Annotated in this window: 44 protein-coding genes (1 of these 44 running past the window's edge); 23 read left to right on the plus strand and 21 right to left on the minus strand. The window is 70.6% G+C overall.

What is annotated here, in order from left to right:
* The first annotated feature begins 279 nt into the window (after nucleotides 1-279).
* The 3 genes from ACF08N_RS33105 (at nucleotide 280) to ACF08N_RS33115 (ending at nucleotide 3,478) form a co-directional block, all read left to right on the plus strand.
* Nucleotides 280-1,140, plus strand: a complete 861-nt coding sequence (locus ACF08N_RS33105) for a GNAT family N-acetyltransferase (protein WP_392328421.1) — start codon at nucleotides 280-282, stop codon at nucleotides 1,138-1,140.
* A 29-nt stretch (nucleotides 1,141-1,169) separates the two neighbouring features.
* Nucleotides 1,170-1,718, plus strand: a complete 549-nt coding sequence (locus tag ACF08N_RS33110) for a GNAT family N-acetyltransferase (RefSeq protein ID WP_392328422.1) — start codon at nucleotides 1,170-1,172, stop codon at nucleotides 1,716-1,718.
* A 65-nt stretch (nucleotides 1,719-1,783) separates the two neighbouring features.
* On the plus strand, nucleotides 1,784-3,478 hold the full coding sequence (locus ACF08N_RS33115) for a proline--tRNA ligase (protein ID WP_392328423.1): 1,695 nt from the start codon (nucleotides 1,784-1,786) through the stop codon (nucleotides 3,476-3,478).
* A 207-nt stretch (nucleotides 3,479-3,685) separates the two neighbouring features.
* Here the strand turns inward: ACF08N_RS33115 and ACF08N_RS33120 are convergent, their stop codons facing one another.
* The 3 genes from ACF08N_RS33120 to ACF08N_RS33130 are packed head-to-tail and all read right to left on the minus strand — an operon-like array spanning nucleotide 3,686 to nucleotide 5,609.
* A complete protein-coding gene (locus ACF08N_RS33120) occupies nucleotides 3,686-4,573 on the minus strand; it encodes an aminoglycoside phosphotransferase family protein (RefSeq protein WP_392328424.1) in 888 nt (295 codons plus the stop codon).
* Between the two features lie 50 nt (nucleotides 4,574-4,623).
* The gene (locus tag ACF08N_RS33125) at nucleotides 4,624-5,049 is read right to left on the minus strand and encodes a DUF4439 domain-containing protein (protein ID WP_392328425.1); all 426 of its coding nucleotides are present in this window, start codon (nucleotides 5,047-5,049) and stop codon (nucleotides 4,624-4,626) included.
* A complete protein-coding gene (locus tag ACF08N_RS33130; protein ID WP_392328426.1) occupies nucleotides 5,046-5,609 on the minus strand; it encodes a hypothetical protein in 564 nt (187 codons plus the stop codon). Before ACF08N_RS33130 ends, ACF08N_RS33125 begins: the two co-directional genes overlap by 4 nt.
* 124 nt (nucleotides 5,610-5,733) lie before the next feature.
* On the opposite strand from ACF08N_RS33130, the gene rimP reads away from it, so the two are divergent.
* The 9 genes from rimP to ACF08N_RS33175 all read left to right on the plus strand — a co-directional run bounded on the left by rimP (nucleotide 5,734) and on the right by ACF08N_RS33175 (nucleotide 17,295).
* The gene (gene rimP, locus ACF08N_RS33135) at nucleotides 5,734-6,249 is read left to right on the plus strand and encodes a ribosome maturation factor RimP (RefSeq protein ID WP_392328427.1); all 516 of its coding nucleotides are present in this window, start codon (nucleotides 5,734-5,736) and stop codon (nucleotides 6,247-6,249) included.
* 2 nt (nucleotides 6,250-6,251) lie between these two features.
* On the plus strand, nucleotides 6,252-7,247 hold the full coding sequence (gene nusA / locus ACF08N_RS33140) for a transcription termination factor NusA (protein WP_392328428.1): 996 nt from the start codon (nucleotides 6,252-6,254) through the stop codon (nucleotides 7,245-7,247).
* Between the two features lie 117 nt (nucleotides 7,248-7,364).
* Nucleotides 7,365-7,643: a YlxR family protein gene (locus tag ACF08N_RS33145; protein ID WP_392328429.1), complete on the plus strand. Its 279-nt coding sequence runs from the start codon at nucleotides 7,365-7,367 to the stop codon at nucleotides 7,641-7,643.
* Nucleotides 7,644-7,794: 151 nt separating this feature from the next.
* Nucleotides 7,795-10,881 (plus strand): translation initiation factor IF-2, encoded by a 3,087-nt coding sequence (gene infB / locus ACF08N_RS33150; RefSeq protein ID WP_392328430.1) that lies wholly within the window; start codon nucleotides 7,795-7,797, stop codon nucleotides 10,879-10,881.
* Between the two features lie 148 nt (nucleotides 10,882-11,029).
* The gene (locus ACF08N_RS33155) at nucleotides 11,030-11,323 is read left to right on the plus strand and encodes a DUF503 domain-containing protein (protein WP_392328431.1); all 294 of its coding nucleotides are present in this window, start codon (nucleotides 11,030-11,032) and stop codon (nucleotides 11,321-11,323) included.
* Between the two features lie 35 nt (nucleotides 11,324-11,358).
* Nucleotides 11,359-11,802 (plus strand): 30S ribosome-binding factor RbfA, encoded by a 444-nt coding sequence (gene rbfA / locus ACF08N_RS33160; RefSeq protein WP_392328432.1) that lies wholly within the window; start codon nucleotides 11,359-11,361, stop codon nucleotides 11,800-11,802.
* Complete coding sequence (truB, locus tag ACF08N_RS33165) at nucleotides 11,799-12,698, plus strand: tRNA pseudouridine(55) synthase TruB (RefSeq protein ID WP_392328433.1); 900 nt, start codon at nucleotides 11,799-11,801, stop codon at nucleotides 12,696-12,698. The genes rbfA and truB overlap by 4 nt, the downstream gene beginning before the upstream one ends.
* A 203-nt stretch (nucleotides 12,699-12,901) precedes the next feature.
* The gene (locus ACF08N_RS33170; protein ID WP_392328434.1) at nucleotides 12,902-16,312 is read left to right on the plus strand and encodes a trypsin-like peptidase domain-containing protein; all 3,411 of its coding nucleotides are present in this window, start codon (nucleotides 12,902-12,904) and stop codon (nucleotides 16,310-16,312) included.
* A gap of 41 nt (nucleotides 16,313-16,353) precedes the next feature.
* Nucleotides 16,354-17,295, plus strand: a complete 942-nt coding sequence (locus tag ACF08N_RS33175) for a bifunctional riboflavin kinase/FAD synthetase (RefSeq protein WP_392328435.1) — start codon at nucleotides 16,354-16,356, stop codon at nucleotides 17,293-17,295.
* A gap of 300 nt (nucleotides 17,296-17,595) precedes the next feature.
* On the opposite strand, the gene ACF08N_RS33180 is transcribed toward ACF08N_RS33175, so the two are convergent.
* From ACF08N_RS33180 to eccE, 9 genes are all read right to left on the minus strand, one after another.
* Nucleotides 17,596-18,567, minus strand: a complete 972-nt coding sequence (locus ACF08N_RS33180) for an ABC transporter ATP-binding protein (RefSeq protein ID WP_392328436.1) — start codon at nucleotides 18,565-18,567, stop codon at nucleotides 17,596-17,598.
* A gap of 20 nt (nucleotides 18,568-18,587) precedes the next feature.
* Nucleotides 18,588-19,565, minus strand: a complete 978-nt coding sequence (locus tag ACF08N_RS33185; protein WP_392328437.1) for an ABC transporter ATP-binding protein — start codon at nucleotides 19,563-19,565, stop codon at nucleotides 18,588-18,590.
* On the minus strand, nucleotides 19,562-20,482 hold the full coding sequence (locus ACF08N_RS33190; protein WP_392328438.1) for an ABC transporter permease: 921 nt from the start codon (nucleotides 20,480-20,482) through the stop codon (nucleotides 19,562-19,564). Before ACF08N_RS33190 ends, ACF08N_RS33185 begins: the two co-directional genes overlap by 4 nt.
* On the minus strand, nucleotides 20,479-21,528 hold the full coding sequence (locus ACF08N_RS33195) for an ABC transporter permease (protein WP_392328439.1): 1,050 nt from the start codon (nucleotides 21,526-21,528) through the stop codon (nucleotides 20,479-20,481). The genes ACF08N_RS33190 and ACF08N_RS33195 overlap by 4 nt, the downstream gene beginning before the upstream one ends.
* 3 nt (nucleotides 21,529-21,531) lie before the next feature.
* Entirely contained in the window at nucleotides 21,532-23,427 is a 1,896-nt protein-coding gene (locus ACF08N_RS33200) for an ABC transporter substrate-binding protein (protein WP_392328440.1), read from the minus strand.
* A 202-nt stretch (nucleotides 23,428-23,629) separates the two neighbouring features.
* Complete coding sequence (locus tag ACF08N_RS33205) at nucleotides 23,630-26,566, minus strand: SCO5717 family growth-regulating ATPase (protein WP_392328441.1); 2,937 nt, start codon at nucleotides 26,564-26,566, stop codon at nucleotides 23,630-23,632.
* Between the two features lie 433 nt (nucleotides 26,567-26,999).
* Nucleotides 27,000-27,233: a DUF397 domain-containing protein gene (locus ACF08N_RS33210; protein WP_215187253.1), complete on the minus strand. Its 234-nt coding sequence runs from the start codon at nucleotides 27,231-27,233 to the stop codon at nucleotides 27,000-27,002.
* Between the two features lie 223 nt (nucleotides 27,234-27,456).
* Nucleotides 27,457-28,173 (minus strand): hypothetical protein, encoded by a 717-nt coding sequence (locus ACF08N_RS33215; RefSeq protein WP_392328442.1) that lies wholly within the window; start codon nucleotides 28,171-28,173, stop codon nucleotides 27,457-27,459.
* Nucleotides 28,173-29,507 carry a type VII secretion protein EccE gene (gene eccE / locus ACF08N_RS33220; protein ID WP_392328443.1) on the minus strand — a complete coding sequence of 445 codons (1,335 nt, stop codon included), beginning with the start codon at nucleotides 29,505-29,507 and terminating at the stop codon, nucleotides 28,173-28,175. Before eccE ends, ACF08N_RS33215 begins: the two co-directional genes overlap by 1 nt.
* A gap of 179 nt (nucleotides 29,508-29,686) precedes the next feature.
* On the opposite strand from eccE, the gene eccB reads away from it, so the two are divergent.
* From eccB to ACF08N_RS33260, 8 genes are all read left to right on the plus strand, one after another.
* The gene (eccB, locus tag ACF08N_RS33225) at nucleotides 29,687-31,213 is read left to right on the plus strand and encodes a type VII secretion protein EccB (protein WP_392328444.1); all 1,527 of its coding nucleotides are present in this window, start codon (nucleotides 29,687-29,689) and stop codon (nucleotides 31,211-31,213) included.
* A gap of 14 nt (nucleotides 31,214-31,227) precedes the next feature.
* Nucleotides 31,228-32,469, plus strand: a complete 1,242-nt coding sequence (gene mycP / locus ACF08N_RS33230) for a type VII secretion-associated serine protease mycosin (protein ID WP_392328445.1) — start codon at nucleotides 31,228-31,230, stop codon at nucleotides 32,467-32,469.
* Nucleotides 32,470-32,666: 197 nt separating this feature from the next.
* Complete coding sequence (locus ACF08N_RS33235; protein ID WP_392328446.1) at nucleotides 32,667-33,152, plus strand: hypothetical protein; 486 nt, start codon at nucleotides 32,667-32,669, stop codon at nucleotides 33,150-33,152.
* Nucleotides 33,153-33,235: 83 nt separating this feature from the next.
* The gene (locus ACF08N_RS33240; RefSeq protein ID WP_392328447.1) at nucleotides 33,236-34,879 is read left to right on the plus strand and encodes a hypothetical protein; all 1,644 of its coding nucleotides are present in this window, start codon (nucleotides 33,236-33,238) and stop codon (nucleotides 34,877-34,879) included.
* A gap of 25 nt (nucleotides 34,880-34,904) precedes the next feature.
* Nucleotides 34,905-36,173, plus strand: coding sequence for a S8 family serine peptidase (locus ACF08N_RS33245; RefSeq protein WP_392328448.1), 1,269 nt, complete (start codon nucleotides 34,905-34,907; stop codon nucleotides 36,171-36,173).
* Nucleotides 36,174-36,293: 120 nt separating this feature from the next.
* Nucleotides 36,294-36,650, plus strand: coding sequence for a WXG100 family type VII secretion target (locus ACF08N_RS33250; protein WP_392328449.1), 357 nt, complete (start codon nucleotides 36,294-36,296; stop codon nucleotides 36,648-36,650).
* 69 nt (nucleotides 36,651-36,719) lie between these two features.
* Nucleotides 36,720-37,022: a WXG100 family type VII secretion target gene (locus ACF08N_RS33255; RefSeq protein ID WP_392328450.1), complete on the plus strand. Its 303-nt coding sequence runs from the start codon at nucleotides 36,720-36,722 to the stop codon at nucleotides 37,020-37,022.
* Nucleotides 37,023-37,653: 631 nt separating this feature from the next.
* Nucleotides 37,654-38,898: a S8 family serine peptidase gene (locus tag ACF08N_RS33260; RefSeq protein WP_392328451.1), complete on the plus strand. Its 1,245-nt coding sequence runs from the start codon at nucleotides 37,654-37,656 to the stop codon at nucleotides 38,896-38,898.
* A 93-nt stretch (nucleotides 38,899-38,991) separates the two neighbouring features.
* Here ACF08N_RS33260 and ACF08N_RS33265 read toward each other — a convergent pair whose 3' ends face one another.
* From ACF08N_RS33265 to eccCa, 9 genes are all read right to left on the minus strand, one after another.
* Entirely contained in the window at nucleotides 38,992-41,040 is a 2,049-nt protein-coding gene (locus ACF08N_RS33265) for a serine/threonine-protein kinase (protein ID WP_392328452.1), read from the minus strand.
* 14 nt (nucleotides 41,041-41,054) lie between these two features.
* A complete protein-coding gene (locus tag ACF08N_RS33270) occupies nucleotides 41,055-43,283 on the minus strand; it encodes a PQQ-binding-like beta-propeller repeat protein (protein WP_392328453.1) in 2,229 nt (742 codons plus the stop codon).
* The gene (locus tag ACF08N_RS33275) at nucleotides 43,280-44,206 is read right to left on the minus strand and encodes a serine/threonine protein kinase (RefSeq protein WP_392328454.1); all 927 of its coding nucleotides are present in this window, start codon (nucleotides 44,204-44,206) and stop codon (nucleotides 43,280-43,282) included. The genes ACF08N_RS33270 and ACF08N_RS33275 overlap by 4 nt, the downstream gene beginning before the upstream one ends.
* A 335-nt stretch (nucleotides 44,207-44,541) precedes the next feature.
* Nucleotides 44,542-44,967, minus strand: coding sequence for a hypothetical protein (locus ACF08N_RS33280; protein ID WP_392328455.1), 426 nt, complete (start codon nucleotides 44,965-44,967; stop codon nucleotides 44,542-44,544).
* A 192-nt stretch (nucleotides 44,968-45,159) separates the two neighbouring features.
* Nucleotides 45,160-45,672, minus strand: a complete 513-nt coding sequence (locus tag ACF08N_RS33285) for a hypothetical protein (RefSeq protein ID WP_392328456.1) — start codon at nucleotides 45,670-45,672, stop codon at nucleotides 45,160-45,162.
* 101 nt (nucleotides 45,673-45,773) lie between these two features.
* Nucleotides 45,774-48,050 carry a hypothetical protein gene (locus ACF08N_RS33290; RefSeq protein WP_392328457.1) on the minus strand — a complete coding sequence of 759 codons (2,277 nt, stop codon included), beginning with the start codon at nucleotides 48,048-48,050 and terminating at the stop codon, nucleotides 45,774-45,776.
* A 10-nt stretch (nucleotides 48,051-48,060) separates the two neighbouring features.
* Nucleotides 48,061-48,561, minus strand: coding sequence for a hypothetical protein (locus ACF08N_RS33295; RefSeq protein ID WP_392328458.1), 501 nt, complete (start codon nucleotides 48,559-48,561; stop codon nucleotides 48,061-48,063).
* Nucleotides 48,562-48,631: 70 nt separating this feature from the next.
* Nucleotides 48,632-49,282 (minus strand): hypothetical protein, encoded by a 651-nt coding sequence (locus ACF08N_RS33300; RefSeq protein ID WP_392328459.1) that lies wholly within the window; start codon nucleotides 49,280-49,282, stop codon nucleotides 48,632-48,634.
* Nucleotides 49,279-53,253: a type VII secretion protein EccCa gene (gene eccCa, locus ACF08N_RS33305; RefSeq protein WP_392328460.1), complete on the minus strand. Its 3,975-nt coding sequence runs from the start codon at nucleotides 53,251-53,253 to the stop codon at nucleotides 49,279-49,281. The genes ACF08N_RS33300 and eccCa overlap by 4 nt, the downstream gene beginning before the upstream one ends.
* 224 nt (nucleotides 53,254-53,477) lie before the next feature.
* Here eccCa and eccD point away from each other — a divergent pair, with 224 nt between their 5' ends.
* The 3 genes from eccD to ACF08N_RS33320 all read left to right on the plus strand — a co-directional run.
* Entirely contained in the window at nucleotides 53,478-54,977 is a 1,500-nt protein-coding gene (gene eccD / locus ACF08N_RS33310) for a type VII secretion integral membrane protein EccD (protein ID WP_392328461.1), read from the plus strand.
* Nucleotides 54,978-55,143: 166 nt separating this feature from the next.
* Entirely contained in the window at nucleotides 55,144-55,431 is a 288-nt protein-coding gene (rpsO, locus tag ACF08N_RS33315; protein ID WP_030583699.1) for a 30S ribosomal protein S15, read from the plus strand.
* A 299-nt stretch (nucleotides 55,432-55,730) separates the two neighbouring features.
* A protein-coding gene (locus tag ACF08N_RS33320; protein ID WP_392328462.1) for a polyribonucleotide nucleotidyltransferase crosses the window boundary here: on the plus strand, nucleotides 55,731-57,671 show its 5' portion. It continues 300 nt past the right edge of the window; only the first 1,941 of its 2,241 coding nucleotides appear in the window; its start codon is at nucleotides 55,731-55,733; its stop codon lies off the right edge, out of view.

The raw sequence follows: 57,671 nt of genomic DNA on the forward strand, positions 1-57,671 counted from the left end.
CGAGACGCTGATCGACGAGGCGATGAAGATCGCCGAGCAGATGGAGAAGGACGGCGTCGCCTCCGGCGAGCCCCAGATCTCCATCGCCGGCTGACGCACCCGCCCGCTCCCGAGGCCCCGCCGCCCCCATGGGGGAGGCGGGGCCTCGCTCCGTCCCCGGCCCCCACCGGCGTCCGAGGCCGGTCCCGTCGGAGGCCGGCCCCGTCGGAGGCCGGTCCGTTTCCCGGGACCGGACACGGCAGCGAGGCGGCAGGTACAGTGCGAGAATCAGCAAACCGCATGGTGAGGCCCCTCGTGTTGACGCAGACCACCACCCGGGTCCTCGACCCCGGCGAACTCGGCGCAGCGCTCGCCATCCTCGAGAGCGACCCCGTGACGAATGCTTTCGTCACCGCCCGGGTCCAGGTCGCCGGTCTCGACCCCTGGCGTCTCGGCGGCGAGATGTGGGGCTGGTACGCGGACGGGCAGCTGCGCTCCCTCTGCTACTCCGGCGCCAACCTCGTTCCCGTCTGTGCCACGCCCGAAGCCGTGCGCGCCTTCGCCGACCGGGCCCGCAGGACCGGCCGCCGCTGCTCGTCCATCGTTGGCCCCGCCGAACCCACCGCCGCCCTGTGGCGCCTGCTCGAACCGAGCTGGGGACCCGCCAGGGACGTCCGCGCCCACCAGCCGCTCATGGTCACCGACCGGGTTCCCGACGACATCGAGCCCGACCCGTACGTCCGCCGCATCCGCAAGGACGAGATGGACGTGATCATGCCGGCGTGCGTGGCGATGTTCACCGAGGAGGTCGGTGTCTCGCCGATGGCCGGTGACGGCGGCCTGCTCTACCAGGCCCGCGTCGCCGAACTCGTCGGCACCGGCCGCGCGTTCGCGCGCATCGAGGACGGGAAGGTCGTCTTCAAGGCCGAGATCGGCGCCGCGACCCCCAAGGCGTGCCAGATCCAGGGCGTGTGGGTCGCGCCCGAATACCGCGGCCGCGGACTGTCCGAGACGGGCATGGCGACCGTCCTGCGCTACGCGCTCGCGGACGTCTCGCCCGTCGTGAGCCTGTACGTGAACGACTACAACACCGCGGCCAGAGCGGCCTACCGCCGGGTCGGCTTCCGCGAGGTCGGCGCCTTCATGAGCGTGCTGTTCTGAACCGAAGGCCCGGCCAGTAGGGTGCGCCCATGGCAGCAGATCCCGACGTCGTCATCGGACCGCTCGACCTGACGGCACGGGTCGACGAGGCCCTCGCCGTCCAGGCACTGGCCTTCGGGCTCAGCCACGAAGAGATCGACATCCGCCGCTACATCGTGCTGCGGCACCTGACCAACCCGGGCGCCCGCGCGCTCGGTGCGACCACCGCGGAGGACAGGCTCGTCGGGTTCGTCTACGGCATGCCCAACGACCGCGGCCACTGGTGGTCCACCGTCGTGGAGCCGTACCTGCGCCGCAACGGCAACGACGACTGGCTGGACGACTCCTTCGTCATCACCGAACTGCACGTCCACCCCGGCTTCCAGGCCCGCGGGATCGGCCGCGCGCTGATCACCAACCTCACCGACGAAGCCGACCAGCCGCGCTCCATCCTGTCCGCCATCGACACCGAGAGTCCCGCCCGCCGCCTGTACCGCAGGCTCGGCTACCGGGACCTCGCCGAGCGCGTGCTGTTCCCGAGCGCGCCCAGTCCGTACGCCGTGATGGGCGCCCCGCTGCCGCTCCTGCGCGGCAACTGATTTCCGCCTGCCGGTGCCGCCCGGCTAACCTCCTGCACATCACACGTTCCGAGCAGGAGTTCACCATGGCCCAGGTCCAGCGCATGTCCCGTCTGATGGTCAAGACACTGCGCGACGACCCGGCGGACGCGGAGACGCTCAGCCACAAGCTCCTCGTCCGTGCCGGTTACGTCCGCCGCAACGCCGCGGGCATCTGGTCCTGGCTGCCGCTGGGCAAGCGCGTCCTGGAGAACGTCGCCCGCGTCGTGCGCGAGGAGATGGACGCCATCGGCGCCCAGGAGGTCCTGCTGCCGGCCCTGCTGCCCAAGGAGCCGTACGAGGCGACGGGCCGCTGGGAGGAGTACGGCGCCGAGCTGTTCCGCCTCAAGGACCGCAAGGGCGCCGACTACCTGCTCGGTCCCACCCACGAGGAGATCTTCACCCAGCTGGTCAAGGACCAGTGCACGTCCTACAAGGACCTGCCGGTGATCCTCTACCAGATCCAGACGAAGTACCGCGACGAGGCCCGTCCGCGCTCGGGCATCCTGCGCGGCCGCGAGTTCCAGATGAAGGACTCGTACTCCTTCGACACCTCCGACGAGGGCCTCGCCGAGTCCTACGCCCTGCACCGCGAGGCGTACGTGAAGATCTTCGAGCGGCTCGGGCTCGAGCACAAGATCGTCTCCGCGGTGTCGGGGGCGATGGGCGGCTCCGCGTCCGAGGAGTTCCTGGCGCCCGCCGCGGCCGGTGAGGACACCTTCGTCTACTGCCCCTCCTGCGACTACGCCGCCAACACCGAGGCCGTCACCTTCGCGCTCGCGCCCGCCGACGGCGCGGCCCACGGCCCGGTCGAGGAGCTGGACACCCCCGACACCCCGACCATCGAGACGCTCGCCGAGCACCTGGGCGTCCCGGCGTCGGCGACCCTCAAGAACCTCCTCGTCAAGGTCGACGGCGAGATCGTCGCGGTGGGCGTCCCCGGCAACCGTGAGGTCGACCTCGGCAAGCTGGGCGACCACCTGGCCCCGGCGACCGTCGACCTGGTCACCGCCGACGACTTCGTGGGCCGCCCGGACCTGGTCCGCGGCTACGTCGGCCCGCAGGGCCTGGAGAAGGTCCGCTACATCGCCGACCCGCGCGTCGCGCCCGGCACGGCGTGGATCACCGGTGCGAACAAGCACGGCTTCCACGCGAAGAACGTCGTCGCGGGCCGGGACTTCGAGGTCGACGAGTACCTGGACGTCGTCGTGGTCGAGGAGGGCGACCCCTGCCCGAAGTGCGCCACCGGCCTGAAGCTGGACCGCGCGATCGAGATCGGCCACATCTTCCAGCTGGGCCGCAAGTACGCCGACGCGTTCCAGCTCGACGTGCTCGGCCAGAACGGCAAGCCGGTCCGCGTGACCATGGGCTCGTACGGCATCGGCGTCTCCCGCGCGGTCGCGGCGCTCGCCGAGCAGACCGCCGACGAGCAGGGCCTGTGCTGGCCGGCCGAGATCGCGCCCGCGGACGTCCACGTGGTCGCGGCCGGCAAGGCCCTGCAGACGGAGCTGGCCCTCGACGTCGCGGAGCAGCTGGGCGCCGCGGGTCTGCGCGTGCTGGTCGACGACCGGGCGGGCGTCTCCCCGGGCGTGAAGTTCACGGACGCGGAGCTGATCGGCGTCCCCAAGATCCTGGTCGCCGGCCGCCGCTCGGCGGAGGGCATCGTGGAGCTGAAGGACCGCCGCACGGGCGAGCGCGAGGAGCTCCCGGTGGCGGACGCGGTGGCGCGCCTGCGCGCGTAGCGCGCGTCGGGGCGGGGCCCGCTGCGGTGGCGTGTGGCGCCTGCGGCGGGCCGTTCCCCTACCCGCCCTCCCCCTACGGCCTGGCGGCCGTGGGAGGTGCCCCCATCCCGAACCGGGCTCCGCCCGGACCCGTACCGCGCTTCGCGCGGTGTCCTCAAGCTCCCCTACGGGCTGACAAATGTCAGCCCCGCCGGCGCTTGAGGGGCCCTACAGCCAGCTCGCGAACTCCAGCGCCATCTCACCCTCCGCGCGGCGGCCCGCAGCCATCGCGCGGGTGCCAGATTCGACCGCGCGGAACAGCGTCCAGCCCCGCAGCCGGTCGCGGTCCACTTCAAGCGAGTCCGCCAGCCTGTTCACCCGGCGGCGGGCCGACGACGCGCCCCCGGATGCGGCCACCAGGTCCTCGACCCGGTCGCGGACCAGGCGCGCCAGGTCGTAGGCGCGTTCGCCCACCACCGGCTCCGGGCCCACCGCGAGCCACGGCGTGCGCTCACCCGCCAGCACCTTGCCCTGGCGGAAGTTGCCGTGCAGCAGGAGGAGTTCGGGCGGGAGCGCCACCAGCTCCTCCCGCACCGCCAGAGCCTCCGCGACGAGCGGCTCGTCGGCAGCGCGGGCCCGCATCGCCTGTGCCTGCCGCCCCGTGCGCTCGGCCGCCGTCTCGAAACCGTGCCCCGCCGGCGGCTCCACCCACAGCCGCCGAACCGTTCCGGCAGCCTCCAGCAGCGCCTTCGCCTCCGGCAGCGACCGCAGCGAGACATCGGGCTGCAGCCGCTCCAGGAGCAGGCCGTCCCCGTTCGCGTGGTTCTCGTCGGCCTCGTCCAGCAGACGCACCGCGCCCCATCCGTTCCAGTGCGCGAGCGCCGCCCGCTCCAGGGCGGGCTCGGCGGCGGGCGGGGCGAGCTTCAGCGCGGCGGGCACGCCGTCGGACCGGCGTACGAGCAGGACGAGAGCGCTGCGGCCGCCCGGCACGACCACCCGTTCGACGTCCAGCTTCCGCCGGTCCACCGCCTCCTGGGCGGTCCTGGGCAGCTGCCCGAGCCACTCGTCGTTCTCCCCGAGTGCCCGGACCAGCCGCTGCGGCGGTTCGAAAGCCATACGTGGTGCGTTCCCTTTCCGGTTCGGCCGATTGCAGGTGAGGTCAGCCGCTATCGGCCGGCGGCCCGCTCGGCGAGCCCAGGAAAGGCTACGCCGCTGCCACGCCAGCGCACGGCACGGACCGCCGCCTCGCGCAGCGCCGCCGCGGCCTCCAGCCGCAGCGGTCCCTCGGCCGCCCGTACGAGGTCGGAGCACACGCCCGCGACCCGCTCCTCCAGCTCGGCCGCGAGCCGCACCGCCGCCGCGGAATCGGGCACCGCGAAGGGCAGGGCGTAGGCGGCAGCGGCGACGACCGGTTCGGCGCCGAGGTCCCGTGCCGTGCGCGCGAGCGCGTCCCGGCGGGCCCGGTGCGCGGCAAGGGCGGCGGCAGCCTCGGCGGCGCGCTCGTCGTCGATGCGGCCGCCGACGACCCCGTACCCGTAGACCGCGGCGTGCTCCGCCGCGAGCGCGGCCTGTACGGCGTCCACCGCGCTCATCGCGCGTCCCCCTTCGTCAGCAAGTACGCATGGGCCGCTCCGGCGGCGGCGACCGACGCCAGCAGCCGGGCCAGCTCCGGTTCCGCGTCCGGCAGGGACGCGGTGTGCTCGTCGGACGTGCGCCGCTCGGCCGCGGCGAGCGCCTTCAGCGCGGCGTCGGGCTCGCCCGGGTCCGGCCCGCCGGCCACCACGGAGCCGGTGCCCGAGGGCGACGGCGTCGCCGGCACCGCAGGTGAGGGCCCGGTGCCCGCGAGGGCCGCGACATGCGCGGCCACGTCCGTGCGCAGCGGCGTCAGCCGGTCGGCGAGCGAGGGATGGCGGGCGATCACGGCGTCGTATTCGTCCAGCAGCGCCTGGCTACGGGCCGTGAGCCGTCGGCGCAGCGCCTTCTCGGCCCGTGCCGGATCGGCGGCCGGGCGGCCGGCGGGCCGGTCCCCGGAGGTGTCGCCGGAACAGCCGGTCACCACCGCGGCGGCGACCGCACCCGTCGCCAGCAGCGCGCGTCGTCGCGTCGTCCCGGTGCGCCCCACGCCTGTCTCCTCGGCCCTGTCGGTGATCATCGCCGCAGGCGAGCGTACCCGCGGGTCCGACGGCCGTGGACGGCAACACCCTCCGGGACCGGATACCCTTTCCTTCGACACGCGACGATCCCACAACAGCACACGCGGCCGAGGAGTCACCCGGATGAGCACCACCCAGAGCGAGAGGCTGCGCGGGCTGCTGGAGCCGCTCGTCACCGCCGCCGACCTGGATCTGGAAGAGATCGAGGTCTCCCGGGCGGGCCGGCGCCGCACGCTGAGGATCATCGTCGACTCCGACGACGGCGTGGAACTGGATGCCTGCGCCGAGCTGAGCCGCTCCCTCTCCGAGAAGCTGGACGAGACGGACGCGATGGGCGAGGGCGAGTACGTCCTCGAAGTCAGCTCCCCGGGCGCCGACCGTCCCCTCACCCAGCACCGCCACTACGTGCGCGCCACCGGCCGCCTGGTCAAGCTGCAGCTGCGCGAGGGCGGGGATCTGGTCGCCCGCATCCTCACCGTGGACGACGAAGGGCTCGACCTCGAGATCCCGGGCGTGAAGGGGCGCAGGCCCACCGCCCGCCGGGTCGCGTTCGACGACATCGCCAAGGCGCGCGTCGAGATCGAGTTCAGCCGCAAGGACAAGCAAGGCGAGAAGGACGAGAAGGAAGAGGAGGCGTAGCCATGGACATCGATGTGAAGCTCCTGAGGGGCTTGGCACAGGAGAAGGAGATCGCCTTCGACCTGCTGGTCGAGGCCATCGAGTCGGCCCTCCTCATCGCGTACCACCGCACCGAGGGCAGCCGCAGGCACGCCCGTGTGGTGCTCGACCGGCAGACCGGCCACGTGACCGTGTGGGCCAAGGAGGACCCGGCCGATCTGGAGGAGGGCCAGGAGCCCAAGGAGTTCGACGACACGCCGTCGGACTTCGGCCGGATCGCGGCGAGCACCGCCCGCCAGGTCATCCAGCAGCGGCTGCGGGACGCGGAGAACGACGTCACCTTCGGCGAGTACGCCCGGCGTGAGGGCGATGTCGTCGCGGGGCAGGTGCAGCAGGGCAAGGACCCGAAGAACGTCCTGGTCAAGCTGGACGACAAGCTCGAGGCGATCCTGCCCGTGCAGGAACAGGTGCCGGGCGAGGAGTACACCCACGGCCTGCGCCTGCGCACCTATGTGGTCCGGGTCGCCAAGGGCGTGCGCGGCCCGTCCGTGACGCTGTCGCGCACCCACCCGAACCTGGTGAAGAAGCTGTTCGCGCTGGAGGTCCCGGAGATCGCCGACGGCAGCGTCGAGATCGCGGCGATCGCCCGTGAGGCCGGTCACCGCACCAAGATCGCGGTCCGCTCCACCCGTTCCGGCCTGAACGCCAAGGGCGCCTGCATCGGCCCGATGGGCGGCCGGGTGCGCAATGTGATGGCCGAACTGCACGGCGAGAAGATCGACATCGTCGACTGGTCGGACGACCCGGCCGAGATGGTGGCGAACGCCCTGTCGCCGGCCCGGGTGAGCAAGGTGGAGATCGTCGACCTCGGCGCCCGCTCCGCCCGCGTCACCGTCCCGGACTACCAGCTGTCGCTGGCGATCGGCAAGGAGGGGCAGAACGCCCGCCTCGCCGCGCGCCTGACCGGCTGGCGCATCGACATCCGTCCCGACACGGAGCACACCTCCGACCAGGACTGAGGAATGAATCGGCGTGCGGTCCCGTTGGCATGAGTCGGGTCTCACGCGGATCAGGACAACAACCGTTCGATTTTTGCCCCAAAGGGGTGAGGTCGGTGCGGGGAGGTAGACTTAAGCGTGTCTGGCCGGACGCATGCCCGCGTGTGCCCTGAGCGAACCTGTGTGGGATGCCGGGAGCGAGCGGCCAAGAACGATCTGCTGCGCATCGTGGTGATCGAGGACGAGTGCGTCCCCGATGATCGCGGTACGCTGCCCGGCCGGGGTGCGTACGTGCACCCCGCCTTGGTCTGTATCGACCTGGCGGTCCGCCGCCGGGCGTTCCCGAGGGCCTTCCGGGTCAAGGGACCGCTCGATACCGCCGACGTCCGGCGGTACGTCGAGCAGGCAGCACCGTAAGAAAGAGAAGTACGGCACGGAACACCGTGCGGTCAGGTACCTCGCGAGTTGGAAGTAGGTCGAGATTGCGATGAGCACTCGATGAGTACGCGATGAGTACGCCCATGAAGTAGCGACGGTCCGGCGGTAACCCGGACCTAAAAGGAGCGAAGTGGCTAAGGTCCGGGTATACGAACTCGCCAAGGAGTTCGGCGTGGAGAGCAAGGTCGTCATGGCCAAGCTCCAAGAACTCGGTGAATTCGTCCGTTCGGCGTCCTCGACGATCGAGGCGCCGGTTGTACGCAAGTTGACTGACGCGCTGCAGGGTCCCGGCGGTAACGCCGGCAAGACCGCAGCCAAGCCCGGCGCGCCCCGCAAGGCGACGCCGTCCAAGCCTGCCGCGCCCTCCCCGGCGCAGGCGGCACGTCCCGCCACCCCCAAGCCCGGTGCCCCCGCGCCGAAGCCTCCGGTGGCAGAGAAGCCCGCGACGCCGGCCCCCGGCCCGCGTCCGACTCCGGGTCCCAAGCCCGCACCGGCCAAGCCCGCCCCGGCGGCTCCGGTGCCCGCTGCCGAGTTCTCGGCTCCGGCCCCGGCACAGCCCAGCACCCCGCAGGCCCAGCGCCCCGCGGGTGCCACCCCCGGACCGCGTCCGGCCGGTGGCCCCGGCCGCCCGGCTCCGGCCGGCGGTCAGCGTGACGGCGGTCGTGGTGGCGAGCGTCCGGCGCGTCCCGCCGGCGGCACCGGCGCCCCGCGCCCGGGTGGCCGTCCGGCCGGTCCGCGTCCGGGCAACAATCCCTTCACCTCCGGCGGCTCCACCGGTATGGCGCGCCCGCAGGCGCCCCGTCCGGGTGGCGCTCCGCGCCCCGGCGGCGGTGCCGTTCCTGGTGCCCCGCGTCCGCAGGGCGGCCCCGGCGGCGCGCACTCCGGTCCCTCTGGGAGGCCTCAGGGTCCCGGCGGTGCCCGCCCGACTCCGGGCGGCATGCCCCGTCCGCAGGCCCCGCGTCCTGGCGGCGGTCCGGCCGGTAACCGGCCGAATCCCGGCATGATGCCGCAGCGCCCTGCTGCCGGTCCCCGTCCTGGTGGCGGTCCCGGTGGGGGCGGCGGCGGCCGTGGTCCCGGCGGCGGTGCCGGTCGTCCCGGCGGCGGTGCCGGTCGTCCCGGCGGCGGCTTCGCCGGCCGTCCGGCAGGTCCCGGCGGCGGCGGTCGTCCCGGTGGCGGCGGCGGTTTCGCCGGTCGTCCCGGTGGCGGTGGCCCCGGTGGCGGCGGCGGCGGCTTCGGCGGCGGTCGTCCCGGCTTCGGCGGACGTCCCGGCGGTCCCGGTGGCCGTGGTGGCACGCAGGGTGCCTTCGGCCGTCCCGGCGGTCCGGCGCGTCGCGGTCGCAAGTCGAAGCGGCAGAGGCGCCAGGAGTACGAGGCCATGCAGGCCCCGTCGGTCGGCGGCGTGATGCTGCCTCGCGGCAACGGCGAGACCATTCGCCTGTCGCGCGGTGCGTCGCTCACCGACTTCGCGGAGAAGATCAACGCCAACCCGGCGTCGCTCGTCGCGGTCATGATGAACCTCGGCGAGATGGTCACGGCCACGCAGTCCGTCTCGGACGAGACGCTGCAGCTTCTCGGCGACGAGATGAACTACACCGTCCAGATCGTCAGCCCGGAGGAGGAGGACCGCGAGCTTCTCGAGTCCTTCGACATCGAGTTCGGCGAGGACGAGGGCGGCGACGAGGCCCTGGTCTCGCGTCCGCCGGTGGTGACCGTCATGGGTCACGTCGACCACGGTAAGACCCGACTGCTCGACGCGATCCGCAAGACGAACGTCGTCGCGGGCGAGGCCGGTGGCATCACCCAGCACATCGGTGCCTACCAGGTCGCGACCGAGGTCAACGGCGAAGAGCGGGCGATCACGTTCATCGACACCCCGGGTCACGAGGCGTTCACCGCCATGCGTGCCCGTGGTGCGAAGTCCACCGACATCGCGATCCTCGTGGTCGCGGCCAACGACGGTGTGATGCCCCAGACGATCGAGGCGCTGAACCACGCCAAGGCGGCCGACGTGCCGATCGTGGTCGCGGTCAACAAGATCGACGTCGAGGGTGCCGACCCGACGAAGGTGCGCGGCCAGCTCACCGAGTTCGGTCTGGTGGCCGAGGAGTACGGCGGCGACACCATGTTCGTCGACATCTCCGCCAAGCAGGGTCTCCACATCGACTCCCTGCTGGAGGCCGTGGTCCTCACCGCGGACGCCTCGCTCGACCTGCGGGCCAACCCGGAGCAGGACGCGCAGGGCATCGCGATCGAGGCCCACCTGGACAAGGGCCGCGGCGCCGTCGCGACCGTCCTGGTCCAGCGAGGCACGCTGCGCGTCGGTGACACGATGGTCGCCGGTGACGCGTACGGCCGTGTCCGCGCGATGCTCGACGACAAGGGCGAGAACGTGGAAGAGGCGGGTCCGTCGACCCCGGTCCTCGTCCTCGGTCTCACCAACGTCCCGGGCGCCGGCGACAACTTCCTGGTGGTCGACGAGGACCGTACGGCCCGTCAGATCGCCGAGAAGCGTGCCGCCCGTGAGCGCAACGCCGCGTTCGCCAAGCGCACCCGCCGGGTGTCCCTCGAGGACCTCGACAAGGTGCTCAAGGCGGGCGAGGTCCAGCAGCTCAACCTCATCATCAAGGGCGACGCGTCCGGTTCGGTGGAGGCTCTCGAGTCCTCGCTGCTCCAGCTCGACGTCGGCGAAGAGGTCGACATCCGCGTGCTGCACCGCGGTGTGGGTGCGGTCACCGAGTCGGACATCGACCTGGCGATGGGCTCCGACGCCATCGTCATCGGCTTCAACGTCCGCGCGGCCGGCCGTGCCTCGCAGATGGCGGAGCGCGAGGGCGTCGACGTCCGGTACTACTCGGTGATCTACCAGGCCATCGAGGAGATCGAGGCGGCCCTCAAGGGCATGCTGAAGCCGGAGTACGAAGAGGTCGAGCTCGGTACGGCGGAGATCCGCGAGGTCTTCCGCTCGTCCAAGCTGGGCAACATCGCGGGTGTTCTCATCCGCTCCGGCGAGGTCAAGCGCAACACCAAGGCCCGGCTCATCCGCGACGGCAAGGTCATCGCGGAGAACCTCAACATCGAGGGCCTGCGTCGCTTCAAGGACGACGTCACCGAGATCCGCGAAGGCTTCGAGGGCGGTATCAACCTCGGAAACTTCAACGACATCAAGGTCGACGACGTCATCGCGACGTACGAGATGCGCGAGAAGCCGCGCGGCTGACACAGCTCGGCTGCGCAGCCTTTCCGGGGCCGGTCGGCGGAACAAACTCCGTCGATCGGCCCCGGCCGTTGCGTGTACGGTTTGGAGGTCCCTGCCAAGCGCTGGCAGGCGTCATGAACCCGAACCGGCGGGACATCCGGTCACACACATGTATGTGGGGACGCTGTCCTTCGATCTGCTCCTCGGCGACGTACGGTCGCTGAAGGAGAAGCGCTCCGTGGTCCGCCCGATCGTCGCCGAGCTCCAGCGGAAGTACCCGGTGAGCGTGGCCGAGGTGGGCGAACAGGACCTCCACCGGCGGGCCGAGATCGGCCTCGCGGTGGTGTCCGGCGACACAGGACATCTCACGGAGGTACTGGACCGGTGCGAGCGCCTCGTCGCCGCCCGGCCCGAGGTGGAGCTGCTGTCGGTTAGACGCAGACTCCACAGCGACGAAGACTGAATGAGCAAGGCACAGCAGGAAAGGGAGAAGGACCAGTGGCCGACAACGCGCGGGCGAAGAAGCTGGCAGACCTCATCCGGGAGGTGGTCGCCGAGAAGCTGCAGCGCGGCATCAAGGACCCCCGGCTGGGATCGCACGTGACCATCACGGACACCCGCGTCACCGGTGACCTTCGGGAGGCCACGGTCTTCTACACGGTCTACGGCGACGACGAGGACAGGGCCAGCGCCGCGGCCGGACTGCAGAGCGCCAAGGGCATCCTGCGGTCGGCGGTCGGCGCGGCGGCGGGCACCAAGTTCACGCCGACCCTGACATTCGTGGCCGACGCGCTCCCGGAGAACGCCAAGACGATCGAGGACCTCCTCGACAAGGCGCGGGCCTCGGACGCCAAGGTGCGCGAGGCGTCCTCCGGCGCCACGTACGCCGGTGAGGCGGACCCGTACCGCAAGCCCGAGGACGAGGACGAAGCCTCGGAATGACAGAGCACATCAGGACGCCCGACGGACTTGTCATCGTCGACAAGCCGTCGGGCTTCACTTCGCACGACGTCGTCGCCAAGATGCGCGGGATCGCCAGGACCCGGCGCGTGGGGCACGCGGGGACGCTCGACCCCATGGCCACCGGGGTGCTCGTGCTCGGCGTCGAGAAGGCCACCAAGCTCCTCGGCCATCTCGCGCTGACGGAGAAGGAGTACCTCGGCACCATTCGACTGGGGCAGAACACCGTCACGGACGACGCCGAGGGCGAGGTCACGTCCTCCGCCGACGCCTCCGGGGTCACCCGGGAGGCGATCGACGCGGGCGTCGCCGAGCTGACCGGCGACATCATGCAGGTGCCGTCCAAGGTCAGCGCCATCAAGATCGACGGCAAGCGGTCGTACGCGCGCGTGCGCGGCGGCGAGGAGTTCGACATCCCGGCCCGGCCGGTGACCGTCTCCTCGTTCCAGGTGTACGACGTGCGGGAGGCGACCACCGAGGACGGCCTGACGGTCGTCGACCTCGTCGTCTCCGTCGTCTGCTCGTCCGGCACCTACATCCGGGCGCTCGCCCGCGACCTCGGTGCCTCGCTCGGCGTCGGCGGCCACCTCACGGCGCTGCGCCGGACCCGGGTCGGTCCCTACGGGATCGACGCGGCGCAGACGCTCGACCAGCTCCAGCAGGAGCTGACGGTGATGCCGATCGCCGAGGCCGCGGCGGCCGCCTTCCCCCGCTGGGACGTGGACGAGCGGCGGGCGAAACTGCTGGCCAACGGGGTGCGGCTGGACATGCCGGCCCAGGAGCGGTCGCCGGTCGCGGTCTTCGGTCCCGGCGGGCGCTTCCTGGCCCTGGTCGAGGAGCGGAAGGGCAAGGCCAAGAGCCTCGCCGTCTTCGCCTGAACCTAGGGACCGGGCGCCTCGTGGCACGGGCGGTGACGCTGCCCGTGCCACGGTCCCCCTCGCTTCCCCCACCCACAGGTTGTCCGCCGTAACGCCCGGATTCACCTCATCGTGCGGGCGCTCGGAGTACCTGGCGGCGCACTCGGGGGCGCTTTCGTCACGCGCACTCCTGCGCTGATCATCGGCGACCTACCGTCGACCGCATGGAACACGGCAGTCCGACAACGCTGGTACGGATCTGCGATCTGGCCGGGCAGCCGCTGGGCACCGGCTTCGTCGCCGACGACTCGGGGACGGTCGTCACCGGTCACGAGACCGTCGACGGACACGACACCGTGCTCGTCAGGGCACCCGGCGGCCGCGACCGCACCGCCGGGGCCGATGCCGTCACCCGCCTCCCCGGCCTCGGCCTCGCCCTGCTCCGCACCCCCGGCCTCGCCGTGCCCCCGCTGCCCCTCGGCGCCCGGGAGCATGTCGCGCCCGGGACCTACGTACGGCTCGCGGCGGGTGGCTGGCGCGAGGCCCGCGTCCTCGGCGCCGCCCACGACACGGCGGAGCCCGGCGCCCTGGAGCTCGTCATGGGGACGGACGGCAGCGACGCGCTCCGCCGCGGCCGGTCGGCCGCCGGCGGACCGGTGCTGGACGCCACCACCGGTGCCGTCCTCGCCGTCCTCGGTGCGCCCCCGCCGCCCGGCCACCGCGCGGCGGCGGTCGCCCGGCCCCTGCGCCCCGGTCCGCCGGACGGACCACTCGCCGCGCTGCTGCGGCGCAACGCCGCCACCGTCCCCGCGTACGGCGACGACCTCAACCTGGCGGCCGTCCTCGAACTCACCGCCGCCTCCTGCGGACCCGCCGAAGGACCCGCCGAAGGACCCGCCGAAGGACCGGGCGACTGGCCCGCCCCCGTCGAACGCCCCGAGACCGCCGACGAGTTGATGCGCTTCACCAGGTCCGCTCCGGGGGTGCTCGGGCTCGTCGGCGCACCCGGCACGGGGCGTACGACGGAGCTGTCCGCGCTCGCCGCACGGCGCGCACACGGCCCCGACCCGGCCCCCACCCTGTGGCTGCGGGGCGCGGACCTGCACCCCGGTGACACCTCCGTCGCCGACGCGATGACCCGCACCCTGCGCCGCGCGGCCGGCATCCGGGCCGCCGCCGACGGGACCGACCATCTCGGCGGCGTCAGCCCGCAGCGGGTGGCGCGACTGTCCCGCGCGGCGGGACGGCCCCTCCTCGTCGTCCTCGACGGCCCCGAGGAGATGCCGCCCGCCCTGGCGCACCGGTTCGCCGAGTGGGCCCCGGCCACCGCGGACTGGCTCGCCGCCCACGGCGTGCACCTGATCGTCGGCTGCGGCCCCGAGCACTGGGAAGAGGCCGCGCAGCTGTACCGGACCCCTGTGCCCGGGGCCGTACGGATCGGGGACCTCGGCCGCGAACAGGCGCGCCTCATGCGGGAGCGGTACGGCCTGCCCGAGCACGCCCTCGCCGGCCAGGACGCACGCCATCCGCTCGCCCTGCGGCTGCTCGCCGAGGTGCGGCGGGCCCTGCCCGCGGGGGCGGCCGGCAGCCCGGGGCGCGAGGAGGTCTTCACCGCCTGGCTGGACCTGCTCTGCCTGCGCATCGCGGTCGGGGTCGCCGCCGCGTCTGCACCGGCCCCGCGCGGGACCGTGGTGCGGCGGCTCGCCGCCCGGGTGTCCGGCCGGGTGCACGAGGCGGCACGGCGCTGCCTGGGCCCCGGACAGGGCGAACTGGACCGCCGGTCCTTCGAGGAGCTCTTCCCCTGGGCGTCCGGCTGGGCGCCCGCCGTGCTCGCCGAGGCACTCCTCGTCCCGGCCGGCGCGGGCTACCGCTTCGCCCACGAGGAGTTCGCCGACTGGATTCAGGGCGCCCATCTGGACCTCGGCCCCGCGCTGCGCACACTCGTGCACCAACGCCCCCGCCCGCCGGCCGCGACACCGGGCGTGCCGCGGCATCGCACCGGGCCGGTCGTACAGGCCCTTCTGCTCCTCGCCCGGCAGCACGGCCCCGACCGGCTGGTCGACGAACTCGCCGCCCTCGTCGGAGCGTTGGACCGCGTCGACACCTCGGAGCCGGACCGGGAAGCCCGTTGGTGGGCGGTCAGGCTGCTCACCGAGGTGCTGTGCCGCGTGCCGGACGCCGAGCCGTACGTCGGCGTACTGCGGCTGCTCGCCCGCCGCGTCGTCGCCGTGCCCGCCGACCGGAAGGACTTCGGGCCGGCGTTCTGGGCCCGGCCGGCGCTCGGGGAGGCGTCCCGCCTCGATCTTCTGCGCCGTCTCGTCCCCGCCGACCCCGCGCCGGGCGCGGGCCGCGCCGCGCCGCGCTTCCTCGACCTGGCCGCGGAGCGACTGGCCGCCGACCCCCGGGCCGTACAGCCACTGCTGTGCCGGTGGTTCTCCGACGACACGCCGCTCGCCGCCGCGCCGGACGGCGCGGTGCGGGCCACCGTCTCGGCCGCCGCGCAGGCCCTCCTGTACGCCCGGCGCCGCCATGACGCCGACGGCCTCACCGAGGCCCTCGTCGCCACGGCCCACCCCCGGGCCGCCGAGCTGCTCGCCGTCCTCGCGGACGACGAGCCCGCCGCCTACTGCCGGGCCGTCCACCGCTGGGCCCGTGACCCGCGCCCCGACCGCAGGGCCGCGGCCGCCGCCCACGCCCGGGCCGCCGACGCCACGATCACCGCCGACGCCGACCGCGAACTGCTGCGCAGCGCCTCGGCCGCGCTGCTCGCACGCCCCGGACCGCTGAGCGGCCCGGCCCTGGCCCTGCTCGTCCGCGACCCCGTCAGCCGCGGCCACCACCTGGACCGGGCCCTCACCCGCTTCGCGGACGGCGACCCGCAGCTGCCCCCGACCGCCTTCACCGGCGCGCTCGGCACCCACCCGGGCCCCGTGCTCGCCGCCTTCCGGACCCGGCTGCTGCGGTCCGATGCCACCGACACGGGCGACCTGCTCGCCGTCCTCGCCCGGGCCACCAGCCCCGCCACCGCGCGGCCGGTCGCCGCCCTGGTCTGCGAGTACGTCGACCACCGGCCCGCCGGAGCACCGCACGCCGCCGCCTATGTGGAGCACCGCCTGGAGCACCGACCCGCCGACCGTGCTGACCGCGCCGTCCTCTTCCCCCTGGTGACCCGCCTGCTGCGCGGCCGGACCGCCCGCGTACGCAGCGCACTCGCACCCGTACTCGCCGCGCCCGGCAGCCCCGCCTCCCGCTCCCTGCGCACCGAGCTGCTGGACGTGCTGCTGCGCTACGAGCAGTACGAGGCCCGTGATCTGGAGGTGCTCGACGCCGTGCTGCGGACCGTGGCCCTCGGCTGCGGGGACCGCGACGCGTCCACGACCAGGTCCCTGGTGCACCGCACCGGGCTCCTTATGGTGCGCAGCCCCGGCGGCGCGGCCCGTCTCGACCGCCGACTCGTGGAGCTCGCCCGGGCCGCGCCCCGCTTCGCCGCCGCGCTCACCCGATGGCTGGCCGAGGACCCCGAGGAATGGGCCCTCGTGGCCGGTCCGCACACCTGGGGGACGCTGTGGACGCCCGCCGGCCAGGAGCCGATGCGGAGCGGGAGCCACGGGCATGGCAGTCTTAGACCTGCGTAATCGTTAATGACGTACACGGGTTCGGGCGAGGAGCGGTCACAGTGCAGCGCTGGCGTGGCTTGGAGGACATCCCCGAGGACTGGGGACGCAGCGTCGTCACCATCGGCTCCTACGACGGGGTGCACCGCGGACACCAGCTGATCATCGGCCGTGCCGTGGAGAAGGCGCGCGCGCTGGGCGTGCCGTCGGTCGTCGTCACCTTCGACCCGCACCCCAGCGAGGTCGTGCGCCCCGGCAGCCACCCGCCGCTGCTGGCGCCCCACCACCGCCGCGCGGAGCTGATGGCGGAGCTGGGCGTCGACGCGGTGCTCATCCTTCCGTTCACCCTCGAGTTCTCGAAGCTGTCGCCCGCCGACTTCATCGTGAAGGTACTCGTCGACAAGCTGCACGCCTGTGCCGTCATCGAGGGCCCGAACTTCCGCTTCGGCCACAGGGCCGCCGGGAACGTCGCGTTCCTCACCGAGCTGGGCGCCACCTACGACTACGAGGTCGAGGTCGTGGACCTGTTCGTGTCCGGCGAGGCGGGCGGCGGCGAGCCGTTCTCCTCGACCCTGACCCGCCGCCTGGTCGCCGAGGGCGATGTGACGGGCGCCGCCGAGATCCTCGGCCGCCCGCACCGCGTGGAGGGCGTCGTGGTCCGCGGCGCACAGCGCGGACGCGAGCTGGGCTTCCCCACGGCGAACGTGGAGACCCTGCCGCACACCGCGATCCCGGCGGACGGCGTGTACGCGGGCTGGCTCACGGCGAACGGCGAGCGCATGCCCGCGGCGATCTCCGTCGGCACGAACCCGCAGTTCGACGGCACGGAGCGCACGGTCGAGGCGTACGCGATCGACCGCGTCGGCCTCGACCTGTACGGGCTGCACGTGACGGTGGACTTCCTGGCCTTCGTGCGGGGCCAGCAGAAGTTCGACTCGATCGACGCCCTGCTGGTGGCGATGGCCGAGGACGTGAAGCGCTGCCGCGAATTGACATCGCCGTAGGGGTTCTCGGGCTGGGCCCGGTTCGTGCGCTCCACGCCCCCGTGGCGCGGCCAGGCTTCTCGGGCGTGGCCCGGTCCGGGACCGCAACGTCGGGCCCCTCCGGGGCTCGATCCGGGACTGCTTTCACGAACTTGCGTCGCGGTGACTCACGACGCTTTACGTCCCGAACACGACCCCCGCGCGTCCCTGACCGGGCTCGGACCCCTGGCTGACCGTGCGTGGCACCTGCCCGTCCTCAGAAGCGATCACCGGTCCCCGGCACCCCCGGCAGGGGGCCTGGGCGCGCAGGCGCCCCGGGGCTCAGCGCGTCGACCAGTGGCACGCCACCCCCGCCTGGCCGCTCGGGAGCACCGGCAGGTCCCGTGTGCGGCACAGCTCCGCCACCCCCGCCCGCGCCGCGTCGCCCGAGGACAGGATCTGGCAGCGGGCGTGGAAACGGCACCCTGCCGGGATCCTTGACGGGTCCGGGGGCTCGCCCGTCAGGACCACCGGTGCGCCCTCCGACTCCGGCAGCACCGACAGCAGCGCCTGCGTGTACGGATGCCGGGGCGCCGTGAGCACGTCCTCCACCGGACCGGTCTCCACGATCCGCCCCAGGTACATCACCGCCACCCGGTCCGCGATGTTCCACGCCAGGCCCAGATCGTGCGTCACCACCAGCGCGGACAGGCCCAGTTCGTCGCGCAGGCGCAGCAGCAGCGCCAGGATCTCCCCGCGTACCGACGCGTCCAGTGACGCCACCGGCTCGTCCGCGACGATCAGTTCGGGCTCCAGCACCAGCGCCCCCGCGATCACCACGCGCTGGCGCTGCCCGCCCGACAGCTCGTGCGGGTAGCGCAGGAAGAACCGCTCCGGCGGACGCAGCCCCGCCCGGGAGAGCGCCTCGGCGACGGCCGCCCGCTCGTCCCCGTCGTACCCGTGGATCCGCAGGCCCTCGGCGACGGCGTCGTACACCGTGTGCCGTGGGTTGAGCGACCCGCTGGGGTCCTGGAGCACCAGCTGGACCCGCTTGCGGTAGCGCTTCAGCGCGCGTGAGGCGTAGTCCAGCGGCTGACCGCCGAACGTCACGCGCCCCGACGTCGGCGGCACGAGACCGAGCAGCGAACGGGCGAGCGTGGTCTTGCCGCAGCCGGACTCGCCCACCAGCGCGACGATCTCGCCCGCACCGATGTCGAGATCGACTCCGTCGACCGCCCGCGCGGTGGGGCGGCCGCGCCGCCCGGGGAAGGCGACGTGCAGTCCGGCCGCCGACAGCAGGGGGGTGGTGGTCATGCTCGGCTCCTCGGTACGGCTCACAGCTGCTTCGCCCCCACATGCAGGCAGGCCGCCCGGCGCGCCTCGCCGGCCGGGACCAGCACCTGGTCCTCGTCCGCGCAGGCGTCCACGGCGACGGGACAGCGCGGGTGGAACGTACAGCCGCCCGGCAGCGACGCCGGGTCGGGCGGGTCGCCCGGCAGGCCGCGCGGGGCACGGCGCGACGCCGGGTCGCCGATGCGCGGGAACGCGGCGGACAGGGCCTGCCCGTACGGGTGCCGTGCCGCGTCGTACACCGCCCGTGCCGGGCCCTCCTCGACGATCCGGCCCGCGTACATCACGGCCAGCTCGTCGCAGGTGTCGGCGAGGACACCCAGATCGTGGCTGATCATCAGCAGGGCGATGTCCTTCTCGGCGACCAACTGCTCGATGAGCCGCAGGATCTGCGCCTGGATCATTACGTCGAGCGCGGTGGTCGGCTCGTCGGCCACGATGAGCCGGGGATCGCAGGCCAGCGCCATCGCGATCATCACCCGCTGGCGCTGCCCGCCGGACAGCTCGTGCGGATACGCGTCGGCGCGCGAGACCGGCAGACCCACGTGCTGGAGCAGTTCGCCGACGCGCGTCCTCGCCTCGGCCGGGGTGGCCCTGCGGTGCAGCAGGATCGGCTCGGCGATCTGGTCGCCGACGCGGTGCACCGCGTTGAGCGAGTGCATCGCGCCCTGGAAGACGATCGACGCCCCCGCCCAGCGGACGGCCCGCAGCCGCCCCCACTTCATGGTCAGCACGTCCTCGCCGTCGAGCAGGATCTCTCCGGTGAGGCGGGCCGACGCGGGCAGCAGCCGCAGCAGGGCCAGCGCGAGCGTCGACTTGCCGCAGCCCGACTCGCCCGCGACCCCCAGCTTGCGGCCGGCGGCGAGGGTGAGGTCGACCCCGCGCACGGCGGGTACGGCCCCTGCCCCGGAGCCGTAGGTCACCTGGAGGTTCCTGACCTCGAGAAGGCTCGGGCCGGTCATCGGGCAACCCCCAGCTTCGGGTTGAGCACGGACTCGATCGCGCGCCCGCACAGGGTGAAGGCGAGGGCCACGATCGCGATCGCGATGCCGGGCGGCGCCAGGTACCACCAGTGGCCCGAGGACACCGCGCCCGCCTCCCGCGCGTCCTGGAGCATGCCGCCCCAGGAGACGACCGTCGGGTCGCCGAGGCCCAGGAAGGCCAGCGTCGCCTCGGTGAGGATGGCGCTGGAGATGCCGAGGGTGGTCTGCGCCAGGACCAGCGGCATCACATTGGGCAGGACGTGGCGGTTCATGATGTGCCCGTGACCGCCGCCGAGCGCCTTGGCGCGCTCGATGTACGGGCGGGACTCGACGGCGATGGTCTGGGCGCGTACCAGGCGGGCCGTGGTCGGCCAGCTGGCGACGCCGATGGCGACGATGACGGTCCACATGCTCCGGGACATGACGGTCGCCAGGACGATCGCGAGCACCAGGCTCGGCATCACCAGGAACCAGTCGGTGATCCGCATGACCACCGTGGAGAACAGGCCGCCGTAGTGGCCCGCCACGATGCCGACGAGGGTGCCGATCGCCACCGACAGGGCCGCGGCCAGCAACCCCACCGTCAGCGAGATGCGCGCGCCCCACACCAGCAGCCCGAGCAGCGAACGTCCGAACTGGTCCGTACCGAGCGGGAATGCGGCGCTCGGCTCCTCCAGCGCCGTGCCGGGCGCGTTCGTCACGCTCTGCACGTCCGGTCCGACCAGCAGCGGCGCGGCGACGGCCAGGGCGGCGATGAGGACGAGCGCGGCGAGCCCGAACAGTCCGGCGCGGTGCGTGCGGTACGCAGCCCAGAAGCGGGCGACCGAGTGCCGGCGGCGCGCCCACGCCAGCGACGTCGCGGAACGTGCGGTCTTGTCGACCGGGGTCGTCGTCATCGGCCCACCCGGGGATCGAGCAGCGGATACAGCAGGTCGGCGAGGAGGTTCATCACGATCATCGCGCCGGCGAACACGACGAACAGGCCCTGCACCAGCGGGAGATCGGGCACGCTGAGCGCCTGGTAGAACAGCCCGCCGAGACCCGGCCAGGAGAACACCGTCTCCACCAGGATCGAACCGGCCGCCACATGACCGAGGTTGATGAAGACCATCGTCACCGTGGGCAGCAGCGCGTTCGGCACGGCGTGCCGGCGGCGCACCGAGTCGTCCCGCAGGCCCTTGGCGCGCGCCGTCGTCAGGTAGTCGCTGCCCATCTCGTCGAGCAGCGAGGAACGCATCACGAGCAGCGTCTGCGCGTAGCCGACCGCGACCAGTGTGATCACCGGCAGCACCATGTGGTGCGCGACATCGGCGACGTACGCGAAGCCGCTCTCGCTGCCCGACTCCATGCCACCGGTGGGGAACATGCCGGGAATCGGGCCGATCCCCACCGAGAAGACGATGATCAGCAGCAGACCCAGCCAGAACGCGGGCACCGACCACAGGGTCAGCGCCACACCCGTGTTGAGCTTGTCGCCGAGACCGCCGTGCCGCCAGGCCGAGCGTGTGCCCAGCCAGAGCCCGATCGCCGAGTAGATCACCACGGCGACCCCGGTCAGCAGCAGCGTGGCCGGGACCTTCTGGGCGATCAGATCGCCGACGGGCGCGCGGAACTGGTACGACATGCCGAGATCACCCGACAGGGCCTTGGCGCAGTAGTCGGTGAACTGCTGCCACAGCGGCTGGTCCAGCCCGAACTGGCGGCGCAGCGTCGCCAGTTGCTCCGCCGACGTCGGTACGCCATGGGTCATGGCCTTCACCGGGTCGCCCGGGATGATCCGGAAGAGGAAGAAACTGGTGACGAGCACGGCGAACAGCGACACCGCCGCGCCGCCGATTTTGCCCGCCGCATGGAGGAGATAGGCGCGTGCACGGCCGCTCGCGGCGCGGGCCTCGGGGACCCGCGCCACAGCGGTCGTGCTCGTGGTGCTCGTGGTGCTCATCGACTATTCACGGTCTTCCGCGGTGGAACGGCGCCGCATCGCGACGAAGAGCCCGACGGCGGCGGCCAGGACGACGACCGCGCCGGCACCGATCAGGAGACCCGTCGAGGAACCGCTCTCGGAACCGTCGCCGTCACCGGCGGCCGGCTCGGCCGACCACCAGCTCCAGTAGCCGTCCTGACCGTAGATGTTGCCGGCGGCCTCGGGCATCGTCTTGATGGACTTGATCTGGTCGGTACGGTACGCCTCGACCGCGTTCGGATACGCGAGGACATTCATGTATCCCGTGTCGTACAGCCGCGACTGCATCTGCCGGACCATGTCGGCCCGCTTGGCCGGGTCGTACTCCGCTGCCTGCTTCGCGTACAGCTCGTCGAACTGCTTGTCGCAGATGAAGTTGTCGGTCGCGCCGGTGTCCTTGGGCGTGGCGGGCAGTGCGGCGCAGGTGTGGATCGACAGGACGAAGTCCGGGTCGGGGTTGACGGACCAGCCGTCGAAGGCGAGGTCGTAGTCGCCCTTGAGCCACGGGTCGGAGACGTTGTCGAGGCACTCGACCTTCAGCCCGATGCCCAGCTCGCCCCACCACTCCTGGAGGTACTTGCCGATCGCCTTGTCGTTCGGGTCCGTGGCGTGGCAGAGGATGCGGAAGTCGAGCGGCTTGCCGTCCTTGCCGGTGCGCTTGCCGTTGGCGTTCTTCTTGTAGCCCGCCTCGTCGAGGAGCTTCGCCGCCTGCGCCGGGTCGTAGCCGATCTTCTGACCGGCCTCCGGCTTCCAGAAGTACGAGGAGAAACGCGGCGGGATGTAGCCCTCGCCCTCGACCGCGTGGCCCTGGAAGACCTTGTCGACGATCGTCTTGCGGTCCGTCGCGTGGAACAGCGCCTTGCGCACGGCCGGGTCGAGCAGTGCCTTGTGGCCGTTGCCGAACGTCTTCCCGTCCTTGGAGCGCGCGCCCGGGTTGGTCGCCAGCGCGAAGAAGCGGCGGCCGGGGGCGTCGTTGACCTTGATGTTCTCCGCGTTCTTCAGCGCGGCGGCCTGCGCCGGGGTCAGGCCCTGGACGAAGGACACCTCCCCCTTCTGCAGGGCGGCGACGGCGGCGTCACCGTCCTTGTAGTACTTGAAGACCAGCTCGTCGAACTTGGGGGCGCCCCGCCAGAAGTCCTTGTTCGGCCGCAGCTTCACGTACTGGTCGACCTTGAAGTCCGTGATGACGAACGGCCCGTTGCCGACGATCGGGAACTGCTTGTCGTTGTTGAACTTCGAGAAGTCGCCGACCTTCTCCCAGACGTGCTTCGGCACGATCGGCACGTCGAGGGCCGTCATCGTGGCCTGCGGCTTCTTCAGCTCGATGACGAGCGTCTTCGGGTCGGGTGCGGTGACCTTCTTGAAGTTGGCCGTGAAGCTGCCGTTGGCGGTGGCGGCGTTCTCGTCCGTCATCATCTTGTTGAAGGTCCAGGCCGCGTCCTCGGCGGTGGCCTGCCTGCCGTCCGACCACTTGGAGTCGTCACGGATGGTGTACGTCCACGTGAGCTTGTCCTCGGACGGCTTCCACGCGGTGGCGAGACCGGGGACGGTCCTGCCGTCCTTGGGGTCGTAATTCGTCAGGTACTCGTAGGCCAGCCGGTGGATCGAGGTGCTCACCAGCCGCGCGGCGAGGAACGGGCTCAGGGAGTCCACGCTCTGCGAGACCGCGACGGTGAGGACCTGCTTGCCGCCCTTTCCGTCCTCCTCGCCTGCCGTCGTCGCCAGGGCGGGAGCGAGAGCGCGGGCCTGGGGCTGCGCCTGGGCGTGCGGGACGACCGCTGCGGACATCACCAGCGCGGAGGCGGCGGCGCAGGCTGCGAGGACCAGTCGGTTGCGGGGGCGGTGCCGGACGGAGCGGGGGGGAGCCTTTGTGACCATGGAATGGTGACCTCGCGTCATGATGCGCCCGGATAAGGCGGGTTGGTGTGATCATGGGTTCGCCAGCTGGTGAAGCGAAGGTCTATCAGGGTGGTCTTGCCGCGTCAACGGTGGCCGAAACCGCGTGTGGGCTGCGGGAATACGCCGAGGGCCCGCACCGGCGAATCGGTGCGGGCCCTCATTGGTTCAGACCTCTGTCGCGCTACTGCTGAGGGGCTGGCGGCGCCTGCGGCGGCGGCTGCTGCTGCGGCCATCCGGCGGGCGGCACGGGCGCCTGGGAATCGTGCTGTCCCGGGACACCCGGCTGCCCCGGGACACCCGGCTGCCCCGGGACGCCGGGTGCGCCGGGGTGTCCGGGTGCGCCCGGCGGCGGTCCGGCCGGCGTCGCGGGGGACTGCGCCTGCGACGGCGGCGACTGCTGCCAGCCCTGCGGCGGGTATGCCTGCTGCGGGCCGCCGTACGGAGGCTGCGGCTGCTGGGGGTGGTGCGGCTGCGGCGGGTACGGCTGGCCGGGCATCGGCTGCCCGGGCGCGGGCTGGCCCTGCCACTGCGGCTGACCCGGGCCCTGGGGGCCGGGCATCGGCGGGGCGGCCTGCGGCGGCGGGTTGCTGCCGTCGGCCGTCCACAACCCCTGCTGCTGCTGGGCCCGCACGAAGTCCTCGGCGATGAGCGCCGACAGGTTGAAGTACGCCTCACGAGTCTTCGGACGCATCATGTCGAGGTCGACCTCGGCACCGGCCGCCAGGTGCTCGTCGAAGGGCACCACGACGACACCGCGGCAACGCGTCTGGAAGTGCTGCACGATGTCGTCGACCTTGATCATCTTTCCGGTCTCGCGCACCCCGGAGATGACCGTCACCGAACGCTGCACCAGCTCCGCGTACCCGTGCGCGGACAGCCAGTCCAGCGTCGTCGAGGCGCTGCTCGCGCCGTCGACGGACGGCGTCGAGATGATGATCAACTGGTCGGCGAGGTCCAGCACTCCGCGCATCGCGCTGTAGAGCAGACCCGTGCCGGAGTCCGTGAGGATGATCGGGTACTGCTTGCCCAGCACGTCGATCGCGCGCCGGTAGTCCTCGTCGTTGAACGTCGTCGACACGGCCGGGTCCACGTCGTTGGCGATGATCTCCAGTCCGGAGGGCGCCTGCGAGGTGAACCGGCGGATGTCCATGTACGAGTTGAGGTACGGGATCGCCTGGACGAGGTCACGGATGGTGGCCCCGGTCTCCCGGCGCACCCGGCGCCCGAGCGTACCGGCGTCCGGGTTGGCGTCGATCGCGAGGATCTTGTCCTGGCGCTCGGTGGCGAGGGTCGAGCCGAGCGCGGTGGTCGTGGTGGTCTTGCCGACACCGCCCTTGAGGCTGATGACCGCGATCCGGTAGCAGGAGAGCACCGGGGTGCGGATCAGGTCCAGCTTGCGCTGGCGCTCCGCCTCGTCCTTCTTGCCGCCGATCTTGAAACGGGTGGCGCTGGAGGGATTACGGCTCGACTTGGGCTTCTGCTTGTTGTTGCGCAGCAGCCGGTCGGAGGAGAGCTCGACGGCGGCCGTGTACCCGAGGGGCGCGCCGGGCACGGAACGCTCCCGCTGGTCGTGCGTGACGGGCGTGGGCCAGGCGCCGCCGGTCCGCGGGTCGGCGGGCGCGCCCGGGGCGCCCGGGGCGCCGGGGGCGCCGGGGGCGCCTTGAGCGTGCGGGGCGGGCGCCTGGGGAGGCAGCTGTCCGGGGTGGGCCGCCGGCGGGAGCGGCTGTCCGGGCTGGGGCTGCTGCCCCTGGGCCGGAACGGGCAGGGGGGCTTGCGGGGCCTGCCCGGGCTGCCCCGGCTGGGGGAAGCCGTAGCCGCCGGGCTGCGGGGTCGGTTGCTGGGCCTGCTGCGGGAAGCCGTAACCGCCCTGGGGGGCGGGCTGTGGCGGCCCTGCCTGGGGGAATCCGTAACCGCCTTGTGGGGCGGGAGTGTGGGGAGCGGGCTGGGCCTGCGGAGCCTGCTGGGGCTGGGGCTGGGCGGCCTGCGGCTGGACGGGCTGGGGCTGCTGGGGGAAGCCGTAGCCACCGGGCTGGGCCTGCGGGGGCTGCTGCGTCTGCTGCGGGAAGCCGTAGCCACCGGGCTGGCCGGGCTGACCGGGCTGACCGGGCGTCGGCGCGGGCCAGGGCGCGGACTGCTCGGTGGTGGGCGCGGGCGTCGGCCACTGCTGGGCGGGCGCCGGTGCGGCCGGCTGGTAGGCGGGCGGCAGCGGCGGCAGTTCGCCCTGCGGAGCGGCAGCGACCGGGGCGGGGGTCCACGGCTGGACCTCGGCGGCGGGCGGGGTGTCCTGGACGTTGCCGGCCTCACCGGCAGCCGCTTCGCCCTCCGTCGGCGTCATGTCGGCGGCTGCGTCGCGGGGAGCGTCGTCGTCGGCCCCGGCCGGGTCGGCGGAGTCCGCGGGCTCGGCCCGGTCGTCGTCCGAGTCGGCGTCGGCCACGGCGAGAGACGTCTCGGGCTCGACCGCGTCGTCGTCCTCCTGCTCCTGCCGGGCGGCACCGGCCTCGCCCGAGGGCTGCGCCGCATCGGCGTCGTCGGCGTCTGCGGAGCCCCCGGCGCCCTCCGTGGACGGGGAGTCCGCGGTGCCGGCGGCAGCGGCGAGCTCGGCCATCTCCCGCTTCAGCGCGGCCGGAGAGAAGCGCATGGTGGCGCCGCTCTCCAGATCGCCGCCTCCGAAGGGCTGCGACGACGCCTCGTCCGCCACGGGAGCGGCCGGAACCGCCTGCGGCGCCTGCTCGGCCACGGGAGCGGGCGCGGCCGGCGGCAGGGCGGGGCTCGGCTCGTGTGCTGCGGGTGCGGGTGCGGCCGGCGGTACGGCGGGGCCCGGTTCCGGTGTCACGTGGGGCGCGGGCTCCTGGGCCGCGGCGGGCGGCGCCGGCGCCCAGTTGGGCTCGAAGCCGCTGCCCGCGGGCAGCCCGGGCACGGCGACCGGAGCACCCTGCGGCGGGGGCGGGGTGTGCTGACCGGTGCTCCCGCCCGAGGTGTCGCCCGACGCGTTCTGCGTGTACCAGGCAGGCGGGGTGTAGTCGATGGTGAACTCACCCGTCAGCTCGGCGGGCTCCGCGTCGGACTCGTCGACGGGAAGGTTCCAGCCCCCGTGGATGTCGTCCCGATCGCCGTTCACTTTGCCTCCTGGTGTGGTCGAGCACCCTTGTGCCGTCGTGGGTGCGGGCCACCGTTGACGTCCGATCGGCCCGGCTCTCCCCCTGGGGACGCGGTGAACATGCCCGAGGGTTCTTCTGCCGCGCCCTGACCCACCCTAATCGCCAACAACGCCACTCCGTCAGGGCCGCCCGCCCCGGGCTGCTGTCCCGTGCGTCACGCCCTGCCCGCATGTGACGCCGATACATCGGAGCGTGAAGAATCTCAGGGGGCAAACCGGTACAACTGCGCCGAGATCCGTAGCCCCTCGGTGCATCCACCGCGCGCTGCCCAACAATCCGGTCTCGGCATCGGCGGCCTGCGTCATGACGAACCGGCGGCGCCCGACCGTTGTCCGGTCGTGGCGGCCGCCGGCTCGACGTGAAGGCCCGAAGTCTCGGCGAAGAACAAATGCCTCAGCGCAGGTCGAACTCGCCGTCCCGTGCGCCGAGTACGAACGCCCGCCACTCCGCCTCGGTGTACCGGAGAACCGTGTCCGGATCCAGCGACGAACGCATGGCGACGGCGCCGCCCGGGAGGTGTGCGATCTCGACGCGCTCCTCGTCCGGACTCGTACCGGGAGGGCCCTGCCACTCGACATCGGAGATGTCCAGGGCGTACAGCTCGTCCTTCTCCTGCGCGCTCCCCATCACGGTTCCTTTCGCTACAGCCGGCAGCCGGGCCGATGACCCAAGAGCCTCGTGGCGCCGCGTAGTTCAGCGTCGCTCTCCGTCACCGAGCACATCCTAGGCCAGTGGCTCAGGGCCCGCGGGTGACTTCCGGGACCGTACGCCCGGAGGGTGGGGCGGAGGCCGTGCAACACCGTCGTGGCGTAGGCATCCGCCTGACCGTTCCGCGGCCCCCGCACCGGAGTCAGTCCATCCGGCGGGCCACACCGAGCAGTCCGGACTCCGCGTCCGTCGCGCTCGTCATGACCCAGTGGCGCTCGCGTCCGGCGCACCAGAGCGTGACGCCGTCCGCCAGCGTCGGCAGAGCGTCGACCTCGCCCTGGGCAAGCCCCAGAATGCGCCCGATCTGCTGCGCCTCCTGCGGCGAAACCCTCTGGACGCCGACCAGCGTCGCCGACCGGAGCAACCGCGGCGCCACCGGACTCAGATAGGGCAACAGGGTCAGTACGGACTGCCACGGCGACGACACGACACGCCCGCGCGGCGGCCGCATACCGCAGTCGCGCACCACCACGACAGGGCTGCCGACGGTCGCGCCCATCGGCGGCACGCGGCCCACGTCGTGCAGCGTGATGCACTCCAGGCCCGCGCCGGCCGCCTGGGCCAGAACGCTCCATTCGCGTGCGCGACCGGTTTCCACGGCCACCCTCGCGCCGGTACCCACCGCGCGAAGTGCCAGCACCTGTGCGGTCCACAGGCCGCCGATCAGCAGCACCTCGTAGGGCGTCGAACGGTGGAAGCCCACCATCTGCGGACGGCCCTCCGCGTCGTCCCCGATGACCACGCCGTCGTCGCCCACCGGGAGGGAGAGGGCGCCGAGATGGTCGGCGACCATGGTGTGCCCCGCGTGGCGGGGACCGATCAGGCCCCGCAGACCCTTCGGCGTTCCGGCACGGCCCATTACCGAGCACCTCCCAGAGGCATCGTCGCGAGCACGCCCGGAAGCTGTTCGCGGTCCAGTCGCAGCAGACCCACCTTCGCGGTGCGCGCGGCCTGCTCCAATGCGCGCCGCACTCCGACCAGTTCGGTGTCCGAGCCACCCGTGATCCGTACGTGGCCGCCCACGTCCATCGCTCCCTGGCGTGATCCGCGCCGCACGGTGAGGCTGAACGTGGTCGCGTACGCGGGGACGGCGGTGAGCAGCGAGACCAGCTTCGGCAGGGGAGTCGCCCCCCGCCCGAGCTCGGGCCACCGGCCGACCGCATACGTGGTGTGCCACCGGTCGTCGCACCGCCAGACCCGTGACGTCTCCGCCGTACGGCGCGCGGGGGCCGCGTCGGGCCGCCCGGCGCGGGCCGCCGCGCGCGGACTGGCGCATGCCGCGGTCGCCACAGTGGAGTTCAGCTCTTCCTGATCCAGGACGACGGCCTGGAAGCCGGCTCCGGTGATCCGGCTCGCGACATGGTCCGCGACCCGTACCAGACAGCGCTGAGCCCCTTCGAACCCGCCTCCGCGGGCCTCCACGGCCTCCGGGCAGAGTTCCGGATCGATCTTCACGGCCACCCAGGTCATCCGCAGCGCGGGTGCACCCGTCTGCTCCTGGAGCGGCGCGTACGAGAGCCGGGCCACCGACTGCTGCGGGAGGTGGGGCGCGGGAGCCGGACGCACCTGCTGCACCAACTGCACCGACTCGACCACGATGTCGTCCACCGCAAGGGCATCGCCCAGGAGGGAAAGGGGGAGTGCACGGGCGCCGAACGCCGGCCGCAGTGCCGACCCGCTGGCCTCGACGCGCACCACGGCGGTCAGGAACGTGCCGTCACCCAGCATTCCGACGGTGCGACGGTTCCGGTCGACGTACGGAAAGGGCCGGAAACCGGGCAGGCTCTCCGTGACGGGCGCCAGGGAGGGGTCGGTGTCGGGTGCCGCAGGAGCGGTGTTCCGCCTGCGCGTACGCAACGACAGGGCCGTGGCCAGCCAGTCCTGAAGGGCATGACCCCGACGGCGGATCACCGCGAGCAGCACCAGCAGTCCCGCGACGACGCACGTCGGCACGAGCCACAGGCCGCCCAGCGCGAGTCCGACCGCGACCAGGGCCAGTGCGGACTCCACGAGCACCAGCTGCCGCAGCCGGAAGGGGCCGACGCGGCTGGTGCGTGACAGAGGGCGCAGTGTGGTCACCGCGGGAACACCCCGCGCACCAGGCGCCGTCGCCGCATTGCTGCGTTGCCGTCGGGAAGTCCCAGGGGCCTGACCGGTGGTCCGCCCGTTCCGCGCACGCGTCGCCGTACCCATCGCCGCGTTGCCCCCTCGTGTCCGTAATAACCAAATTCCCATGGGCGTTGACCGGGCGATCACCCTACCTGAGCAGTGAGACGCAAGCGCCAGCAGGCATAGTAGGGGCGGCAGGACGGCAGGCCGTTCCGATGAGTGTGGGAACCTGGTCGCCCAGCGGGGAGAGGGACAGCGAACAGATGGCATCACGACGGGACGAACTGAACGCCTACACCTTCGCGAAGCGGAGGCTGATTGCACAGTTCGTGCAGCCGAATGCGACCGGCTCGGAGGAAGGTGCCCCGCGCCCGCTGCGCGCGGTGGCTCCCGGAGCGATCGTCGGTGTGGTGATTCTCGCCATCTTCGGCGCCTGGGGGATGTTCAAGCCGGTCGCTCCCAAGGACTGGGACAAGCCGGGCGAGAACGTGATCATCGCCAGCAAGTCCACCACTCGCTACGTCGTGCTCACCACCGGCAAGAAGACGCAGCTGCATCCGGTCCTGAACATGTCGTCGGCCAAGCTCCTGCTCAACCCGGACAAGGGCAAGGTCATCAACGTCGACGAGTCGGTCCTCGACAGCGGCAAGATCCCGCACGGCGCCACGCTCGGCATCCCCTACGCCCCCGACCGCCTGCCCGACGGCAAGGAAGCCGGCGCGGCCAAGCGCTGGGCCGTGTGCGAGCGGCCGGGCGAGGGCGGCCGGGCGATCCAGAAGGCGGCCTTCGTCCTCGCCGAGCGCGAGGCGAAGAAGACGGAAGGCGCCAACCGTCTCAACGGCGGCGAACTGCTCTACGTCGAAGGCCCCGACAAGACCCGCTACGTGGTCGACGCGGCCGGTACGGCCTACCGCGTGGACAAGGACGAACTGCTGCTGCGCCAGCTGGTCGGCCAGGACCGCGCCGCGCAGCGGGTGTCCGAGGCCTGGCTCGCCACCCTTCACCAGGGCGACACCATCACCTTCCCGACCGTCCCCGGACAGGTCGGCACCCCCGCCGGCATCCCCGGTGAACTCGACCCCCAGGTCAACAAGGTCGGCATGGTCCTGTCCGCGACGAGCGGCACGAAGAAGCAGATGTACGTCGTCCTCCAGGGACGCGTCGCCCCCGTCTCGGACTTCACGGCCAAGCTGCTGCTCAACAGCCGGCAGCTCGTCGACCTCGGCCAGGCGGGCGAGGCGACGGCGGTCAGCGGCGGTGCCTTCCAGCCGGGCCAGGCGTTCGGCCAGGACAGGAAGTGGCCGCAGGCGGCACCGGTGCCCGTCAACGACGCGAGCACGGCCGAGGGCAGCCGCAACACCGTGTGCAACGTCCTGCGGTCGGTGGACGCCGACAACGGCGCCACCACGCTCAGCACCTGGGCGGGCACCGACTTCCCCGCCACCCTCCCCACCGGCTCCAGCAGCGCCTACGTCACGCCCGGATCCGGCCAGCTGTTCCGGCAGTTCAAGGGTTCCACGACGGGCAGCGGATTCCTCTTCCTCGTGACGGACACGGGCCTGCGCTACGCGATGCAGTCCAACGGCGACAGTGCCACCGACGACTCCGGTATCGGTTCCTCCGGTTCGGAGCAGGAGAAGCAGGCGCGCCAGGCGGAGGCCCAGCAGGCCCAGAACCGGCTCGGTTACAAGGGTGTCGACCCGCTGCCCATCCCCGCGGAATGGTCGACGTTCCTGCCCACCGGGCCGCGCCTGTCGACCGGGGCCGCGCGGCAGCCCCAGGGCTCGTGAGGGCCGGTACGACGATGACGAACACCAGCCGGCGCCTGCTCACCGCCACGGCCGCCACCGTGCTCACGGTCATCGGCCTGCCCATGACCACCGCGGCGGCGGACAGCACCCAGTGCACCTTTCCCGGGAAGAAGTACGAAGGCCGCCCCTGGTCGCTCCAGCGCGTCCTGCTGGACGAGGTGTGGAAGCAGTCGACGGGCAAGGGCGTGCGGGTCGCCGTCATCGACACGGGCGTCGATGTCAGGAACCCGCAGCTGACGAAGGCCGTGGACACCAAGAGCGGCGTGAACCTGATCCCCAAGGACGCCAAGGACTCGAACGGAAACAAGCTCGAGCGCGGCAAGGAGAACGGCACCACGGATACGGTGGGCCACGGCACCAAGGTCGCCGGCATCATCGCCGCCCGCCCCGCCAAGGGCACCGGCTTCGTCGGACTGGCGCCGGACGCCACGATCATCCCGATCCAGCAGAACGACGCGGACGGCAACGGCACCGCTGCGACCCTGGCCCAGGCGATCCGGCACGCGATCGACGAAGAGGCCGACGTCATCAACATCTCGCAGGACACGGCCAACGCCGTGGAACCGGCACCCGCGCTCAAGCAGGCCGTGGACGCCGCCCTGGCGAAGGAGATCATCGTCGTCGCGTCGGCGGGCAACGACGGACTGGGCGGCAACGTCAAGCGGACCTACCCCGCCTCGTACGACGGCGTGCTGGCCGTCGCCTCGTCGGACCGCAACAACGAACGCGCCCAGTTCTCCCAGTCCGGCGACTTCGTCGGTGTGGCCGCGCCGGGCGTCGACATGGTCTCCACCGTGCCGGGCGGCGGCCACTGCGCCGACAGCGGCACCAGTTTCTCCGCTCCCTACGTCGCCGGCCTGGCCGCCCTGGTGAAGGCCAAGCACGGCAACTGGACCCAGGAGCAGATCGTCGCCCAGATCCAGCAGACAGCGGAACGCTCGATCGCCGGCCATGACCGCCTCGTCGGCTGGGGGGTGGTCGACCCGGTCCGTGCCCTGACCGAGGACGACAAGCCGATCGAGAAGCCGGAGGCCCACGAGGGCGTGACCCGCGCGGAGGCCCCGACCCCGGCCGCACTCCACCTGGGCGAGACACCGGAGGAACGCAACGCGCGCCTCGCGACGTACGTCATGGTGGGTGGCGGTGTGCTGGTAGCGGCGATCACGGGCGCGGCGGTCGCACTCCGCGACTCCCGCCGCAGAAGCCGCCGGATCGCGCGGGAGGCGGCGGGCTGAGGCAGTTGTGCCAAGATCGTGACAGGGCGGCGACGATTGCAGCCGCATACGGCATGACCAGCCGAAGCGTTGAAGTCTCGTGACGGATAAGACACTTGGGGCTGTCATAGCCGGTGGATAAAGTGGTGTCCGATGCAATCGGTGGATGGCGGGTCACCACGATCGCAATGCGTGACAGGTGAAGCAAACGGGGAGGAATGGGCAACGTGCTTCCGGCAGAAGGTGGGGGCGGCTCGGGGGCCAGGGGTGACCTCGAGCGCGGTGTAGGCGCGCTGAAGCGGTTTCAGAAGCGTGTGAACACGCTGCTGACCGAGTTCGAGAACGGGGCGGCGGGCAAGACCAAGGTGTCGGCGCAGACGATCTCGCCTGCGTCCCTGACCCATGCAGGATCCGACGCGTTCCCGGAGGCGCACGGACTCTACGGCCAATACGAGCGTGTCCATCAGTCGCTCGTGTCGCTGTCCCAAGACCTCGGTGACCAGATCGAGATGCTCAACATCGCTGTGCACGCCACCGATGTCGGCTTCGACAACGTGGACGAGGACACGAGGCGCCGGTTCGCGGAGATCAAGGCCCGGGTCGACCAGCGGCACGCGGCCGAGGAAGCGCGCGAGAAGCAGAACGACAAGACGCAGGCGCCGAGCTCCCACGACAACACTGCAGACGGGGGGATGTACCGATGACCGAGAATGCTCCGGAGCTGAGCCCCAAGGAACAGCACGAGCACGACCTGGCGCGCGTCAAGGCGCAGCTCGGGATCACCGACGTGACCAGGATCGTCACGTCGGTCTGGGACTCGGGCGGGTTGTATGCGAGCAGTGACTTCGAAGGTCGCGAGCTCAACGATCTGATCCGCCTCGTCGAGAACACGAAACCGGCGGACCTGGAGAACGCGGGCGCGGCCTTGTGGAGCGCACGCGACGCGCTCAAGGACGCTGCGGGGGAGCTGCAGTCCTACGTCGAGAAGGTCGACTGGCAGGGCGAGTCGGGCGAGGAGTTCCGGTCCTTCGGAGGGGCGCTCGCCGAACACGCACGGAAGCTAGCCGCGTTCGCTGACGTGGCCGGCACCCAGATCACTGTTGCCGGCACCGGTCTTGCCTCCGTGAAGATGCCGCCTCGCGACGACCGGGCGGTCAAACGGAAGCCCCACCAGATCCCGCCGGAGGAGCGTGCCGCCAACAAGGCGGAGTACGACAAGGCGGTGCAGGTCGAGAAGGACCGCCAGGAAGCCATCAACCAGATGTACAAGCTGGCGTCGTACTACACGGTGTCGCAGCAGAACCTCGCGGCGCAGGAACCGCCGAAGTTCGACCGGATGCTCAAGGCGGAGGTGCCGAGGCCGACGGCGACCTATCGGCCGCCGCAGAGCGAGGCTTCGACAGGCGCTGGGCAGGTGGGGGGATCGGCCAGGGAGTCTGCTGCTGAATCCGTGGTTGCCTCCCAGGGGACGGACGGCTCGGCTCGCAAGGAGTCCATCGGCACGGTGAACGCGCCGCCACCGAGCACGTCCATGCAAATCGACAGCGTCACACTCCAGCACCCGCCGACCACAACGCCGCCTGCCCCGACACCGGTGTCGCCCACTACGGGACCGTCTCCCGCGCCGACGGTCCCCCTGCCGCCCGTGACCGGTATGCCTCCCGGGCGGGACATGACGTCGCGTGCCGTGGGCAAGCCTGGTCTGCCGCGAACGACGGGCCCGAGTGGGCCCCCGGTGGGCAGGGCGGACACATCCCGAACCAGTCCTGTCACCGGGCGCCCGGGGCCTGTCGGTCGCCAGGCCGGCCAGCCTCCGATGGGTCGCACAGGTGGCACGGGGCCCATTACGTCGACGGGGCAGGGTCCTGTCACAGGCCGCCCCGGCGGGACGGGCCCGATCACCTCGACGGGCAAGGGGCCTGTCACGGGCCGGACCGGTGGTACGCCGCCCCTGGTCGGCCGAGCCGATACCGGAAAGACGACAGGACCCTCCCGTACGGGGCGGGCGGACGGCATCTTCGGTGGCAGGCCGCAGAACGCTACGAACAAGACGTCCGGCTCCCGGATCCCGCAGGGGAAGGTCATCGGCGCCGATGCAACGCCTGCGAGTCGCACCTGGGAGGGCCGCGTCGGCCGGCAGGGCGTCATCGGGGCGAACCCGGCGAAGCCCGACTCGCGCCCCGGTGCGCCAGTCGCCGCCGGGCCGAACGGAGTGGTGGGGGCACCTCGTGCCGGCGGGCCTGGTTCCCGCTCCGGTGCTGGTGGCTTCACGCAGGGCGGCTCGGGGCTCGTGCGGGGATCGAAGGGGCATGACAAACCTGAGAACGAGGAGCAGGAACGCACGGATTCGTCGCGTCCTGAGTACCTGACGGAAGACGAACAGACCTGGCAGGCACGGCGCCGTAATGCCGTTCCTCCGGTGATCGAATAGGCACAGGGAAGGTTCGGAAGCCAGTATGGCGTCAGTGATGGGCCGGGCGCGGAAGCGCAGTATGTCTCGTGTCTTGCGGCGAGGGGTTGTCTGCACGGTTGCTGCGGCATGTGTCTGGTCCACTGGCCTCTCGGGAGGTGCCTTCGCCGTAACCGCTGTGGACGCCCAGGCGGGGCAGTGGTACCTGAAGGCAATGGCCGCTCCCGAACTCTGGGAGGCCACAAAGGGGGAAGGCATCAAGGTCGCTGTCATCGACACTGGGGTAAACCCCTCTACTCCGTCACTGCAGGGGCGGGTACTCAAGGGGCTCGATACCACAGAGACCGAAGGAGACGAGACCGACGACTACAGGGGCCACGGGACCACGATGGCCGAACTGATCGCAGGCACAGGGAAGGGCGGTGGCCTGCGCGGGTTGGCTCCGAGCGCGAAGATCATTCCGTTCAGGATTTCCGATACGGAGTACCAGAACGGACGAGTCGTGAATGGCCAGGATGCTGCTGATGCCATCCGGGCTGCGGCGGACAGTGATGCCCACATCATCAATATGTCGTGGGGCAGTGACTACTCGAGCATGGAAGAGCGGGCAGCCGTTGAATACGCCCACAAAAAGGGCAAGCTGTTCTTTGCGGCTGCTGGCAACAATGCCGAACAAGGCAATAAGCCGCAGTACCCCGCCGCGTATGGCGACGTAGTAGGTGTTGCGTCTGCCGACAACAAGGGCAAGGTTTCTGACTACTCGCAGCACGGCGACAACGTCGACCTTGCCGCTCCGGGCAACGAGATTCCTGGCTGGTGCGACGAGACGTTCACGAAGTACTGCTACGGGGATGGCGGCACGAGTTCGGCTACGGCCATCGCCTCCGCCTCCGCCGCTCTCATCTGGTCCCAGCACCCCGACTGGACCGCGAACCAGGTCCTTCGGGCAATGATCGACACAGCCGCCCGGGACTGGAAGAAGGGCACCCGGAGCGTCTACCTCGGCCACGGTCTCATCCGGCCCGGGCAGATCATTCTGGACAAGAAGGGTGACCCCGGCGCACCGGACGTCAGCCCTCTCACCGACGAGAAGACGGGCGGTGACGTCTCCGCCAGCGGCGCTCCGGCTCCTTCTGCACCAGCTTCGTCACAAGCGCCCGCAGACAAGACCGACTCCAACGCCGCCGTGGCAGGCTCCAGTTCGGCGTCCTCGGACGACAGTGGCCTGCCCGGATGGGTAATCGGCGCCATCGCCGCCGCGGTGGTGATCGGAGGCGGAGCCTTCGCTGCTGTACGGAAGCGTCGCAGCGCCTGACTAAACCGCCAGGTTTTGGAGCCAATTCAGACCTCCCCCTCACGTCAGGCTTCACCTCTCACCGCCTGGTGAAGCACAACCCATCGGGTCACACCAGTAATTCAGAAGGGAAACGCAACCGTGTCACAGGGACAGCGGCTTTCAGATCAGCAAGTAATCCAGCTCGAGAAGCACCTCTTCGAGAAGTTCAACTCGATCAAGGGCCAGCTCCAGCAGATCCAGGGCACGATTGACAGCCTTGAGGGCCAGTGGAAGGGCATCGGCGCCGGGGCCTTCAACAAGAAGCAGGAAGAGATCAACACCTCCATGGTGCGTCTCGGTAACATCCTCGCGAAGTTCCTCGAGGCGATGAGCACCTCGAGGAAGATCAAGGACGGCACGGAGGACGACGTCCGTGCTGCCGTGCAGGCCATCAACGTCGATCTTGGTGTCGGTACCAGTGCCGCTCCCCCGAAGTCGGCCATCAGCGGCTTCTAGAACCACTGGGCGCACTTGATCTCGGCACGTGAAAAGCCGAATGACAACAACAGGTGAGATGAGGGAACCATGGGCATGAACTCAGGAGACGAGCTCGTCGTCAAGTACGACGGCCTCGACATGGCGGCCACCACGCTCGGTAACCAGGCCAAGAAGCTCGAGGAAGACCTGCGGGAAATCAAGACGGCCATGGCCAGCGTCGCCGCCGGCTGGGAGGGCGAGGCGCACACCGCCTACGTCCAGGAACAGCAGAAGTGGGACAAGGAAGCGGCGGACATCCACCAGGCCCTCATGCAGATCGGCCAGGTCGTTGCGAGGGCAGGCGGCGACTACATGGGTGGCGACAAGAAGGCCGCCAGCTACTTCGCCTAGGCGCTGAAATCAGTACGCAGACACAAGGGGTGGGCACGCGCGAGGGGTGCCCACCTCCTGCATGTCTCAAGTTCACCTTCTCAAGCTCAGGTTCCCCCGCTTGGTCAGCAGGCCGATGGCTGGCTGCGCCGGTCACCATGTTGCATCATCAGTCGCCACGATCGACGCAGATCACCTGCCCTGCGGCAGTTGGGTGCCTGGACTACGGAACTTGGTCTGCGGCTGCCTCTGTCAGGGGAAACGAAGGTACTGCCTTCAGGGCCACTCGTACTCGAGCACCCGCAGTGCTGTCAGTTCCCCAGCGGCCAGTACGAAGAGGCGATTGCCGTCGCCGTCACCCGTAACGGTCCGGCCTGGTGTCCGGTAAAGGCTGGCTCCAGACGGTCAGGACATCGCCCAAAGCTCATGGGTACTCCGCCCAGCGCCACGATGTGGCCGGCCATAGCGACGGCAAGGGCCAGCCGCCCGTTGTCGGTCGGCCAACCAGTATCGGACTGCACGTCGGCGGGCGGGCGATACAGCGGCCGGCTACCCGTGGCGGCCGGGCCGATGGAAACCGTCGGCGTGGACCCACGCCGCCGGTGATCGAGTAGGCACTGGGGAAGGTTCAGAAGTCAGGATGACGGCAGGAATGATCAAGGTCCGAAGGTCCCGGCGGCGGTTGGTCAGCTTCGTGACGGTGGTTGCGGCACTGATGGCGAGCTTCGCGGGGAGTGCCCCAGCCGCAATTGCTGCTGACGGACAGTCGAAGCAGTGGTACCTGGATGCCATGCACGCCGAGGAGATTTGGAAGACCTCGACGGGCCAAGGAATCACGGTCGCCGTCATCGACACTGGCGTGAACCCGAGCACGTCCTCTCTCAATGGCCAGGTCCTGAAGGGGATGGACTTCGCAGAGGCCAAGGGCGACGAGACCGACGATTACAGTGGTCACGGAACGACGATGGCCGAGCTCATTGCCGGTACAGGGGCAGGAGGCGGGCTCAAGGGGCTGGCACCTGGAGCCAAGGTCATTCCGTTCAGAGTCAGCGACGCTGGGCTGCAGAACAACCAGAGTGCGAACGCCTTCGACATGGAGGAGGCGATCAAGGCCGCAGTCGACAGCGAGGCCCAGATCATCAGTATCTCGATGCGCAGCGAGTTCTACAGCTCGGCTGCTCGGGACGCGGTTCAGGCTGCTCAATTCAAAGGGAAGCTCCTCTTCGTGGGTGTAGGAGACAGCGCCGAGGAGGGCAACAAGCCGCAGTATCCGGCGAGTTACCCCGAGGCGATTGCTGTCGCTGCAACCGATCGAGTTGGCCGAGTAGCCGACTACTCCCAGCACGGCGACTTTGTGGACCTTGCCGCTCCCGGCAATGACATCCCAGCATGGTGCGACGAGAGTTTCACGCGCTATTGCGTCGGGGACGGTGGTACCAGTTCGGCCTCCGCTCTCGCCTCCGCCTCCGCCGCCCTCATCTGGTCCGCTCACCCTGACTGGACTGCCAACCAGGTCCTCCGCGTCATGTTCGAGTCAGCCGCTCGTGGCGACGACTGGGAAGAGGGAACGCTCAGCCGCTACCTCGGTCACGGCATCGTCCGGCCCGGTGCCCACATCAACCGTGGCATCGGCAAGCCGGGTGAGCCTGACATCAGTCCTCTCACGAACGAGAAGGTCGGGGGCGGTTCCCTCTGGTCCGCCTCACCCGCGGCTTCTGCACCAGCTTCGTCAGAAGCCCCGGCAGGCAAGCCGAGTTCCGACGCCCTCGTGGCGGGCTCCAGCACAGAGCCCTCGGACGAAGGCACCCTGCCCGGATGGGTATGGGGTGCCGTCGCCGCCACGGTGGTGATCGGGGGCGGGGGCCTCGCTGCCGTGCGGAAGCGTCGCAGCGCCTGACCCAAAGGCCGGGCCCTCCGAGGCCCGTCACGGGGGAGACGAAAGCCGTTGAAGATTGCTTCTCATGGACGAATTGCGGGAGTGCTCAAGAAATCAGGCCCTGACCGGTAGGGCGGAGATCGAGCCGCCGTGAGCAACGAATACACGGTTGCCGTCACCGGCGTACCAGTACCCGCCGCTGCCCTCGGTCAAGTAATCGAAGATCTGCTCACCGGAGCGGGTATCGACGGCGATCAGGTAGCCGTCGTCACTCTCTGGGACCCATGCTGTGCCTCCTTGGACGCCAGGCGGCAGTAGGTCGCCGAACCTGGTTCCGCCGTAGAGATTCCAGTCCTCTTTGCCGTCGTCTGCTCGGAGGCGGCGGAAGTCCTGGTCGACGGCGTACACTTCGTTCCCGCGGATGGCCGGAGGGCCCCACTTCCCGGACTCGGCACGAACGCTCCACAACTCCTTTCCATCGGCGAGGGACCGGGAGGTGAGCGTATTGCCGCCGAGGTACACCTTGTCGCCGACCACGGCCGGCGTGACCGCCGATGTCCCCTGATCATCGAGGCCCCAGACCGCCTTGCCGGTGGCCGTGTCCAGGACGACCACATTGCCGTCGGACGCGAAGAGAATCAGACGGCCGTTCTTCACGGCCGCGGCCGGAGGCTCCGAACTCGACGTCCGCACAGGCGTGGGAACCGACCAGAGCACCTTGCCGGTCGTGACGCCGACTGCCTGCAACTGCCCTTCCTCGGTCATCACGAACACCGCGCGGCCGTCCGAGGCCAGAAGATTGTCGGCAGAGACGGGGACCGACCACACCTGTTCGCCTGTCGAGGCGATGAACGCATACAGGGATCCCCCAGAGTCCGCTGCCAGGACGAGACGGTCGGCTGCCGCGAGAAGACCCGCGGACGCCAACACCTCAGGCGCCGTCCACTTCTGTTTTCCGTCGGTCACCCGGTGGGCGGCGAGTCCGCCGTCGGCCGAGCCGACGACCACGACGTCCCGGACCGGGAGGGGAACCGGTGTCCTCAAGTCGGCTCCGGTCACGGGCCCCCACAGAGGGGTCAGCTCCTCGTCGGGTTTGAGTACGGCCGCCACAGGCCGTTCCGCGGGCGCCGGGATGACCACCGGAACGTTCGCGGACTTGCGGCCGTCCATGAGCCACCAGGCCGCCCCCGCGCCACCGAGGCCGAGCGCAGTGCCACCGCCCGCGATCGCCATGAGAAGTCGTCGACGGGACGGATTGGCCTCTCCGGCTGAAGGCCAGGCCGCGGCCATGGCTGTGGCAGCCTTCTCACGCCGTCCGATGTCCACGGCCAAGGCACCCTGGTGCCACACCTTGTCCGCTCCCCGGGGAGGCGCGAAGGCCTCGCCCAACTGCGCGGGGGTGGGACGATGGGCCGGGTCCTTGGCCAGGCACGGGAGCAGCAGGGTCCGGATTCCGTCGGGGACGTGCCGCAGGTCCGGATCGCCGTGCACGACCTGGTACTGCACAGCCGCCACATGCGGTCCGTCGTACGCACGGACGCCGGTCGCCGCGTAGGCCAGCAGCGCACCCAGTGAGAAGACGTCGGCGGCCGGTCCCACACGGTGCCCGAGCACCTGCTCCGGCGCACCGTAGCCAGGGGTGACTGGGATCTGGCCGGTCGTGGTCAGGGTCAGTCCGTGCTCGGGACGTGCGATGCCGAAGTCGATGACACGCGGACCGGTCGAGGTCAGGACGATGTTGGACGGCTTGAGGTCGCGGTGGACGAGACCGGCCGCGTGAATGTCCTGGAGCGTTCGCGCGAGAGCCGCCGCGAGGGCGCGCAGTCCTGCCTCGCCCAGCGGCCCGTACGCGGCGATCGCCTCTTCGAGCGTCGGGCCCGCCAGGAACTCCGCGGCGATCCAGGGGCGGCCGCCCTCCAACTGCGCGCCGAGGATCCTTGCCACGCCATGGCTGGTCACTGCCTGCGCCGTGACGGCCTCCCGTACGAAGCGCTGAGCCAGATTCGGGTCGTGGGAGAGCTCGGGGCGCAGGACCTTGACCGCTGCGCTGCGGCCCGCATTGTCCCGCCCGAAGTAGACCTTACCCATGCCGCCCTCACCCAGGGTGCCGAGAAGCCGGTACGGGCCGAGGCGCAGAGGGTCGCCGGTGCTGAGGGTGAACATCTGTGTGTACTTTCTCAATCGAGGGGCAGAGCGGTCATGGCCGATCCGTCGATGCAGATGAGCCGCTCCGTGCCTTCGTGCGCCGCGAACCTGGACAGGGAACTCTGATACGTCCAGGACGACTTGTGGCTGCGGAGGTCGATGGCGCTGATGCCTGTGTCGGTCTTGGCGTAGACGTACTTCGTCCCGACGACCGGCGGGTGGTCGAGATCCGGAGCCTCGTCCTTCGTCAAGTCCTCCTGCTCCTCCCACAGAAGCTCTCCGGTTACGGCGTTCAGTGCAACAAGGCCGCGTATGCCTTCGGCTGCGTAGACGACATCGTCCTTCACAGCCGGGGCCCCGTAGCGCCGAGCGCGGTCGTTGCCGTGGCCGATGTTGCGGTTGTCACCGAACTGCCAGGCGACCTCCCCGTCGGAGAGCCGCAGCGCCCAAACGTAGGCACCTGCCAGATATACGTGCTGTTCATCCACGGCCAGGGGCTCCGGGACGGCGTAGGTGCTGAAGTCGACCTCCCAGGGTAGATACCTATTCCAAACGTGCTCGCCCGAGCGGAGGTCCGCGGCGAACACGTGCATGTCGATGCCCGGGGCGTTGGGGTCCGGATCCTCCCTCTCGTACCGAAAGAAGATCAGTCGGCTCCCGACGCTCCGGACCGCGAAACTCCCGGACCCGGGAGCGAGCTGCTGCACGCCGTTCTCCCAGAGCTTCTTGCCTGATCTGAGATCGATCGCCAGTGCGTACCAGTCGTCGGTCTGCTCAGCGGTCTTGTCGTGGCCCGGAACCCTTTTCCTGGCCACCATGCAGAGCACATCGTCTACCGCGATCAGGGCCTCCGTGTCCTCGTAGGCCCCGGCGTAATCGGTGAGCCGGGCGATTCGGCGGTGTGGGGTTCCATCGGACGGGGCGAACGCATGCACGGACAATGTCATTGCGCCATCGTCATCGGGGAAGTATGAGCCATAGAGGTTTTTCCCGTCAGACACGACCTGATGGGACTCGCTCACCACGCCGTGGGACGACCAGAGTTCTTTGCCAGTCTTTGCGCTGAAGGCGACGAACGCCCCACTGCGCCAGGTGGCGATCGAGTTGCCGACGGGCAGGAGAAGGGGCGGTTCGCCCCCGAGAGAGCCGATGGAGGCGCGCCATAGTTCCCGAGGTCCCTTGTTCGAAGCGGACTCGGCATTCTGGGCGTCGGCGTCCGCCCGCCGGCTCTCGGACCACACCCACGCCCCCACCGCCCCCACCCCCACCAGCGAACCGCTGGCCACTGAAAGGAGCTTGCGTCGGGACATGCCTGGGCGGACCGGGGGCGTGGGAGGGTACGGGCCCTCCACCGGGGCCGGCAGTCGTTGCGGCTGGTGTTGCCAGACCTCCGTCGCGCGGCGAGCGATGTCCGAGAGCAGCGGCACGGGGAGGTGGTCGGCGAACTCGCCGCGGCCGTCATGCAGTTCGGCGACCAGCTCACGGGTGGTGGGGCGTTGAGTGGGGTCCTTGGCCAGGCAGCGGGCGAGGACCGGGCTCAGGGCGGCCGGGACCCCTGCGAGGTCGGGATCCGCGTAGCGCACGCGGTAGAGCAGATCCGCCGCCTGCCCCGTGCCGAACGGCCCATGCCCTGTCGCAGCGAAGACTAGGACGCCCGCGAGCGCGAACACGTCTCCCGCGGACGTGTGTTCCTGGCCCGTGGCCTGTTCCGGGGACATGAACGCGGGCGTGCCCGCCGCGGTGCCGGTGCGGGTGAGGCGGTCGTCGCCGGCCGCGCGGGCGATGCCGAAGTCGATGATTTTGGGCCCGTACGCAGTGACCATGACGTTGGACGGCTTCAGGTCGCGGTGGACCACGTCGGAGGCGTGGAGCTGCGCAAGCGCGCCGGCGAGGGCCGCGCCCAGGGCCCGGACAGACGCCTCGGGCAGGGGGCCGCACAGAGCAACGGCGTCGTCCAGCGGCGGCCCGAGGACGTACTCGGTGGCGAGCCAGGGCGTTTCGGCAGCCGGGTCGGCGTCGACGACGGTGGCGCCGTGGTGGTCGCCGATGATGCGCGCGGCATCGGTCTCGAGATGGAAACGGGTGCGCGCGGCGGGATCGGTCGCGATGCGGGCGTGCATGGTCTTGAGGGCGAGGGTGCGGCCGCCGGGGGTGCGCGCGAGGTAGACGGTGCCCATGCCGCCGTGGCCGAGGCGGGCGAGGAGGCGGTGGCCGCCGATCTCGACCGGGTCGTCATGGGTCAGAGGCGCAAGCATCGTCATCGGGTCCTGGAGGCGGTCGTGGGCTGGCGGATTTCGGCCGCGAGGACCTGGGCCGACTGGCGGGCGAGGGCGGCGACCACACGGCCGGGCAGCCAGCCGGGGGACAGCAGCGACGCCGCCGAGTCCAGCACCGTTGCCGACGGCGCGGACGAGGCCGGCGGGAGGGCGTGCAGCAGCTCGGACGCCGTCGGGCGGGCCGCCGCGTCACGGGACAGGCAGCGGGATATCAACGGGCCCAGGGACTCGGGGAGTTCGGCGCGGTCCGGAACCGTGTGGCCGGTGGCGGCGTACGCGAGGACCGCGCCGAGCCCGTGGATGTCGCCCGGGGGACGCGGGCGTCCGCCTGCCGCCGCCTCGGGGGCGAGGCTGCCCGGCTCCAGCCCGGGACGGCCGCCGCGCTGCTCACCGTCCGGCGCGGCCGCGCGCACGGAGCCGTAGCAGGTCAGACGCGGCCCGTCCCAGGCGAGCAGTACCGCGGCGGGGGAGAGGCCGGCGTGGGTGACGCCCGCCGCGTGCGCGGCCGCGAGGGTGTCGGCGAGGGCCGTGCCCAGGGCTCGTACGGTGTGCTCGGGCAACGGGCCGCCGTGCACCGCTAGGGCGACGGGCAGAGGGAGCACGGGGAGATAGGGCGTTGCGTACCAGGCCGCGGCCGGGGTCTGCGACACCTCGACTACGGGCAGCACCCACGGCCCGCCGAACCCACGCGCGGCCTGAGCCTCAAACAGAAACCGGCCGGGCTCGATCCCGTCGAGCGGAGCGCTGACCAGGACCGTACGGTCGCCGTCCGCGCTGCGTGCGATGAACCGGTGCTCCGGCACGGGCGGGAAGCCGGGGCCGGTCGGGTCGAGCCGGGTGATGAGCTGGAAGGGGCCTATGCGGCGCGGGCCGTTGCCGGAGGGCCGTTCCGTGCGCCCTCGTTCCATCTGCGAATCCCCCTCTGAAGCTGATCAGCCACAGGAGCCTACCGGGGACCGCACGGCGGCATGGACCGGGCCGCGTCCCCGCACACTCCTTGAGACGCAATCGCGTCAGCGCCCGCCGACGGTGTGCCCTCACAGGGCACGGTGGCACCACCGATCGCGGTGGTGCCACCAAGGGTCGGCCCTGGCCTACGCCTTACCGCCGATTCGCGGAGAGGCAGCCGGGAGCTCCGACGGGAGATCGCACTGAGCGGCGTTGTGAGCGAAGCGCGCCGCACCCAGGGTCAGGTCGACCAGGCGCTGGGTCACCTTGGGCTCGTCCGATCCCTCGTACTCTCTCAGATGGACCACCACACTGAGGCTGTAGCTGCCACTCCCTGACCGTCGCAGAAGTCCGCGACGTTCGTCTTGCCGTTGCGGTTGATCACCTCGCCCGAACTGTCCTTCACCAGCCCCTCGGAGATCGATCCGAGGATCTCGCTCGCCGCGGAGCCGGTGACACCTCCCGCTACCGGCAGCACCCCGGCCAACTGCCGCGCGGTCTGTTCCTCCACAACAAACCGCCCCGGATCGACACCCTCCAGCGGCGCGCTCAGCAGCACCGTGCGATCCCCCTCCGCGCTGCGCGCGACGAACCGGTGCTCCGGCACGGGCGGGAAGCCGGGGGTGGGCGGGTCGAGCTGGGTGATCAGCGTGCGTTGTCCGGGTCGCTCGACCGCCGGGCGGAAATTGCCGTGCGACCTCCGCAGGGTGTCGGCCGGCACCGCTGCCCGCCGTCGGCAGACTGTCGCCCGAGCGGCGTTGAAAGGCCGGACAAACCGATTCGGAGTGGACGCGCATGAGGGGTCGGCCGCGCGCGCCCCCGTCCCACTGGAGCGAAAGGCCCTGGGGAACCGCCTGTGCGGCTCCCCAGGGCCCCTGCCATTTTGCTCAGGCGCGTAGGACGCGGCCTGGTCTCATGACCCGGCCCCCGTGCAGGCCTCCGACTCGGCGACGGACTTGGCGTAGGCGAGCAACAGCTCCTTGGCCGCGTCGGCGTCCGAGAACTCCTTGTTGTAGATGAGAACTCTGACGAAGAGCTGATTCAGGTCGGGATGGTCCTTGGCAGCCACCGGGCAAGGGATGCGACGCACGCCCCCCTTGCCGGACCACATGTAGGTACCGTCCTCGCTGGTGTGCTTGTCGAGGTCGATGTACGGGTTGATATGCGCCGCATCCCTCACGGAGGGCTCCTCCCGCCACTCGGAGATGGCGCTGAACACCGTCGTGCCGTCGACATCGACCTTGCAGTGGGTCCTGCCCACCTCGCGCGACGGTGCATGCGTCTTCACCGTCTTGCCGCCCTTGGGCAGTACCGGGTCCACTACGGCGCTGGGCACGGGGGTGCCGCAGAGGTCCGACGGCACGGCGAAGGACCGCTTCTCCTCCGGTTGCGAGCAGGCGGTGAGCACCAGGGCGAGGGCAGCCACCGCAACGGCGGCAAGCTGCCGTCGTGCATCCCGCCGCCCCGGCGCCGGAGTCGGCGACAGCGCCGCAGCCTGCCCGGGTTCAGTGCGCGTGCGAGCAGGTGTCATGCGGCGGGAACCTCCGTGGTGAGATGGTCGGCCATGCGCTGGGCGTTGGTGGCTGCGTCGTTGAAGCCGTCGTCGCGCCCCTCCAGGGCCCAGTCCGCCACCTGGTCCTGATAGGGAAGCCCGTGAGCCTTGGCCGCGTTGATGGCTGCCATCTGGGAATGTTCCGCGCTCAGGTCCCTGTTCTTCTCCCACAGCTCGCCCGCATCCTTGCTGGCCTCCGTCAACACGTCGGTCTCGGACTGCTGGAAGATGTGCTCGAGGACCATCCCGCTGACTGTACCGGCGACTCCGCCGGCGATTGCTCCGCCCACCGGCGTGGCGATGAAGCTCACGCCGACGCCGATGCCGGTTCCGATGGCTCCGGACCACGCGTTCTTCTGCTGCGCGATCGAGTCCGAGAACTCCTTCGCCTCCTTCGAGGCCGGCCCCAGAACGGCTTCCTGCATGCCGATGGCGAGCGATCCGCTGACTTCGCCGGAACGCCGGGAGATGGCCTGGATCGTCTCCTCGGGGGAGTGAGGATAGCGCTGGTCCGCCGGCAGATCCGGATTGAGGTGGTAGTCCATGAGACTGGCCATGTAAGCCTTCTGACCCACTTCGACGGCTGCGTGCCCGTCGGGGCTCTGCCCCACGGTGACCAGAAGAGCCGTCACGTCCTTGTGTTCGAGCTGGGCCTGGGTGCCCGCCAGGGGGAAGAGCTTGTCGGTGTTCCCGTGCGGATCGTCCGCGAGCGCGCGGTTGATGTCCGGCAGATACTCGGAGGTGATCTGCCCCACGCTGTCGGACATGTGCGCGTGGTCCGTGAGCCGCTTCGGATCCTCCGAGATCGAGGCGACGAGGTCCGACATGAGCCTGGCCTGCTCGGGGTTGTGCGGCGGAGTGTCCTCGGTCGGCAGCTCGCCCGCCGGATGGCCGGTGGTCGCGGCCTCCAGCGCCATCGCCAGGTTGTTCCGGCCCTCGATGCTGTCCTCGCCCTTGTTGTCCCTCTCCTGGGGCCAGTCCCGCTCCTCGAAGAGGTAGTCGAAGTTGCTCAGCTCCCTCTTCTCGTTCTTGCCGTTGCCGTCGGCGTCCTCTTCGAACTCGTGGTCCTCGTCCTTGGTGACGAAGTCCCCGTTGAAGAATTCGGTGGCCGCGTCCGGGCTGTTCGCAAGCGCCTTGAGGAAGCCGGTCATGGGGTCGGAACCGGAGTCGGTGCCCGTGCGGTTGAGAAGCGGGTCCATGCCCATGTGCTGCCAGCCCATCGGCATGTGACGACCGTTGTCGGTCATCTGCTTCTCGGTCTCGATCAGCTTGTTTCCGTAGTCGTTCAGGAAACGGTCGTCATAGTCGCCCCAGCGCATGAGGTTGCTCATGACCTGGAAGCCCATGGTGGTGCCGTTCTTCGAGACGGGCTGGTCGCCGAGATTGACCATGTCGTACTTCCACCGGGACATCTCGGGCGAGTCCGCCTGGGAGGCCGTAGCGAGGGTCAGGCTCAGCTGCTTCTGGAGGTCGTCGTACTGGTCGACGCGCTCGCGACCGAGCTTGTATGCGGCATGGGGATCGTTGATGCCGGCCCAGAAGTCGAGCGTCCCCTTCGCTCCGAGCGTCGTGGCGAAGTGCTCGGCGAAGATCTCGTCGCCGGAGTACTTCTCCAGGCCCGACTTCAGCGCGTCGAAGTCCGCCGGCGTCATGTCCTCCGGCTTCTTCTTCGCCAGGGCCGCGAGCCGCTCGGCTTCCTTGACGGCGTTGGCCGCCTCGTCGCGGTCCTTGTACTTGGCGTCCGAGAAGCCGTGGTCCGTGAGGTCCACCAGCGCCTTGAGGGACGTCGAGCCGGTGCTGTCTATCTCGGTCGCCTTGTTCAGGATCCCCTGGAGCTCGTCGCGCAGGGCATCGAGGTCCGCCTGCCCGCCGGGAGCCTTCTTGTCCGGGTTCTCCCGAACGGTGAAGCCGCCGCCGTTCGCGGTCACCGTCATGTTCTTGCCCCGGCCGCGCTCAATGGCCTCCTTGAGCAGGCGCTGCTGGGTCTTCAGCTCGTCGCGGGTGTCCCGCATGATGTTGCGGATGGACGTCGCCTGGGTGACGGCGTCGCCGAACTCACCGGCGGTCTTGCCAATGAACTCGCGGGAGACGGTGGCGTTGTAGCCGGTCCAGTTCGCCTTGTTGGCCTGACCGTGCAGGCCGTCCTCGGCGTCCTTCTTCAGCGTCTCCAGTTTGGTCAGCATGCTCGTCCAGTCGCTGACCGTGTCGTCGAGCAACTTGAAGTTGGCGGAGTGCAGAGCGTCGAAATCCATCAGATGCCCCTCAGCCCTCGTCCTTCTTCGGTTTCTCGCCGTACACCGGGTTCTTCTCGCCCTGCTTTGCCCAGTTCTCGTCGAATCCCGCGTCGAGCGTCTGGATACTGCTCACATGCCGCGCGATGAAGACCTCGTCGCCGGCATGCGCATTCTTGGTGAAGTCCATGTGGTTCGAGATCAGCGCGCACGCGTCCATCACGGACCCCAGCTGCTTGTCCCAGCGCAGTGAGACATGCTGCAGGGCCTTGCCCAGCGCGAACCCCTGACCGTCCAGGTCGGTACCGGCGGAGTCCGTGCTGATGACGCGTGCCTCCTTCCACAGCCGGTTGTACAGCTTGAAGGCGTGGTCACCGATCTTCGCCAGATCCTTCTGGTGCACCGTGAGGTCGCCGCCGTGCGGGTTCCCGGCATTGGGTCTGTCCTCGGGCGGCAGCCCGTTCAGCTGCATCTGCGCCGACTCCTTCTCGGCCGCCGATGCCTTCAATTGCTCCCACTCGTCCCAAGCCATCCGCAGGGCTCCTTCCCCCGTACCACGGTGGACGCTTCAATTCCGCATGAACCTATGTGATGCGCTGTGCCTACGTACAAGGGGCGTCTGCAACATCCGTGGTGATGCCGTACATCAAGTTGTCGATCGCCGCATCCCTCTCGGACTGCCCCGGCAGCGGAACCGCGTGCACCGTCAGGCAGATGCTGCCGTCGATCTCGTACCGCTCCACGAACGGGCCCGTGGTGTCCGGCTCGTTGTCGGCTTCCGATCCGTCCAGGCCTTCCCTGCGCGCCTCGGAGTCCCAGTTGCCGCCGGAGTCCTCGTCCTCCTCGACCAGCGACGCGACCGGATCCTCACGCTCAGGACCCTTGAGTCGTGGGTCGAGGAACGCGCCCCATGAGCCGTCTCCGAAATCCCACTTGTGGCGCCCTTCGCCGTCCTCCGTCTCCAGGTTCAGCGCCGCGTTCTCCACCCGGTCCAAGACCTCGGCGTGATCCGGTCCTGTCTCGAAGACGCCCGCCAGCCGCAGCAGGCTGACCACCTGCCACCCCAGGAACAGCCCCACCGCCACCAGCGCCACCCGGCGCCACATGAACGACGCCGCCGACGGCTCGTGCGGTTCCGGGTTGTCGTAGTGCGGCGCCCGGAAGCGCCACCACAGCTTGCGGGGGTCGACGAACAGGCCGAAGGCGACGAACGCCACCGCGAACACCCCGGCGAAGACGGCGGCCCCGATCATCCGTGCACGTCCGTCGGCATCAGGCCCGTCTGCACCAGCGGATTCCCCCGCTGCCGCGAGACGAAGACGCCCCGCCCCGCCGGCATCGGACGCATCCGCACGCCACCGAGGACGTCGCCTTCCGTCGGATCGCCGGAGAGCAGCACGCCCTGAGCGCCCAGCTCCATCATCCGCTGCATGAACGACTCGTATCCCGCCCGGCTCGCTCCCGCCGCGCTGCGGGCGATGATGAAGCGGACACCGACGTCCCGCGCGAACGGCAGCAGTTCCGTTAGCTTCGCCAGCGGGTTGCCGCTCGACGTCGACACGAGGTCGTAGTCGTCGACGACCACGTACACCGAAGGCCCGCGCCACCAGCTGCGGTCCCGCAGCTGCTGCGCCGTGACATCCGCCGAGGGGGTACGGCGCTGCATCAGGTCGGCGAGCGCGTCGACATGGTGGTCCATGTTGTTCGACATGGGGACGTACTCGGCCAGGTGGCTGGCCGGGGTGACGTCCAGCAGCGCGCGGCGGTTGTCGATCACGAAGAACTTGGCGGAGTCTCCGTCGTACCGCTCCGTCAGCTGCTTGATCAGCAGCCGCAGCAGGTTGGACTTGCCGGACTCGCTCTCACCGAAGATCAGGAAGAACGGGTCGCGGTCGAAGTTGACGAAGACCGGCTCCAGCGCGTTCTCGTCGATGGCGAACGCCACGCCGCGCTGCGGTTCCGCGTAACCCGCCGGGAGGCTCTGGGCCTGCAGCTCACGAGGCAGGAGACGGACGGCGGGGGCCGGGGCTGCCGTCCAGTGCCGGGTGACCTCCTGCGTCATGGCAGCCGTCGCCTCGGACAGGTCGCTGTCGGAGCTGATGCCGTCGATGCGGGGCACGGCGGCCATGAAGTGCAGGACCTCCGGGGTCAGACCGCGGCCGGGCACGCCCGACGGGACGTTCACCGCGGCCTTGCGGTCCACTTCGGAGTCCATCGTGTCGCCGAGCCGCAGCTCCAGCCTGTTCATCAGGAGGTCCTTGAGGTTGGACCGGACCTCCATGGAGCGGGACGCCGTCAGGACCACGTGGATGCCGTAGCCGAGTCCGCGCGCGGCGATGTCCACCACCGCGGACTCCAGGCCCTCGTAGTCGCTGCGGAAGTTGCCCCACCCGTCGATGACGAGGAAGACGTCGCCCCAGGGCTGATCGGTCACCGAGATCTCGCCGCGGGCCCGCAGCCTGCGGTACGTGGCGATGGAGTCGATGCCCGCGCTGCGGAAGTACTCCTCGCGCCGCGACAGGATGCCGTAGACCTCGGCCACCGTCCGCCGCACCCGCTCGGGGTCGAGACGCGAGGCCACACCACCGACATGCGGCAGGCCCGAGATGGAGGACATGCCGCCACCACCGAAGTCGAGTCCGTAGAACTGGACCTCCTGCGGGGTGTGGGTCAGTGCGAACGCGGAGATCAGCGTGCGCAGCAGCGTCGACTTGCCCGACTGCGGACCGCCGACGATCTGCATGTGACCCGCGGCTCCCGAGAAGTCCCGGAAGAGGATGTCGCGGCGCTGCTCGAACGGCTTGTCCACCACGCCCAGCGGGACCACGAGCCGGCCGGCCCCCTCGTAGCCGGGCTGCGTCAGACCGCGGCCCTCCACTCCGGCGAGGCCGGGCAGCAGCTCGTCCAGCGGCGGCGGGTTGTCCAGCGGAGGCAGCCACACCTGGTGCGCCTCGGCGCCGCGCCCCTCCAGACGCCGGACGATGACGTCGAGCACCGAGTCGGCCAGGGCGTCGTCCTCGGATGTGCGGGCGTCGGGGACAGTCGACTGGGCGGTCGGCTGGATGTAACGGACGGGGACCGGCGCGGCGGTGAAGGGCACCGGCCGGCGGTCGACGGGCAGCGGCCCGCTGGACACAGCCGCGTGCTGGTGGGAGCGGTACACACCGGAGACGTAGGCCGCCTTGAAGCGAACCATCTCGTCCGTGCCGTACTTGAGGTACCCGGAGCCCGGGACGTTCGGCAGCGTGTAGGCGTCGGGCACGCCGATCGCGGCACGCGACTCGGCGGCGGAGAAGGTGCGCAGACCCACCCGGTAGGACAGGTACGTCTCCAGACCGCGAAGACGCCCCTCCTCCAGACGCTGCGAGGCCAGCAGCAGGTGGACGCCGAGCGACCGGCCGATACGGCCGATCTGCACGAACATCTCGATGAAGTCGGGCTTGGCGGTGAGGAGTTCGCTGAACTCGTCGATCACCAGCACGAGCGACGGGATGGGCTGCAGCGGCGCTCCCGCCGCGCGGGCCTTCTCGTAGTCGTGGATGTTCGCGTAGTTGCCCGCGTCGCGCAGCATCTCCTGGCGGCGGTTGAGCTCACCGCGGATGGAGTCGCCCATGCGGTCCACCAGCGTGAGGTCGTCAGCGAGGTTGGTGATCACCGCCGCCACGTGGGGCATCTGGGACATGCCGGCGAACGTGGCACCGCCCTTGAAGTCCGCGAGGACGAAGTTCAGGGTCTCCGAGGAGTGCGTGACGGCCAGGCCGAGAACGAGCGTGCGCAGCAGCTCCGACTTGCCGGAACCGGTGGCGCCGACGCACAGACCGTGCGGGCCCATACCCTCCTGCGCCGCCTCCTTGAGGTCCAGCATGACGGGGCTGCCGTCCTCGCCGACACCGATCGGCACGCGCAGCCGCTCGGACTGCGACCGCGGCCGCCAGGTGCGGCTGACGTCGACCGAGGCGGCGTCGCCGAGGTTCAGCAGGTCGGTGAACTCGAGGTTGGCGAGCAGCGGTTCGTCGTCGTCCCCGCCGGACGCGATCCGCAGCGGAGCGAGCTGACGGGCAAGGGCCTCGGCGGCCTCCAGGCTCAGACGGTCGGGGGTTCCGTCGTACACCAGCCCGTGGCCGGACTCCAGTTGCAGAGAGTCGGGTTGCACGATCACGGACAGGCCGCCGCGGGCGCCCGTGTTCTCGCCCGGTACGACCTCGATGATCGTCACGCCCTGAAGGCCCTCCGGGGCGGCGAGCGCCGACGCCTGGGGGACCGACTGGCCGTCGAGCACGACGACGATGTGGGGCTGGTCCAGGAGCGGGTGGTTGCCGCCGTGGAAGCGGGGGCGCCCCTCCAGACGGGTGGCGAGCATGTCCTGCAGGTCGCGTGCGTCCGTGGTGATGAGACGCCGCGTCCCCGCGCCGTCGCCGGGGCCGGTGTCCTGGACGTGCGGAAGCCACTTCGCCCACTCCCACTCCGGAGCGGCGTTGGTGTTCGCCGCGACGGCGACGACCAGGTCCTCGGGGGAGTGCAGCGCTGCGAGCGAGCCGACCATGGCGCGTGCGGCGGAGCGCACGGAGTCGGGATCGCCGCTCACCGTCAGGTGGTAGAAGGCCCGGAGTGACACGGCCATCGGCAGGCCGTCGAGTGTGCCGTGCGCATTGACGAACTGCTGCATGGCGCCGGCTGTGAGCGGCTCCAGCTCGTCGACGGGAGCGGTCTCGGGAGCGATGAGCGGCGTGGCGAGCTGCTGACTGCCCAGCCCGATGCGCACCTGTGCGAAGTCGTCGTCGGCGACGCGGCGCTCCCAGACCCGGCTTCCCTCGGCGACGAGCGCCCACAACTGCTCCGGGGACGGGTGCAGGTAGTACTGCGCGTCACGCTGCAGCTTCGCCGTCCTGAGTACGGTACGGCGCGTCTGGGTCAGGTACTTGAGATAGTCGCGCCGCAGGTCCGCGAGCTGCCCCTGGGTGCCGCGCCGGTAGCGCACGAGCATCGCGATGGCCATGGCCACCGTCGAGGCGATCATCACCATGCCCATGATCCGCATGATCGGATTCGGCGTCATGAAGAAGAATACGACCGAACCGCCCATACCGAGCATGGGCAGGAGTTGCATCAGCGCACCCTCCTGCTGCCCGCGGGGCAGCTCCGGCGGGGGTTGCAGCTGCACCTGCTCTCCGGGCACTTCGGACGGCAGGGCCCGTGGTGGGCGCTTGACGACGATCTGACTCACAGCTCACCAATTCCCTTGCCGGACGGAAATGTTCCTATCGGCGCCCCCGTGGCGACGGGTTCCATCCGCGGGGAGGGATCCTACTTGCGTGGGGAGTCACGGGTGGGCGGTAGGGTGGCGCGACGTGTTTGCGCGCCCATGAACTTCCGCAAAAAAAGGGTCATTCGGAGCGCAATGTCAGGCTTGCTAGCCAGGATCACCACGAGGGGAAGCAGCAGGTGAGTATGACGGCCCCAGCCACGGCCACCGGAGCCGGTCAGTCCGCTCCCACGACCGTGTCCAGCGGCGGCACCGGCTTCTGCCGGGTCACGGTCGTGGCACCGGACGGTCGCGTCGACGTCGCCCTGCCCGAGGACATCGCCGTCGCCGACCTCTACCCGGAGGTGCTCCGCCTGTCGGGCCAGAGCCCGGCACCGGGCGCCCCGGTCGGCTACCACCTGGTACGCCGCGACGGCACGGTGCTCGACGGCGGCCGTTCCCTCGCCGCCCAGCGCATTCTCGACGGAGAGCTGCTGTCGCTGCGGCCCTTCGCCGAGTCGCTGCCGCCGGCGGTCTTCGACGACGTGTCGGACGCGGTGGCATCCGCCGTCGCCCGCGACCGCACCCTGTGGAGCGACGACCTGATGCGCGGCGCCGGGCTCTTCGGAGGCTCGGTCCTGCTCGTCCTGCTCGCCTTCGCCCTGTGGACGGCCAAGCCCGGACACGACATGCACAGCCTGCCCGGCATCCTCGCCGGGATCACCGGCGTGCTGCTCCTGGCGCTCGCGGGCGTCCGCGCCCGGGTGTACGACGACCGCGGATCGTCGGTGGCGCTCGGCATCGGTGCAATGGCGAACGCGGGTGTCGCCGGTGCCGGACTGCTGCCCCTCGCCCAGGGCGAGGGCGTGGGCAAGCTCCAGTTCCTGCTGGCCTGTGCCGCCGTCCTCGTGTGCGCGGTGATCCTCACGATCGTGGCCCCCGGCGGCGACGGCCCGTTCGTCGCCTTCGTCTTCGCCGCGATCGTCGGCCTCCTCGTGACCTTCGTCGCCATCCTGACCGAGCTGAAGCCCGCAGAGACCGCCGCGGTCTGCGCCCCGCTCGCCGTCGGCGCGCTCGCCTTCCTGCCGGGACTGTCCACCAGGTTCGCCCGGCTCCCGATCGGCTTCGACCCGCCGCGGACCAGTGTCGGGGGCTACGACGCCGACCCGGAGCCGCAGGGCCCGGTCGACGCCGCCCGTATCGCCGCCCAGGCCCGCCGAGGGCACGAACTGCTCGTCGGCCTCGTCGGCGGCTGCGCGCTGGTCGCCGTCGGTGCCGCTGCCGTGCTCGGCTTCTCGGACAACGTGTGGGGACAGCTGCTGGCACTCGCCACCGGCGTCGCCATGCTGATGCGCGCCCACCTCTTCCGCTACACCGCGCAGGTCGGCTGCGCGCTCGCGGCCGGTCTCGGCGCTCTCGTACTGCTCGGGCTCGGCCTGTCCCTGAACCCGCCCACCGACCTCTTCCGTGACGCGCTCAGGGGCGACGGCACCGCACTGGACATCCGTACGATCTGGCTCGCCGCCGCGATCGCCGGAGTCGCCGCGCTGATCACGGCCATCGGCCTGATCGTGCCGCGCAAGGGCGTCACGCCGTTCTGGGGCCGCTTCCTGGAGGTCGCCGAGACGTTTGTGCTGCTCACGCTCGTGCCGCTGTGCCTGGCCGTCTTCGACGTCTACCACTCCATCCGGGCGCTGACGTCCTGAGGACCCTGGTACGCTGTGTAACGGCCGTTTGTGTACGCGAACCCCGGAGCCCCTCTCGGACTCTGGAGCAGCGCTCATCGGACCTTCGCCTCCGAGTCACGGAAGCTCCCCTGAGACCAAGACCAGGGGCACTCGTGGGCGCATCGAACACCCAGAGGAGTACCGAGTGTCTCTCGACGCCGCTACGAAGAAGCAGATCATCGCCGAGTTCGGCACCAAGGAGGGCGACACCGGCTCCCCCGAGGTCCAGGTCGCGATGCTCTCCCGCCGCATCTCGGACCTGACCGAGCACCTCAAGACGCACAAGCACGACCACCACTCCCGTCGTGGTCTGCTCATCCTCGTCGGTCAGCGCCGCCGTCTGCTGCAGTACCTGGCCAAGAAGGACATCCAGCGCTTCCGTACGCTGGTCGACCGGCTCGGCATCCGCCGTGGTGCGGCCGGCGCCAAGTAAGACGCCGTGAAGGGAGCGGTTCCCACCGACAGGGGGCCGCTCCCTTTGCTGTACGCGCGGCTGTCGTCGCGCTGTACGTGCGCGACGGACCGGACGGCAATTAGTCTGGTCGCACAACGCCATACACCCATCCGCGCGGAAAGAACGCCTCCTCGCCGCCGGTCCTCGGTAGTGGCCCCCGGACACATCCCGGGTGCTTCGATCGAAGACCGGCCCGCACACAAGGCGTGCTTCTCCGCCACCGTTCCGCCACCACACGGGTGACGGGGCGAAAAGACGATACGTAGGAGAAATCGCTAGTGGAGAACGAGACCCACTACGCCGAGGCCGTCATCGACAACGGCGTATTCGGCACCCGCACCATCCGCTTCGAGACGGGCCGCCTGGCCAAGCAGGCCGCCGGTTCCGCCGTGGCGTACCTGGACGACGACACCATGGTGCTGTCGGCCACCACCGCTTCCAAGAAGCCCAAGGACCAGCTCGACTTCTTCCCCCTCACGGTGGACGTCGAGGAGCGGATGTACTCGGCCGGCAAGATCCCCGGCTCCTTCTTCCGCCGGGAGGGCCGGCCCTCCGAGGACGCCATCCTCACCTGCCGCCTGATCGACCGACCGCTGCGCCCGTCCTTCAAGAAGGGCCTGCGCAACGAGATCCAGATCGTCGAGACGATCATGGCGCTCAACCCCGATCACCTCTACGACGTGATCGCGATCAACGCCGCCTCCTGCTCCACGCAGCTGGCCGGCCTGCCCTTCTCCGGCCCCATCGGCGGCACCCGTGTCGCGCTGATCAAGGGCCAGTGGGTCGCGTTCCCGACGCACACCGAGCTCGAGGACGCGGTCTTCGACATGGTGGTTGCCGGCCGCGTCCTGGAGGACGGCGACGTCGCGATCATGATGGTCGAGGCCGAGGCCACCGAGAAGACGATCGAGCTCGTCAAGGGCGGCGCCGAGGCGCCGACCGAGGAGATCGTCGCCGCCGGCCTCGACGCCGCGAAGCCCTTCATCAAGGTCCTGTGCAAGGCGCAGTCGGACCTCGCCGCCAAGGCCGCCAAGCCCGAGGGCGAGTTCCCGGTCTTCCTCGACTACGAGGACGACGTCTACGCCGCCCTGTCCGACGCGGTCAAGGACGAGCTGGCCCAGGCGCTCACCATCGCCGGCAAGCAGGAGCGCGAGACCGAGCTGGACCGCGTGAAGGCCGTCGCCGCCGAGAAGCTGCTCCCGGCCTTCGAGGGCCGCGAGAAGGAGATCTCGGCCGCCTACCGTTCGCTGACCAAGTCCCTGGTGCGCGAGCGCGTCATCAAGGACAAGGTCCGCATCGACGGCCGTGGCGTCACGGACATCCGTACGCTCGCCGCCGAGGTCGAGGCCATCCCGCGCGTGCACGGCTCGGCGCTGTTCGAGCGTGGCGAGACCCAGATCCTGGGCGTCACCACCCTCAACATGCTCCGCATGGAGCAGCAGCTGGACACCCTCTCCCCGGTGACCCGCAAGCGCTACATGCACAACTACAACTTCCCGCCGTACTCCACCGGTGAGACCGGCCGCGTCGGTTCCCCGAAGCGCCGCGAGATCGGCCACGGCGCGCTCGCCGAGCGCGCTCTCGTGCCGGTGCTGCCGACGCGCGAGGAGTTCCCGTACGCGATCCGCCAGGTGTCCGAGGCCCTCGGCTCCAACGGCTCGACGTCCATGGGCTCGGTCTGCGCCTCCACCATGTCGCTGCTGAACGCCGGTGTGCCGCTGAAGGCCCCCGTCGCCGGTATTGCCATGGGTCTGATCTCCCAGGAGATCGACGGCGAGACGCACTACGTCACCCTCACCGACATCCTCGGTGCGGAGGACGCCTTCGGTGACATGGACTTCAAGGTCGCCGGCACCAAGGAGTTCGTCACCGCCCTCCAGCTCGACACCAAGCTGGACGGCATCCCGGCCTCCGTCCTGGCCGCGGCCCTCAAGCAGGCCCGTGACGCCCGCCTCCACATCCTCGACGTGATGATGGAAGCGATCGACACCCCGGACGAGATGTCCCCGAACGCCCCGCGGATCATCACCGTCAAGATCCCCGTGGACAAGATCGGCGAGGTCATCGGCCCCAAGGGCAAGATGATCAACCAGATCCAGGAGGACACCGGCGCCGAGATCACGATCGAGGACGACGGCACCATCTACATCGGTGCCGCCGACGGCCCGGCCGCCGAGGCCGCCCGCGCCACGATCAACGGCATCGCCAACCCGACCATG

This window comes from Streptomyces sp. NPDC015127 (assembly GCF_043080095.1).
Classification (GTDB): Bacteria; Actinomycetota; Actinomycetes; order Streptomycetales; family Streptomycetaceae; genus Streptomyces.

Excerpts from the sequence above, each read along its gene's own strand:
- ACF08N_RS33190 (WP_392328438.1), bottom strand. The coding sequence starts at position 20,482 with ATGACGACGACCCCGGTCGACAAGACCGCACGTTCCGCGACGTCGCTG.
- mycP (WP_392328445.1), top strand. The coding sequence starts at position 31,228 with ATGACGAACACCAGCCGGCGCCTGCTCACCGCCACGGCCGCCACCGTG.
- rimP (WP_392328427.1), top strand. The coding sequence starts at position 5,734 with ATGAGCACCACCCAGAGCGAGAGGCTGCGCGGGCTGCTGGAGCCGCTC.
- ACF08N_RS33260 (WP_392328451.1), top strand. The coding sequence starts at position 37,654 with ATGATCAAGGTCCGAAGGTCCCGGCGGCGGTTGGTCAGCTTCGTGACG.
- ACF08N_RS33270 (WP_392328453.1), bottom strand. The coding sequence starts at position 43,283 with ATGACGATGCTTGCGCCTCTGACCCATGACGACCCGGTCGAGATCGGC.
- ACF08N_RS33115 (WP_392328423.1), top strand. The coding sequence starts at position 1,784 with ATGGCCCAGGTCCAGCGCATGTCCCGTCTGATGGTCAAGACACTGCGC.
- ACF08N_RS33170 (WP_392328434.1), top strand. The coding sequence starts at position 12,902 with ATGGAACACGGCAGTCCGACAACGCTGGTACGGATCTGCGATCTGGCC.
- ACF08N_RS33180 (WP_392328436.1), bottom strand. The coding sequence starts at position 18,567 with ATGACCACCACCCCCCTGCTGTCGGCGGCCGGACTGCACGTCGCCTTC.
- ACF08N_RS33120 (WP_392328424.1), bottom strand. The coding sequence starts at position 4,573 with ATGGCTTTCGAACCGCCGCAGCGGCTGGTCCGGGCACTCGGGGAGAAC.
- ACF08N_RS33105 (WP_392328421.1), top strand. The coding sequence starts at position 280 with ATGGTGAGGCCCCTCGTGTTGACGCAGACCACCACCCGGGTCCTCGAC.
- eccB (WP_392328444.1), top strand. The coding sequence starts at position 29,687 with ATGGCATCACGACGGGACGAACTGAACGCCTACACCTTCGCGAAGCGG.
- ACF08N_RS33255 (WP_392328450.1), top strand. The coding sequence starts at position 36,720 with ATGGGCATGAACTCAGGAGACGAGCTCGTCGTCAAGTACGACGGCCTC.
- ACF08N_RS33290 (WP_392328457.1), bottom strand. The coding sequence starts at position 48,050 with ATGGATTTCGACGCTCTGCACTCCGCCAACTTCAAGTTGCTCGACGAC.
- ACF08N_RS33235 (WP_392328446.1), top strand. The coding sequence starts at position 32,667 with ATGGGCAACGTGCTTCCGGCAGAAGGTGGGGGCGGCTCGGGGGCCAGG.
- nusA (WP_392328428.1), top strand. The coding sequence starts at position 6,252 with ATGGACATCGATGTGAAGCTCCTGAGGGGCTTGGCACAGGAGAAGGAG.
- ACF08N_RS33200 (WP_392328440.1), bottom strand. The coding sequence starts at position 23,427 with ATGGTCACAAAGGCTCCCCCCCGCTCCGTCCGGCACCGCCCCCGCAAC.
- ACF08N_RS33125 (WP_392328425.1), bottom strand. The coding sequence starts at position 5,049 with ATGAGCGCGGTGGACGCCGTACAGGCCGCGCTCGCGGCGGAGCACGCC.
- ACF08N_RS33295 (WP_392328458.1), bottom strand. The coding sequence starts at position 48,561 with ATGGCTTGGGACGAGTGGGAGCAATTGAAGGCATCGGCGGCCGAGAAG.
- ACF08N_RS33195 (WP_392328439.1), bottom strand. The coding sequence starts at position 21,528 with ATGAGCACCACGAGCACCACGAGCACGACCGCTGTGGCGCGGGTCCCC.
- eccE (WP_392328443.1), bottom strand. The coding sequence starts at position 29,507 with ATGGGTACGGCGACGCGTGCGCGGAACGGGCGGACCACCGGTCAGGCC.
- ACF08N_RS33185 (WP_392328437.1), bottom strand. The coding sequence starts at position 19,565 with ATGACCGGCCCGAGCCTTCTCGAGGTCAGGAACCTCCAGGTGACCTAC.
- ACF08N_RS33210 (WP_215187253.1), bottom strand. The coding sequence starts at position 27,233 with ATGGGGAGCGCGCAGGAGAAGGACGAGCTGTACGCCCTGGACATCTCC.
- ACF08N_RS33300 (WP_392328459.1), bottom strand. The coding sequence starts at position 49,282 with ATGATCGGGGCCGCCGTCTTCGCCGGGGTGTTCGCGGTGGCGTTCGTC.
- ACF08N_RS33245 (WP_392328448.1), top strand. The coding sequence starts at position 34,905 with ATGGCGTCAGTGATGGGCCGGGCGCGGAAGCGCAGTATGTCTCGTGTC.
- ACF08N_RS33110 (WP_392328422.1), top strand. The coding sequence starts at position 1,170 with ATGGCAGCAGATCCCGACGTCGTCATCGGACCGCTCGACCTGACGGCA.
- truB (WP_392328433.1), top strand. The coding sequence starts at position 11,799 with ATGACAGAGCACATCAGGACGCCCGACGGACTTGTCATCGTCGACAAG.
- ACF08N_RS33265 (WP_392328452.1), bottom strand. The coding sequence starts at position 41,040 with ATGTTCACCCTCAGCACCGGCGACCCTCTGCGCCTCGGCCCGTACCGG.
- ACF08N_RS33215 (WP_392328442.1), bottom strand. The coding sequence starts at position 28,173 with ATGGGCCGTGCCGGAACGCCGAAGGGTCTGCGGGGCCTGATCGGTCCC.
- ACF08N_RS33130 (WP_392328426.1), bottom strand. The coding sequence starts at position 5,609 with ATGATCACCGACAGGGCCGAGGAGACAGGCGTGGGGCGCACCGGGACG.
- eccD (WP_392328461.1), top strand. The coding sequence starts at position 53,478 with ATGACGGCCCCAGCCACGGCCACCGGAGCCGGTCAGTCCGCTCCCACG.
- ACF08N_RS33155 (WP_392328431.1), top strand. The coding sequence starts at position 11,030 with ATGTATGTGGGGACGCTGTCCTTCGATCTGCTCCTCGGCGACGTACGG.
- ACF08N_RS33275 (WP_392328454.1), bottom strand. The coding sequence starts at position 44,206 with ATGGAACGAGGGCGCACGGAACGGCCCTCCGGCAACGGCCCGCGCCGC.